The sequence below is a fragment of the Photorhabdus kayaii genome (genome assembly GCF_025384895.1).
Lineage (GTDB): Bacteria > Pseudomonadota > Gammaproteobacteria > Enterobacterales > Enterobacteriaceae > Photorhabdus > Photorhabdus kayaii.
This window is the reverse complement of record NZ_JAJAFZ010000034.1, coordinates 1-51,128: the sequence shown is the minus strand read 5'-3', so window position 1 is coordinate 51,128 and position 51,128 is coordinate 1. Positions and strand designations below refer to the sequence as shown.

General features: G+C 42.3%; 44 protein-coding genes, 1 tRNA gene and 6 pseudogenes. 28 read left to right on the top strand and 23 right to left on the bottom strand.

Annotated features, from left to right (window positions below; translation table 11 throughout):
- Positions 1-1,303: pseudogene (locus LGZ98_RS24440) on the top strand (SIR2 family protein); the annotation flags it as partial.
- Between the two features lie 516 nt (positions 1,304-1,819).
- On the opposite strand, the pseudogene LGZ98_RS13710 reads toward LGZ98_RS24440, so the two are convergent.
- The 6 genes and pseudogenes from LGZ98_RS13710 to LGZ98_RS13685 form a co-directional block, all read right to left on the bottom strand.
- A pseudogene (locus tag LGZ98_RS13710) lies at positions 1,820-1,972 on the bottom strand (helix-turn-helix domain-containing protein); the annotation flags it as partial.
- A 472-nt stretch (positions 1,973-2,444) separates the two neighbouring features.
- Positions 2,445-5,561 carry a type I restriction endonuclease subunit R gene (locus LGZ98_RS13705; protein WP_262978190.1) on the bottom strand — a complete coding sequence of 1,039 codons (3,117 nt, stop codon included), beginning with the start codon at positions 5,559-5,561 and terminating at the stop codon, positions 2,445-2,447.
- 25 nt (positions 5,562-5,586) lie between these two features.
- Positions 5,587-6,741, bottom strand: coding sequence for an AAA family ATPase (locus tag LGZ98_RS13700; RefSeq protein WP_262978189.1), 1,155 nt, complete (start codon positions 6,739-6,741; stop codon positions 5,587-5,589).
- 1 nt (position 6,742) lies between these two features.
- Positions 6,743-7,894 carry a restriction endonuclease subunit S gene (locus LGZ98_RS13695; RefSeq protein WP_262978188.1) on the bottom strand — a complete coding sequence of 384 codons (1,152 nt, stop codon included), beginning with the start codon at positions 7,892-7,894 and terminating at the stop codon, positions 6,743-6,745.
- Positions 7,891-9,447, bottom strand: a complete 1,557-nt coding sequence (locus LGZ98_RS13690) for a type I restriction-modification system subunit M (protein WP_262978187.1) — start codon at positions 9,445-9,447, stop codon at positions 7,891-7,893. Before LGZ98_RS13690 ends, LGZ98_RS13695 begins: the two co-directional genes overlap by 4 nt.
- Positions 9,448-9,765: 318 nt before the next feature.
- Positions 9,766-9,842: transfer RNA gene (locus LGZ98_RS13685), tRNA-Arg, on the bottom strand.
- Positions 9,843-10,038: 196 nt separating this feature from the next.
- Here LGZ98_RS13685 and folD point away from each other — a divergent pair.
- The 8 genes from folD to LGZ98_RS13645 all read left to right on the top strand — a co-directional run bounded on the left by folD (position 10,039) and on the right by LGZ98_RS13645 (position 16,479).
- On the top strand, positions 10,039-10,914 hold the full coding sequence (gene folD / locus LGZ98_RS13680; RefSeq protein WP_113043821.1) for a bifunctional methylenetetrahydrofolate dehydrogenase/methenyltetrahydrofolate cyclohydrolase FolD: 876 nt from the start codon (positions 10,039-10,041) through the stop codon (positions 10,912-10,914).
- Positions 10,914-11,126, top strand: coding sequence for a ribosome-associated protein YbcJ (gene ybcJ, locus LGZ98_RS13675; protein ID WP_113043822.1), 213 nt, complete (start codon positions 10,914-10,916; stop codon positions 11,124-11,126). The genes folD and ybcJ overlap by 1 nt, the downstream gene beginning before the upstream one ends.
- Before the next feature lie 880 nt (positions 11,127-12,006).
- Positions 12,007-12,423: a DUF2170 family protein gene (locus LGZ98_RS13670; protein WP_191214888.1), complete on the top strand. Its 417-nt coding sequence runs from the start codon at positions 12,007-12,009 to the stop codon at positions 12,421-12,423.
- Positions 12,424-12,443: 20 nt separating this feature from the next.
- The gene (locus tag LGZ98_RS13665) at positions 12,444-13,127 is read left to right on the top strand and encodes a PspA/IM30 family protein (protein WP_113043823.1); all 684 of its coding nucleotides are present in this window, start codon (positions 12,444-12,446) and stop codon (positions 13,125-13,127) included.
- Positions 13,128-13,192: 65 nt separating this feature from the next.
- A complete protein-coding gene (locus LGZ98_RS13660; RefSeq protein ID WP_113043824.1) occupies positions 13,193-13,855 on the top strand; it encodes a YjfK family protein in 663 nt (220 codons plus the stop codon).
- On the top strand, positions 13,856-14,293 hold the full coding sequence (locus LGZ98_RS13655; RefSeq protein ID WP_112879697.1) for a DUF350 domain-containing protein: 438 nt from the start codon (positions 13,856-13,858) through the stop codon (positions 14,291-14,293). It begins immediately after the preceding gene.
- 12 nt (positions 14,294-14,305) lie between these two features.
- Positions 14,306-15,193 carry a DUF1190 domain-containing protein gene (locus LGZ98_RS13650; protein ID WP_262978186.1) on the top strand — a complete coding sequence of 296 codons (888 nt, stop codon included), beginning with the start codon at positions 14,306-14,308 and terminating at the stop codon, positions 15,191-15,193.
- 119 nt (positions 15,194-15,312) lie between these two features.
- Complete coding sequence (locus LGZ98_RS13645; protein WP_113043826.1) at positions 15,313-16,479, top strand: glutathionylspermidine synthase family protein; 1,167 nt, start codon at positions 15,313-15,315, stop codon at positions 16,477-16,479.
- A gap of 104 nt (positions 16,480-16,583) precedes the next feature.
- Here LGZ98_RS13645 and LGZ98_RS13640 read toward each other — a convergent pair whose 3' ends face one another.
- The 10 genes and pseudogenes from LGZ98_RS13640 to LGZ98_RS13595 all read right to left on the bottom strand — a co-directional run.
- Positions 16,584-17,414: a nucleotidyltransferase domain-containing protein gene (locus LGZ98_RS13640; RefSeq protein WP_113043827.1), complete on the bottom strand. Its 831-nt coding sequence runs from the start codon at positions 17,412-17,414 to the stop codon at positions 16,584-16,586.
- A 5-nt stretch (positions 17,415-17,419) separates the two neighbouring features.
- A pseudogene (locus LGZ98_RS13635) lies at positions 17,420-17,626 on the bottom strand (RtcB family protein); the annotation flags it as partial.
- A 1,391-nt stretch (positions 17,627-19,017) separates the two neighbouring features.
- Entirely contained in the window at positions 19,018-20,790 is a 1,773-nt protein-coding gene (locus tag LGZ98_RS13630) for an acetyl/propionyl/methylcrotonyl-CoA carboxylase subunit alpha (protein ID WP_229015661.1), read from the bottom strand.
- The gene (locus LGZ98_RS13625; RefSeq protein WP_113043829.1) at positions 20,780-22,417 is read right to left on the bottom strand and encodes a 5-oxoprolinase subunit B/C family protein; all 1,638 of its coding nucleotides are present in this window, start codon (positions 22,415-22,417) and stop codon (positions 20,780-20,782) included. The genes LGZ98_RS13630 and LGZ98_RS13625 overlap by 11 nt, the downstream gene beginning before the upstream one ends.
- Before the next feature lie 38 nt (positions 22,418-22,455).
- The gene (locus LGZ98_RS13620; protein ID WP_113043830.1) at positions 22,456-23,214 is read right to left on the bottom strand and encodes a LamB/YcsF family protein; all 759 of its coding nucleotides are present in this window, start codon (positions 23,212-23,214) and stop codon (positions 22,456-22,458) included.
- Positions 23,215-23,315: 101 nt separating this feature from the next.
- Entirely contained in the window at positions 23,316-23,963 is a 648-nt protein-coding gene (gene pcp / locus LGZ98_RS13615; protein WP_113043831.1) for a pyroglutamyl-peptidase I, read from the bottom strand.
- 11 nt (positions 23,964-23,974) lie between these two features.
- Entirely contained in the window at positions 23,975-24,991 is a 1,017-nt protein-coding gene (locus LGZ98_RS13610; protein WP_113043832.1) for a DUF979 domain-containing protein, read from the bottom strand.
- A complete protein-coding gene (locus LGZ98_RS13605; protein WP_113043833.1) occupies positions 24,991-25,719 on the bottom strand; it encodes a DUF969 domain-containing protein in 729 nt (242 codons plus the stop codon). Before LGZ98_RS13605 ends, LGZ98_RS13610 begins: the two co-directional genes overlap by 1 nt.
- 294 nt (positions 25,720-26,013) lie before the next feature.
- A complete protein-coding gene (locus LGZ98_RS13600; protein ID WP_113043834.1) occupies positions 26,014-26,898 on the bottom strand; it encodes an IS982 family transposase in 885 nt (294 codons plus the stop codon).
- A 121-nt stretch (positions 26,899-27,019) separates the two neighbouring features.
- A pseudogene (locus LGZ98_RS13595) lies at positions 27,020-27,244 on the bottom strand (IS5/IS1182 family transposase); the annotation flags it as partial.
- Between the two features lie 157 nt (positions 27,245-27,401).
- Here LGZ98_RS13595 and LGZ98_RS13590 point away from each other — a divergent pair.
- From LGZ98_RS13590 to LGZ98_RS13555, 8 genes and pseudogenes are all read left to right on the top strand, one after another.
- Entirely contained in the window at positions 27,402-27,686 is a 285-nt protein-coding gene (locus LGZ98_RS13590; RefSeq protein ID WP_113043835.1) for a 2Fe-2S iron-sulfur cluster-binding protein, read from the top strand.
- Positions 27,641-28,465: a diiron oxygenase gene (locus LGZ98_RS13585; protein ID WP_262978185.1), complete on the top strand. Its 825-nt coding sequence runs from the start codon at positions 27,641-27,643 to the stop codon at positions 28,463-28,465. Before LGZ98_RS13590 ends, LGZ98_RS13585 begins: the two co-directional genes overlap by 46 nt.
- Positions 28,466-28,468: 3 nt before the next feature.
- Complete coding sequence (locus LGZ98_RS13580) at positions 28,469-28,630, top strand: hypothetical protein (RefSeq protein ID WP_262978184.1); 162 nt, start codon at positions 28,469-28,471, stop codon at positions 28,628-28,630.
- A gap of 78 nt (positions 28,631-28,708) precedes the next feature.
- A pseudogene (locus LGZ98_RS13575) lies at positions 28,709-33,931 on the top strand (amino acid adenylation domain-containing protein); the annotation flags it as partial.
- Between the two features lie 96 nt (positions 33,932-34,027).
- Positions 34,028-34,441: a phosphopantetheine-binding protein gene (locus tag LGZ98_RS24130; protein ID WP_315901996.1), complete on the top strand. Its 414-nt coding sequence runs from the start codon at positions 34,028-34,030 to the stop codon at positions 34,439-34,441.
- Positions 34,428-35,222 carry a cyclase family protein gene (locus LGZ98_RS13565; protein ID WP_113043838.1) on the top strand — a complete coding sequence of 265 codons (795 nt, stop codon included), beginning with the start codon at positions 34,428-34,430 and terminating at the stop codon, positions 35,220-35,222. Before LGZ98_RS24130 ends, LGZ98_RS13565 begins: the two co-directional genes overlap by 14 nt.
- Positions 35,223-35,236: 14 nt before the next feature.
- Positions 35,237-35,962 (top strand): tryptophan 2,3-dioxygenase family protein, encoded by a 726-nt coding sequence (locus LGZ98_RS13560; RefSeq protein ID WP_113043839.1) that lies wholly within the window; start codon positions 35,237-35,239, stop codon positions 35,960-35,962.
- 83 nt (positions 35,963-36,045) lie between these two features.
- On the top strand, positions 36,046-36,477 hold the full coding sequence (locus tag LGZ98_RS13555) for a hypothetical protein (protein ID WP_113043840.1): 432 nt from the start codon (positions 36,046-36,048) through the stop codon (positions 36,475-36,477).
- A 4-nt stretch (positions 36,478-36,481) separates the two neighbouring features.
- On the opposite strand, the gene LGZ98_RS13550 is transcribed toward LGZ98_RS13555, so the two are convergent.
- Positions 36,482-37,651, bottom strand: a complete 1,170-nt coding sequence (locus LGZ98_RS13550) for an MFS transporter (protein WP_113043841.1) — start codon at positions 37,649-37,651, stop codon at positions 36,482-36,484.
- 105 nt (positions 37,652-37,756) lie between these two features.
- Between LGZ98_RS13550 and LGZ98_RS13545 the strand changes: the two genes are divergently transcribed.
- The 4 genes and pseudogenes from LGZ98_RS13545 (at position 37,757) to xreR1 (LGZ98_RS13530) (ending at position 40,433) form a co-directional block, all read left to right on the top strand.
- The gene (locus tag LGZ98_RS13545) at positions 37,757-38,524 is read left to right on the top strand and encodes an AraC family transcriptional regulator (protein WP_113043842.1); all 768 of its coding nucleotides are present in this window, start codon (positions 37,757-37,759) and stop codon (positions 38,522-38,524) included.
- Between the two features lie 44 nt (positions 38,525-38,568).
- Positions 38,569-38,904: pseudogene (locus tag LGZ98_RS13540) on the top strand (Tn3 family transposase); the annotation flags it as partial.
- A gap of 266 nt (positions 38,905-39,170) precedes the next feature.
- The gene (locus LGZ98_RS13535) at positions 39,171-39,833 is read left to right on the top strand and encodes a GntR family transcriptional regulator (protein WP_191214893.1); all 663 of its coding nucleotides are present in this window, start codon (positions 39,171-39,173) and stop codon (positions 39,831-39,833) included.
- A gap of 363 nt (positions 39,834-40,196) precedes the next feature.
- Positions 40,197-40,433 (top strand): cell morphology transcriptional regulator XreR1, encoded by a 237-nt coding sequence (gene xreR1 / locus LGZ98_RS13530; RefSeq protein WP_113026271.1) that lies wholly within the window; start codon positions 40,197-40,199, stop codon positions 40,431-40,433.
- On the opposite strand, the gene LGZ98_RS13525 is transcribed toward xreR1 (LGZ98_RS13530), so the two are convergent.
- The 3 genes from LGZ98_RS13525 to xreR2 form a co-directional block, all read right to left on the bottom strand.
- Positions 40,430-40,699 (bottom strand): CcdB family protein, encoded by a 270-nt coding sequence (locus LGZ98_RS13525; RefSeq protein WP_113043844.1) that lies wholly within the window; start codon positions 40,697-40,699, stop codon positions 40,430-40,432. The two genes, xreR1 (LGZ98_RS13530) and LGZ98_RS13525, sit on opposite strands and share 4 nt — an antisense overlap.
- Positions 40,700-40,918 carry a type II toxin-antitoxin system antitoxin CcdA gene (gene ccdA / locus LGZ98_RS13520; RefSeq protein ID WP_113026269.1) on the bottom strand — a complete coding sequence of 73 codons (219 nt, stop codon included), beginning with the start codon at positions 40,916-40,918 and terminating at the stop codon, positions 40,700-40,702.
- Between the two features lie 210 nt (positions 40,919-41,128).
- Positions 41,129-41,338 (bottom strand): cell morphology transcriptional regulator XreR2, encoded by a 210-nt coding sequence (gene xreR2 / locus LGZ98_RS13515; protein WP_113026268.1) that lies wholly within the window; start codon positions 41,336-41,338, stop codon positions 41,129-41,131.
- A gap of 148 nt (positions 41,339-41,486) precedes the next feature.
- Here xreR2 and xreR1 (LGZ98_RS13510) point away from each other — a divergent pair, with 148 nt between their 5' ends.
- Both xreR1 (LGZ98_RS13510) and LGZ98_RS13505 read left to right on the top strand, forming a co-directional pair.
- Positions 41,487-41,723 carry a cell morphology transcriptional regulator XreR1 gene (gene xreR1, locus LGZ98_RS13510; RefSeq protein ID WP_011148388.1) on the top strand — a complete coding sequence of 79 codons (237 nt, stop codon included), beginning with the start codon at positions 41,487-41,489 and terminating at the stop codon, positions 41,721-41,723.
- Between the two features lie 154 nt (positions 41,724-41,877).
- The gene (locus LGZ98_RS13505) at positions 41,878-42,468 is read left to right on the top strand and encodes a hypothetical protein (protein ID WP_223121453.1); all 591 of its coding nucleotides are present in this window, start codon (positions 41,878-41,880) and stop codon (positions 42,466-42,468) included.
- A gap of 104 nt (positions 42,469-42,572) precedes the next feature.
- Here the strand turns inward: LGZ98_RS13505 and LGZ98_RS13500 are convergent, their stop codons facing one another.
- Complete coding sequence (locus LGZ98_RS13500; RefSeq protein ID WP_113043846.1) at positions 42,573-43,769, bottom strand: aspartyl protease family protein; 1,197 nt, start codon at positions 43,767-43,769, stop codon at positions 42,573-42,575.
- Positions 43,770-44,106: 337 nt separating this feature from the next.
- Entirely contained in the window at positions 44,107-44,256 is a 150-nt protein-coding gene (locus LGZ98_RS13495; protein WP_262978181.1) for a hypothetical protein, read from the bottom strand.
- A gap of 146 nt (positions 44,257-44,402) precedes the next feature.
- Between LGZ98_RS13495 and LGZ98_RS13490 the strand changes: the two genes are divergently transcribed.
- Positions 44,403-45,392 carry a glycosyltransferase gene (locus tag LGZ98_RS13490; protein ID WP_113043847.1) on the top strand — a complete coding sequence of 330 codons (990 nt, stop codon included), beginning with the start codon at positions 44,403-44,405 and terminating at the stop codon, positions 45,390-45,392.
- A 57-nt stretch (positions 45,393-45,449) separates the two neighbouring features.
- Here LGZ98_RS13490 and uriH read toward each other — a convergent pair whose 3' ends face one another.
- A complete protein-coding gene (gene uriH, locus LGZ98_RS13485) occupies positions 45,450-46,400 on the bottom strand; it encodes a uridine-preferring nucleoside hydrolase UriH (protein ID WP_113043848.1) in 951 nt (316 codons plus the stop codon).
- Positions 46,401-46,665: 265 nt separating this feature from the next.
- On the opposite strand from uriH, the gene LGZ98_RS13480 reads away from it, so the two are divergent.
- The 4 genes from LGZ98_RS13480 (at position 46,666) to LGZ98_RS13465 (ending at position 50,912) form a co-directional block, all read left to right on the top strand.
- On the top strand, positions 46,666-47,421 hold the full coding sequence (locus tag LGZ98_RS13480) for a response regulator transcription factor (protein WP_113043849.1): 756 nt from the start codon (positions 46,666-46,668) through the stop codon (positions 47,419-47,421).
- A gap of 108 nt (positions 47,422-47,529) precedes the next feature.
- Positions 47,530-48,834, top strand: a complete 1,305-nt coding sequence (locus LGZ98_RS13475) for an NAD(P)/FAD-dependent oxidoreductase (RefSeq protein ID WP_113043850.1) — start codon at positions 47,530-47,532, stop codon at positions 48,832-48,834.
- Positions 48,835-48,898: 64 nt separating this feature from the next.
- Positions 48,899-49,267, top strand: a complete 369-nt coding sequence (locus LGZ98_RS13470) for a cupin domain-containing protein (RefSeq protein ID WP_113043851.1) — start codon at positions 48,899-48,901, stop codon at positions 49,265-49,267.
- 151 nt (positions 49,268-49,418) lie between these two features.
- On the top strand, positions 49,419-50,912 hold the full coding sequence (locus LGZ98_RS13465; RefSeq protein ID WP_113043852.1) for an aldehyde dehydrogenase family protein: 1,494 nt from the start codon (positions 49,419-49,421) through the stop codon (positions 50,910-50,912).
- Positions 50,913-51,128: the final 216 nt, after the last annotated feature.

Here is a 51,128-nt window from a genome sequence, read left to right as displayed (position 1 = left end):
TGGTCAAGGTTTTTATAATTACTTATCGGAAATAAAGGATAAATATAAAGAAGAATAAAATGACTCTGATTTAAATCATAAAGTATATTCGGACGCAGCAACTTACATTGAAAAAAATTCAAGGAATTATTTAATTCAGGTAAAATATCATTAGAAGGATTAACACCAAAAAGAGTTTTTGATGAGGATATATCACCATTTAAATATTCTTTATGTCAAAGATTCAAGCAAGATAAATTAAGGCCAAATATTAAAAAAGATGAACTTGAATCATTTAAGAAGTTTTAAAAAAATGCAAAAATGATTATTACAACAAATTACGATTCATTTATTGAAACACTTTTGTCATAACAAAATGTTGAACCTAAAATGTATATTGGCAATGAAGGTTTTTTTGATGATACTATTGGATGGAGTGAGTTATATAAGATACACGGAGATATAGAATTACCTAATTCAATAGTAATTAATAGTTATGATTATGAAAGATATGATAATAAATCTATACTCAAGATACTTCAAAGTGCATGTTTGAAAAACGATTATGTTGTTGAATTTAAATATTTTTATATCTGACGACTCAAGCATCTTGAAGTTCATTCGGTATATACTGATTAGCGCAAAAATATTATCAAGCATGATAAAAAGCTCGATAATTTTTATTGGATATTCATTAACAGATAGAAATGTAAAAAAACTACTGACTGATTTTTCTTCACAACTTCCGAAAGAAGACAAAAGAAAATCTGCTGAAAGAATTATTTTGATTGAGTTCAAAAAAGATGAAATGGATATTATAAAAACACATAGAACAGATGATAAATCACAAATAACGTATACATCTATAGAAACAGATAATTATAAAAAGATATATGATGAAATAAGTAATATAGATGAAGGGTTGCCGCCATATGATATTCTTAGATATCAAAGGGTAATAAAGCAACTTATACTAGAAGAAGGGGAAAAAGGAAATCTAGGTAGTCTATTAGTCACACCTTATGATTTGGATGAGTTAGAGAAACATGCCAATTCTGGTAAAAATTTAGTTGTTGCCTTAGGTGATAAACAACTTGTTTATATTAGAGTAAAAGAAATGTAATATTTAGAAGATTATATCTTTGAGAAAAATGAAATACCAAATAAATCGGCTCTTGAGTTTCTCATCGATTATCCTCCTCATGTCAGAACTCCTTTCTCCAAGTTAATAAAATCTTGTGATTTCCATAATATAAAAATATCAAAAAAAGAAATGAAAAAAATAGAAACAAGAATAACGGTACATGGAAAAATAGATGATTTATACCCGTCATCTTTCAAGTTGCCTCTTTGTTGGCTGCACTCACTCACCCCGGTCACATAGTTATCTATGCTCCCGGGGATTCGTTCCCTTGCCGTCGCGATGCATCTTGAAATCCATAGGGTATAGTTAAATCTGTCAATCTGGACAAAAAATATTCAAGGATTGGGTTTGGCTCAATTGAAGATATCAAAACCGAGAACTTATTAAAAAACAAAGAATTATTTGTTATAATAAAGAATATAAAATCAATAAGTAAAAATGAATTAAGGAAATATATCCAAGAAGAAGCCTTTCCATTATTTAAAAGAAATGGAAAGGATGATCATTTAAAATCAGACTTAAGAAAATTATTTTTAGCTTTTGATTTATTCATACATGGAGATGTAAGTTTAGATTTATTAAAACAAGGCGACCTAACTTCTCTTAATTAAAAGAAAAATTCTAACTATCAATTAGTGGGGGGCTTATTATCCCCACAAGAAAATATCTTTTTAATTCAGGCTATTGTTAGTCAAATTATTTTCTAGCCTTTCGCTCAATAAGCTGACTGTACATATCAAAATACCGACTAGGCCAAATTCCAGAGGGATGAATTTCGAGATAGTTAGCAATAATCCATTCGCCTTTAGGTCAAGGCCGACTGAGCGTATTGGCTAATGTAGATGTAGTGGTAATATCAAAACACCTTTCTGGGGTAATTTTTAGTTTAATAAACCTTCATCGCCGAACTTTTTAAGATTGTTCTACTGACAATATCTGCTTCCAAAGGTGTGCAGATGTACCACAATCTTGCTCTCCCTTTCAGGCTACGGGAGTTTTATTTCACCACCCGGTGGGTGATCCTTGCAAGCGATGGGATCTTTGTAGTAACAGGTTAATACGTTATCGATTAGATTTGTCGGGGCTAACTTTTGTTTGATGGTAAAAATAGCTTCATAAAAATTCACAATAATTACAATCTGTTGTGGTGTTTAAAACTATTGAAACGCATCAATTTGTGAGCCGAGGAAAGGTGAGATAATGATACAAATGGAAGAGGGAAAAATAGCGTACCAACCATCTAAACGTTAAGGTGTCTAGATGGTTGGTAAGTGGCTTATAATAGCTAGTAGTAGATCGGCTGTTGTATATTAGCTCACACCTATATTTGCCCACCTACCCCTTTAAACTTCTCAACAAATGCAGCAATTTTCTGGAAGACAGCCTGCTTTTTCGTTCTGTATTCTGGGTTAAGTGGACTTAACTTAGGTAGAGTGGAATTGAGCTCTGTGCCGTTTTCACTTGCATATTCTCGTTTTAATGATGCTGTAATATAGCGCTTAGCCGCCTCTTCGTTTAATTTCTCCGAGCTAATTAACTCTTCTGCTTCACGTTTTTGTTCAGCTTGAGCAAATTTGAAAAATTCATCAATAATACTGGCCTTGTCGATAATTTCGTCCAAGTTAGTTTGATTAATGAAATCAACAATTAAACTTTCTTTTGCTCGATTGCCAAGGCTGGAACGAATTAAACGGCGAACTTCATCAATTAATTCTGCCTTATTTTTATTCTTTTTATTGTTTTCAAAAATCAACTCAAGAATGTAATCTAAATTAATTTCCTGCGATTTGAGCAAGTCCACTTCAAAGACGACGTCATCCCAGTCAATAGTAGATTTATCTTTCTCGTTAGACGACTTTTCACGGCGTAACCAATCACGCGTATCATTATAGGTTGAGCGATAATCTTGAATAGTACGCTCAGTTGGCATCTCAATCGATTGCATCACGGCGATATCTTCATCACTCAGGTAATATTTAGCCTTAAATGCCTCAACAGCCTCCGGATTACTAATATCTACATGTTGTAGAGCCTTTAATCCTGCAAATTCATCATAGTTTTGCAGTACATTCTCCGCACGTAAATATTCACCAAATAGTTTGGCAAAATCCTTTTTATCTTGCTCTTTAATAATATCATCAGGATTAGGAAAGCGTCTTTGTAGCTCTGTCACTACCTCTAAAAATCCGCGACGTGCTTCGCCGGTGACTAAATCAGTAAAGCCTTCCATGTATTCTTTATAGCTTTTTTCCAGCACTACGTTTTTGGTGTTCTTATCACCAAATAAAGTGATGGCTTCAACTGTAGACTGTTCTAAATCACGGAAGGTGACGATATTGCCAAAGGTCTTCGTGGCGTCATAAATACGGTTAGTGCGTGAAAAAGCTTGCATTAGTCCGTGGTAACGCAGATTTTTATCGACAAATAAAGTATTCAATGTCGGCGCATCAAATCCTGTTAAGAACATGCCAACAACAATCAGTAAATCTACTTCTTGATTTTTCACTCGCTTAGCGAGGTCTTTATAGTAGTTTTGGAAACCTTTACTATCTACACCAAAATTCATTTTGAACGCTGCATTATAATCATTAATGGCCGCGCTTAAAAATTCTTTGGCACTGCTGTCCATTGCGGTGAGCTCAAAACTTTCATCAATAATCTCACCAATAGCATCTTGCTCTTCATTAGTGGCGAAAGAGAAGATAGTGGCAATATTAAGCGGTTTTTTATTTGCTTTATTTTCTTCAGTCTCTTTTTGTAAATTCTTGAACGCTTCATAATAAGCTTTGGCGGCATCCACGCTACTGACAGCAAACATAGCATTAAACCCCTTGCCACCGGCTTGGAGACGATGCGTTTTTTGCCTGAAGTTATTTAAAATATACTGGGAAATTTCACGAATACGAACAGGATGTAAAAAAGCTTGCTTGTTTTCTGCCGCTGTTAACTTTTTCTCGTCTTGTTCGGTTTCAATGGACTTAAACTGTGGTCTTACATCGTTATAATCAACTTTAAACTTCAATACTTTTTCATCACGAATGGCATCGGTAATCACATACGAATGTAATTCTCGGCCAAATACACTACTGGTGGTGTCTGCTCCTAAAGCATTTTGCGGGAAAATTGGCGTGCCCGTAAAACCAAATTGATAATACTTTTTAAATTTCTTCTTTAGGTTTTTTTGTGCTTCACCAAACTGGCTGCGGTGTGCCTCATCAAAAATAAACACTATTTGCTTATTGTATATTGGTAAATCGCTTTCACTTTTTATTAAGTTATTAAGTTTTTGAATGGTAGTAACAATAATTTTATTGTCATCTTTTTCAATATTCCGTTTTAGCCCTGCGGTACTCTCCGAACCATTAACGCTGTCAGGCGAAAAACGTTGATATTCTTTCATGGTCTGGTAATCCAGATCCTTACGATCGACCACAAAAAACACCTTATCGATAAAATCCAACTCAGTAGCCAAACGCGCCGCTTTGAAACTAGTTAAGGTTTTGCCCGACCCCGTGGTATGCCAAATGTAGCCACCACTTTCAGTATTACTCCAATTTTTAGCCTGATACGCACTTTTAATTTTCCACAAAATACGTTCAGTAGCCGCTATTTGATAGGGGCGCATCACTAATAAAGTATTGCTAACATCAAATACAGAATAATGAATTAACACATTCAGCAAGGTATTTTTCTGAAAAAATGTGGCTGTAAAATCTTTTAAGTCTTTAATCAGCGTATTATCAGATTTGGCCCAATTCATGGTGAAATCAAAACTGTTTTTATCACGCTTGGTAGTATTGGCAAAATAGCGCGTGTCTGTACCGTTTGAAATCACAAAAAGCTGTAAGTATTTAAACAGCGAGTTTTCTGTATTAAAGCTTTCTTTACTATAACGATGCACTTGGTTAAAGGCTTCACGGATAGCAACTCCGCGCTTTTTAAGCTCAACTTGTACTAATGGCAGGCCATTAACCAAAATGGTTACATCGTATCGATTCGCTTGCGCCCCTGTTTGCTTGAATTGCTTAATGACTTGTACTTTATTACGGGCAATGTTTTTCTTATCCACGAGATAGATGTTCTCAATATGCCCATCATCAAAAACAAAGTCGTAGATATAATCGTTATGAATCTTACGAGTTTTGTCTATGCTGTTATCATTGGGCTTATCTAAGTATTGCTCAATAAAGCGTTGCCACTCACTTTCTGAAAAATTAACATTATTCAGTATCTGCAATTGCTCACGCACATTAGCCAGCATTTTTTGGGGCGTGTTTAAGTCAGTAACATATTCATAACCTTGGTTGACTAAATCGTCGATCAATTCCCGTTCTAAATTATCTTCGCTTTGATAGGTTTCATTTAGCTGCAATTCCTTAGTGTATTTATCAAGTACGATAAAGTTATTTGATTCAGCAACAGTTTTGTATTCGTACATACTTCACCTATAAATTCGATTCACTCTAGTCTTCTGCCTGTTGGAAGCGGTACATAGTGTTAATTTCATTAACCAGATAGCGCAAAACACGCTTGTCATCTTCCGTAAGCTCAGCGACCTCTTCACCTGCATGTTTTGAATGACTAGAGATATTAATAATCCTGGCTTCATAAGGGTTAGGTCTGCCATCATCGGTTTTTGGCAATAAATCACCCCACTTTTTATAGCCAAGAAAAGTAGAGGTTTTTTCTAATATATTTCTTAAAAAGTTGAAGTGATATTTGCTCAATTGACCGCTTTCGATGGCTTTTTCGAGTTCTGACTTCAGATAAAGATGATATGAAAATGGTGAATCATTAGGTTGGATTGCTAGCTGATATGTGCCATCTTCATGCTTTGTCAGCCTATATTTCTCAAACCACTTCTTTTTATAGCTTTTATCATCACTGTTTAGCTCATTGTGTAGCACATTATAGAAAAGAGGGTTATGTGTCGTGATGATGAATTTAACGGTAGACTCGTTAGATTTAATAAGTTGCGCAAGATGTACTGCCAACTCAATCAAATGGTTTTCATCTAACGAGCTCACAGGATCATCAATAAAGACGCATTGCAATTGATTAAACTGATCTGTTTCTCGCTCACTGGGTTCAGCAACATTTAGCACGCTTATTACTTGCTCAATCAGTGTGTAAAACATACTCCAGATAAAGTTGCTTTCTTCGCCTTTTGATATTTTAACATTTTCAGTTGGTGCTTCATTACCACGTTCGAAAGAAAATGTGACCTCCGAACTATTTTCGCTAAAATGTGGAGTTAATTTTTCATCCGTATAGCGTTGAAAGTTAGCAATGATATTCCGATCTTGCCCTTGGTCTTTCAGCACCCAGTCTGTAAATGAATTCGGCTGGATTTTGAGTTTAGGCTCGGTATTCTCAGATAAGTCGTTATCCCAGTAAAACAAGTCTTCGGTAAAGGCGTTGTAATACAAAAAATTAGTACGCGTCAATGATAGTTCTTCATTGTTGCTACTTTCATCATTATCATTTTTAGGAGCAACAAGCTGTTTAAATTCCCGCGAAAGCCGGGTTTTACCCGTACCATTAAAGGCATAGATCAACTGCACTTTCTTGTTGGCATCTTTTAGCTGCTGTGCTATTTCCGTTAGCGTTTTGCTCATATTACGCCGCTACCTCTGGCTTGGGGAAACTCAACAGCAGATCGCGATAATATTCGTATTGCTTTTGACGTAGTTCAATTTCACGAGGCAAACCTTCGCTAATGGAGTTAGTTAAAGCGTCGAATTTATCTAAGGTAGAGACGATACGAGCTTGCTCGGCTAGTGATGGAATAGGAACAAGAATTTTTTCTAGATCACTCTTTGAGACCCTACGAACCTTTGTTCCGGTAATATACTTTCTTTTCTGCGCCTGAAAAGCTTCCGTTTGAAAATAGTAGGCTAAATATTTAACGTTTTGTTCGTTCCTGAACAACATCATATCGCCAGAAATAGCAACTTGACCGCCCAGCCATGCCAGTGGTTTCACAACATCCTCATCATTTTCGGAAGTTGTTGCAAGCAGAAGGTCATTCTCATTAGCTTTTCTCAATTTTTTAGCTAAATTTTCAGATACATAAGTGAAAGTTATATCAGATGATAGGCCATATCTGGTGTAGATTTGCCCATAATGTATAGCTGGAAATCCATTTTCAATGAAATCTTTTTTTTGCATTCCATTGCCACGAATAAATTCACCAATTTCCCCCAAAGTCTTCCACTCCACCTCACTTTCTTCAAAGCTTAACAATTGGTCGCGATAGTAGTTGTATTGTTTTTTGCGAGCTGTAAGCTCAGCGGTAAGCTTAGCGGTAAGCTCGGTAAAGGTGTCCAAAATGCGGACGATTTCAGTTTGGATATCGAGAGATGGGATGGGAATTTGTATTTTGTTTAATATAGCCTGTGTCAGGCTAGGTCTCCCTGAACCTGTGTCTAGCGCCAACAGATCGATAGTTTTGATAAAATAATATAAAAATTTAGGGATGATTTTCTTAGTATTAATTTCTGTATAGTAAATTGTGTCAACATTCCAAAAAGGTGACTCAATATAAAAAATATTTGTTATCGAGCCCTTGCGGGGAATTAAAACCGTTGGCTTATTATATGAATAGGTATCGACATACCCCATGATCCCGCCTGAACCATACACTGGAATATCGCCAGAATTCAATCTTTTCCAATCTTTGCCATGTTTTATTTTCGCCACTTGCTCCAAAGATTCCCATTCCACCTCAACCCCTTCAAGCAATTTTTCCATAAAACTCATATTGCTCATGCCTCACTCTCCGTACCTTCAATCTCAGCAATAATGGCATCAATATCCGCCCGCAGCTGGTCGATTTTTTTAACGGTAGTCTTTAGTTCAGCATTGAGTTTTGTAATATCAATCTCTTCACGATTGTTTTTGGCTTCTACATAACTACTCACCGACAGGTTGTAATCGTTAGCGGCGATGGCTTCAAAACTGACTGATTTTGCCAAATGCTCAACATCAGCTTTGCTATCAAACATCTGCATAATTTGTTCGATATGATTGTCGGTGAGTATGTTGTTATTGGTTTCTTTTTTAAACAGAGTGCTTGCATCAATAAACTGGGTGGTGGTGTCGGTTTTGTGTTTAGACAGCACAAGAATGTTTACAGCAATGGTCGTGCCAAAAAACAGGTTAGGTGCCAATGAGATCACGGTTTCAACATAGTTGTTATCTACCAGATATTGGCGGATCTTTTGCTCAGCTCCACCACGGTAAAAAATACCCGGGAAGCAAACAATTGCCGCGCGGCCTTTGCTGGATAAGTAACTCAATGCGTGCAGTACAAAGGCAAAGTCGGCTTTGGACTTCGGCGCTAATACGCCAGCGGGAGCAAAGCGGTCATCATTGATCAGTGTTGGATCATCACTGCCAATCCATTTCACCGAATACGGTGGATTAGAGACGATGGCATCGAACGGTTTGTCATCACCAAAATGCGGTTCGGTTAAGGTATTGCCCAACATAATATTAAACTTGTCGTAGTTAATGTTGTGCAAAAACATATTCATACGCGCAAGGTTATAGGTGGTATGGTTAATCTCCTGACCAAAGAAACCGTCTTCAATAATGTGGGCATCGAAGTGTTTTTTGGCTTGTAATAGCAGTGAGCCCGAACCAGCGGCTGGATCATAGATTTTATTCACGCTGGTTTGCCCGTGCATGGCAAGCTGAGCGATTAGCCTGGAAACGTGTTGTGGTGTAAAAAATTCACCGCCTGATTTACCTGCATTAGCAGCGTAGTTAGAGATTAAAAACTCGTAAGCATCACCGAACAGATCAATCTTGTTATTTTCAAACTGACCAAATTGAAGCCCTGCCACGCCTTTTAATACGGCGGCTAAGCGGGTATTTTTATCTTTAACTGTATTACCTAAACGGTTATTGGTGGTGTCAAAATCGGCAAAAAGACCCTTAATCTCGGCTTCAGATGGGTAGCCGTTGGCTGAGTTTTCAATAGCGACGAAAATGGAATTTAAATCTTTGTTTAAATTATCATTTTTATTAGCATTTTCGGCAATATTAACAAACAGCTGGCTTGGGTAAATAAAATAGCCTTTGGTTTTAATAGCGTCATCTTTAATATCGTCAGTGATAACATCATCTGGAAGCTCGGCATAGTTAATGCTTTCATCACCGCCTTCAATGTAGTTTGCAAAGTTTTCACTTATAAAGCGATAAAACAGCGTACCTAGTACGTACTGTTTGAAATCCCAGCCATCCACCGAACCTCTCACATCGTTAGCAATTTGCCAGATTTGACGCTGTAGTTCGGCGCGTTGTTGGGTACTTGTCATTGTGAAACTCCACTTTTAATACGTTTTTGAATGGCCATCGGCCCATAATCATCCCAGTATTATAACGAGTAAAGACGTTCTAATCATTTTGAATCGCTACAAGTTTAGTCGTCATCTCTGGGGCATTTTGGACTGCTTCCAACCTGATAGACAATCCACTTTTTTATATTTCTTTGAAAAATGCCTACATTAAGAAAAAATTACTCTTCTGGCAGGTTATTTCAGCGGATTTTACTCGACTTCTGGAGAACAAGGAGAGCCTAATTCTTTGTATTTACTAGATTTATGGGCTTTGCTAGACGATGAGAGAGGTTGATATGGCGCGCCCTACAGGATTCGAACCTGTGACCTACGGCTTAGAAGGCCGTTGCTCTATCCAGCTGAGCTAAGGGCGCATCTTGAGAGATGAGCTGCATCAGTAGTGCTCTGATGCGGGGAGAGATTATACGGTGACAACTCCTTGAGTCAATGGCTTTTCTACTTATAAATCTTCATCTGGCTATTTTCTGATTATCAATAAAACTGACAGCACGTTCATGTTCTGACAAAATAGGTAGTATCCCAATGTTTGATTTATGGATTTATTCGTACATGCCAGCAAAAATTATTGACGGGAAAACGATTGCGCAGACAATCAGAAGTGAAGTCGCAGTGCGTGTTCAACAACGTGTTGCTGCGGGAAGACGTGCTCCTGGTCTTGCCGTTGTTTTAGTCGGCGAAAATCCGGCTTCTCAAATTTATGTCGCAAGCAAACGCCGTGCCTGTGAGGAAGTCGGGTTTGTTTCCCGTTCCTATGACCTGCCAGATACCACCAGTGAAGCCGAGTTGTTGAATCTTATCGATCAGCTTAATAATGATTCAGAAATTGATGGTATTTTGGTTCAGCTCCCTTTACCTGCCGGTATTGATAATGTCAAAGTTCTGGAGCGTATCCAGCCTGATAAGGATGTTGATGGCTTCCATCCCTATAATATTGGTCGTTTGTGTCAACGCGCTCCAAAGCTGCGTCCCTGTACTCCGCGCGGTATCGCAACGTTGCTTGAGCGTTGTGGAATCAATACTTATGGGCTGAATGCCGTCATTATCGGTGCTTCAAATATTGTTGGTCGCCCAATGAGCCTGGAGTTGTTATTGGCTGGCTGTACCACCACGGTGACTCATCGCTTTACTAAAGATTTACGCCACCATGTGGAGCACGCAGATTTGCTCATTGTGGCTGTTGGTAAACCAAACTTTATCCCTGGTGAATGGATTAAACCTGGCGCTATTGTTATTGATGTCGGAATTAATCGTCTGGAAGATGGAAAAGTCATCGGCGATGTTGATTTTGAAACCGCGTCAGAGCGTGCAAGCTGGATCTCTCCGGTTCCAGGGGGGGTTGGCCCAATGACAGTCGCGACACTTATCCAGAATACCTTGCAAGCCTGCGAGGAATACCATGATGTGGAAAAAATTGAAGGTTGTTAATGGAAATTTTTTATTTAGAAGGCCATCCTCATGTGGCGCTGTGTGATCTGTTAAAGTTTCAAGGGTGGAGCGAAAGCGGCGCTAGCGCTAAAGCGGTTATTGCTGAAGGTCTGGTTGAAGTAAACGGTCAGATAGAAACCCGTAAACGTTACAAAGCTATAACCGGGCAGGTTGTTACCTTTGATGGTAAATCTGTTCACATTAAAGAATGATTAAAACGGGCTCCCTTAAAAATGAAGGGAGCCGTAGATTGCGGGTAAAGTATTCGCTTTTTGGTTGGGATTGACCGAAAAAGTGTTTAATCGGTAATGGTTGGAAAGTGAGTTAAAGCACGATTAAGCTTGATTTAGGGACTTATACCCAATGGATTTCAAGATGCATCACGACGGCAAGGGAACGAATCCCCGGGAGCATAGATAACTATGTGACCGGGGTGAGCGAGTGCAGCCAACAAAGAGGCAACTTGAAAGATGACGGGTATATAGGTTGAATACCTTTGGATTAAATCCGATAGGTTATTGTTGTTAGTTAACCGAAGTATCTGTAGTTAAAAAGTACCTCGATGAAAAATAATGAAAATGTAAAAAGGTTATAATGGTAAATAAGAATTAAACCTTAAACCTTAAACTTAATGTACAAGTTAATCTCTGTTAAATGTGAAAAGCACTAATAAGTAGAAAAGGTTTTTTATATCGGAGATAAACGGGATGATGAAAAATATTTTAGCTTCGATATTAGCTTGAATAAACGGATGACCAAAATGGATATTTTTATTAACCTAAGTTGATTTTACTGGAAATTTTTATTTTACCCCGTAATTCTCTATTTATCTTGTCCACGATTATAGGTTTAAGCTGTAGGTAACCAACCTTAGTATAAGCGTGGTTTTAATCATCCAGTTTGACATTCGAGCTTTCTCATAGTGTTCTGTGCAGGGGGTATTTAGGTATTAAAAGGTCACTTATCAAATGGTATAAAATTTTAACCCTGTTTAGTGAATATGCAGTATTTAAGGTGTTGTGCGCTTTTAATACAATACTTATTGAAAAATGTGTAATCTGATGATAATTTAAACTTAATATGCTGATTTTAATGATAAAACAAACCAGTGGAGTAGATAGTTTGGAATTAAATCAAGTAATTAAAGCGCTTAATGAATCTGGTAACAACTGGACCGTAGAGCAAATCGGTGAATGTCTGGCAATGACTAACGAAGACGGAATTAAGGCTCATCTGGCTATTTGTGGAAGGCAAATTACAGTGGAAGCATTACTGTTTTCGGAAGAGAATGTTTTAGATCCTGCCGCCTTAAATCAGTTTATTTTAGAAACGCATAAGATGATTCCTCTGACTTCAGTTGGAATAACTAAAGTAGATGGTCAATCTTACTATACCGCTTTTGGTTCATTGTCATCAGAATCAAAACAAGAAAGCGTTGTCATCGAAGTCTCTACGTTGTTTGCCAACATCACTGAACTTCTTGATGCGTATTCTGAGTTCCTAAAATAACAATATAGAGGCAAATATTAATGAACGTGTGGAAAAAGCTTTTTAAGGCAATCAAAGGAACGGTAAATAACGCGGCAGAAGCTGTTGCTGATGGCAATGCTCTGACGATCCTTGATCAGGAAATTCGAGAAGCAAAAGCAGAAATCCGACGTGCGGATGAAAGTCTGGTTAGCATTATTGCTAAACGAAAAATGGCAGAGAAAAAGGTTGCGGATATCAAAAGCAGTATCTCAGAGTACGAGGGTTATGCTCGCTCTGCCGCAGGTAAAGGTGATAATGGGCTTGCTCTGGAGTGTGCTCAGAAAGTTGCGACCTTGCGTGACGAACAGGAAAAAGAACAAGGGTTGTTTGAATCGTTCCAGAAGGCTGAAACGATGCACCGACACAATGTACAGGAGGCGAAAAAGAAGGTGTCTCAGCTTGAGAACCAAGTTGATTTGGTTAAGGCAACTGAGCAGGTGCAGAAAGCCCAGGCAGCGACTCACAGTTCTGTCGTTGGCGCTTCTTCAAAAACATCTACCGCCCTTGATTCTCTTGAGCGTATCAAGTCACGTCAGGCTGAGAAAGCGGCTCAGTTCGAGGCTCAGCAGGAGCTCCACGATAGTATGACTTCTAGCGATCTGGATAAAAAGCTTAAAGAGGCTGGCATAACTTCAAGTTCTATGTCCGCAGAAGATGAACTTGCTCGTATCCTTGGCAAGTAAATACCCAGTTGTTAAATCAAGATCCTGCTTTTTAAAGTGGGATCTTCCTATCAAGAGATATTTCTATGCTTTCCAAAATCGTAGATGCGTTTAAGAGCGCATTCGGGGGTAAGGCGGTTGCGCCTGTTGTTCCAAAGGTGCCGGAAGTATTAGGTTTGCGTATTGGTGGTGCACTTGAGATAGACCCGCTGATGCTAAAACTGATTGAATCTGACCTAACGATCGAAAATGCAGCTTCAACTCAGCTTATATGTTCCGTTGGTGTTGTCGATTTAGGTGATAACGTGCGTTTGGTTCGTTATTACACAGATGATGAAGGTTACCTTCAAGTGCTGCAAGAAGGGGAGGGGGATGACGGCGTGAAGGAAGTGAGCCTGTGGTACTTTTACGAAACTCAACCGATCGATTCACAAGCTCAATGGGATGCGTTGATTGAAAACGGTATCGTTACACCAGGCAGACGATATGATCTCGATGGTACCCAGTTCTCTCAGTTATGGGACAACATTAAGCCTGTGGCTGTTACCGAAAAAACTTACAGTAAAGAGGGACACATAACTGAAACTGATCAGTTTGTGATGGTGTATACGCGTCAGGTTGCTCATAACAGAACAGAAGAACTTCAGGTTGTGGGAGAAGAAAAAGTTGTAGGGAGTCATCTGGATAGATTGATGGTACTGAGCACCGGTATTCAACTTAACCAAACTGATTTTAAAGTGGTGGCATAAATGATCACATTGGAGAATGAAGAACAGGCTTTCACGCAATTTATGCATGGTGTAGGCAATTTTGGTTTATGTTTTGGGCTGGCGCTGGTTTTTTTCATCGTTTTCAAATTCATCTACACAATAATTACTCCGCATGATGAATGGAAACTTATTAAGGAAGAGAAGAATAGTGCCGCTGCGATATCGCTTGGTGGTGCTCTGGTTGGTTACAGCATCGCTATTGCAAGTGCAGCAAGCAACTCTGTGGGGGTTATTGATTTCGTGATGTGGAGTGTTGTTGCGCTGTTGGCTCAGATTGCTGGCTTCTTCATGGTTCGCATATTCATGATGCCAAAGATTGTATCCCGCATTGAGAATAATGAGGTCCCTGCTGCGGTTGTGCTGGCGGCGGTGTCAATTTCTGTTGGTCTTTTAAACGCAGCCTGCATGACTTACTGATTTAGGGATTGTATGACGAACGGGAATAAAAAGCGCAGAATGCGCAGCACAGCCATTAACATTGAGAGTAAGCGTAAATATTGGCGTGGTTTCTCATTCACGTCATTGGCGCTCAGTGTTGGTTCACTCGTTGGTTGTGGTCAATCGGCGGATGAGTTGTCAATTCATGTTTATAAGGATTTGGCGTCTTGTCAGAATAATCCGAAGAATACGATCGCTGCTCAATGTGAAACTACATACCAAGCGGCATTACGCGAAGCGGAGCGTACTTCGCAGAAATTTCGCCAGAAAGCGATGTGTGAGCTGGAGTACGGTGAGTGTGAAGCAATGCCGGGGCAAGTGGGTTATCGACCGAAGATGGCCGCCTTTATGATGGCGGAGGTGAAGCCAGAACAGTTTAGCAAGTACGACGTTGCTGAAAAGTATCGCAACGTGTTTTACCAGCCACTATTTACTTCAACATCAGGCTATAGCGACCTGTACGGTAAGCTTTTTTTCGCTGATGGCAAGGTCATTAGTACTTATTCCGATATTGGCAATATCCAGTATGAAATGAGCCGACGTTATTTGCAGCCGCTGGAGACGGTTCGCTTGCCAATGGAGAAACGAGAAGTTTCTCAAGTTGGAACGAATGCAAATGTTGTTGCAGGTATAAACCCTGTACTGATCCCCCGATCAACTGCTTATATTGCATCTGGGATCGTTGATGAAATCGGTGATTATTCAGAACGTAAACACAGGGAGAGAATGTATCGCGAGCGCTTGATACGTGAAAAGGAACAAAAGTTTAAAAGCAGCGATTCCCGTTATTCTGGCTATGATAGCAAGCCAATCGTCACGACCAAGTCTTCTGGTGGTTTTGGTTCAACATCTTCCGCTAAATACAGTTGGGGTGGTTAACCAGCGCTGACATTTTATTCTCAGGCCAGTCTCTTGCATGGAGTCATTATTGCCGCATTAAGCATTTGTGAGATGATTTTTTCCAAGATTCAAATAAGTATTATCAAAGGGTTAACGTCATGCTTCAGATCCCAACAACACCTCGTCATGATTGGAAAGTGCGAGCAAAAGAATTTGGGTTTGGTTTCCATACAATCGATAATGAGCCGTACTGGACGGAAGACCGTTATTACCAGTTTACTCTCAAGCAGATTGAAGAACATATTGAAGATCCGACAGCGGAAATCCACCGGTTGAGCCTTCAAGCAGTAGAGCAAGTGGTTAACAGTGATGAGTTGATGACTAGATTCCAAATTCCAGAAGCAATGTGGTCATTGGTTCGTGGATCTTGGAAGCGCAGAGATCCAAGTCTCTATAGTCGCCTTGATTTTGCCTATGATGGTAAAAACCCGGCTAAGTTATTGGAAATTAACTCAGATACGCCGACTTCTATTTATGAACATGGTTTTTTTAGCTGGCTGTGGTTGGAAGATAAGGTTAACCGTGGTGAATTGCCTCATGCTGCTGATCAGTTCAACTTACTACAGGAGTTGCTTGTTAATCGCTTTTGTGAACTGAAACCCTTTTTGCCATTCAACACGCTTCATTTTGCCTGCTGTAAGGGTACGGAAGAAGACAAGGGCTCGGTTGATTACATGGCTGACTGTGCCAAAGATGCCGGTATTCATACCGAGTTTGTCTACATTGAAGACATTGGGCTCAGCGAGTGTGGTCAATTTACGGATAGTAATAACAAGATCATAGACTCTATGTTCAAGTTGTACCCGTGGGAGTTCATGTTTCGTGAAGAATATGCTCAATACCTAGTCAGCGCGGGTGTTAACTGGTTTGAGCCAATGTGGAAATGCATCACTTCGAATAAAGCAATTTTGCCATTGCTTTGGGAGATGTTTCCAGGACACCCAAATCTGCTTGAAGCTTATTTTGCCGATGATCCGCAAGCCAAGTGCCTGACTTATTATGTTATGAAGCCGATATTCAGCCGTGAGGGCGCGAATATTAGTATTCATAAAGATGGCAAAGTAGTTGAAAAGGTAGATGGTCCTTACGGTGAAGAGGGTTACATTGTGCAGCAATACACCCCATTGCCAAAGATCGGTAATAGCCATGTTCTTATCGGTAGTTGGCTCGTTAATGATACGCCTGCGGGTCTATCGGTTAGGGAAGATATTGGCAGGATCACGAAGGATACATCACGATTTGTACCTCATATTATTTTAGGTTAATGATTCTATAACTGTTTATTTCTGGAGCAGGGTGGAATACCCTGCTTTCTGGCTCTTAGTAAACATCCAATTTTATTGCTGAAATGTCATGTTTGTATGATTTTTCATCCATTTTTTAACATGTATTCTCCTTCTTCTTTATTATTATGGTGAAGTACGGTACGCATCAGAAGTAAATCCAATTCAGTATCAGGGAGGTGTTTTTTGTCTTTGAGCTCGCAGCGGGTAACTGAATTATCCAGTTCGCGGCAGATAAAGTTATGAATGCGTTTAAAACGTGGGCTATACTCCGTTTCGTCAGCGTTACGCTTGATGGCAAGCAGAGTCTGTATTTCCTGCATCAGCGCTGCGTCTGTAACAGTTCCGGCCAGTAGGGTGTCGAAGCGCATTGGGGGGATACCTTTACCCGCTTCGATCCAACGTACCGCCAGCAATGGGCGTAGTACATAAAGGTATTTTTTCAGCCGAATTTTCTCGCCTTTTAGGTAACTACGAAAGTTTTTCTTTGCCATTGACAGATAGTGATATCGCGCTCTGTTGTTGGAGAAATAGTCTGGTAATAGGGCACGTAGTGCCGCCATGAACTCCACGTCTTCGTAGTAGATTACCGGTGAGTCTGCCCACTCCATCAGTGTCGGGTTGGCTCGTTTCAGCAGCCCTAAAGTTTTACGCAGTTCCCAACCACAGATATCCAGCTCGTTACTGATCGGTAGTTCAATGACATCCCGAGAGGGATCGACGCGTAAGTACCATGATGGCGTATGTACATAAATAAAACGTACATCGTAATCACTGTTTGTCGAGGCAAATCCCCAACCACGGCTACCTGATTCACAGGCGTAGAGTATTTGTATTTGCAGCTCTGTCTCAAGTTGCGCCAGTTTTTGGCATATGTGTTGCTTCATGATGTCACTGATACCAAATTTTTCTTTCATCTTGATTATCCTTTTACGCAAACCACTTGACGCAGGGTGTGAACGATTTCTACTAGTGAAGACTGAGCGGCCATTACAGCCTCAATGTCTTTGTAGGCCATCGGAATTTCATCGATGACGTCGCTGTCCTTGCGGCATTCCACGTGTGCCGTGGCACGCTTCTGATCCTCTATTGTGAAGCGTTTTTTCGCTGCCGTGCGGCTTACTGTTTGGCGTGGTCATTAACTCGTAATCGTTTGTTATCACATTGTTCTCCTGATTACTTAGCCGCCACCATTATTATATACCCGTCATCTTTCAAGTTGCCTCTTTGTTGGCTGCACTCACTCACCCCGGTCACATAGTTATCTATGTTCCCGGGGATTCGCTCCCTTGCCGTCGCGATCCATCTTGAAATCCATAGGGTATAATTTAAAGTAACGGATATTTTTCCTTTTTAATCAATGCTTCTGAATTTATTTTTTATCTTGGTCTTCTTTTGAACCATTAGGAAAACATTGTAAATAAAAACTTTATTCCACTATTAATATAGTATTATGTTTAATGGTAATTGCAATTATTTGATTTATTATTTTGTTGAGTAATGTTGAAATTGTGATGCTAATCTATATAAAAATGTGTTTGTAAAAGCATATATGAATTTATTATAGTTTTAAATTGTGTTGATAATTGTAAAGGAAATGTAAAACAATTAAATTATTTAATATTATGATATTGTTGTAATAGTATGTTTATATACTATTCAAATGGATGTATATTTGTGCATAATTATCATGTGGATGTGAAGAATTATTAAATGAGTAACATTATCTTTTGATGAAATAATATTTCTATGGTTGGAATAAAATGACAGTCTGAATTTAATATATTTTTTGAAAATATCAATATGTGTAGTGTATAGCCGATAACGTTTTTATTGATTTATTCTTGTGAAATTTTATTTATATCTCATTGATATAAATATTTGTAATCTATTGTTTTTATTGTATTTTTTGTTTGATTTATTTGCATTGTCAAGTGTGGAAAATAAACTTATACACTATTTATAACTGATAATTTATAATGAGTTAATGATTTCTTATTGTTTAAATATGTGTAAAAATAGTCACAAATTATTATTCTATTTGTCATTAACTAGATGAGTATATATGGCTGTTATCACTTTATAAGTGTAGGTAAATTACGGTTTTTTATTCTTTATTTGGTTTTTATATTCTTTTATTTATTATTGATTTTAATAATATCTCAATTTTCAATTGAAAAGCATGATATTAAAAATATTTAGTAAACATTTTTTCGGATAAAAAAAGAGTTTTGTTAATAATTTGTGGAGTACAACAAAATAAACAGGTGTTAAATTGTGTGATGATTTATTTGTCTTATTGTCAATCTTAACGAGATGATTAAAAAACTGCCCTTAATAGTTATTTTTTCCTATTCATAAAGGGGTTAATTATCTTCTTTTTCCCAATATTGCTTGCATTTTAATTTTAATCTCTTCATTAAAATTGTGCGGAAATTATCCGCGCAATTTGATGTTGTATTGGGTAATGTGAATTTATGTGTCAAATTAGCCAATTAATTTTGGCTAATTTGGCGATTATTAATCATCGTTAATACTTGCCAGCACATTTCCTGCCTGTTGATAACCGCCTTCTTCCGCATAGATAACGATTTTCCCAGAACGATGTGCGATAAGTTGCGTTTCCATTTTCATTGCTTCCATGACAGCAATGACATCACCTTGTTTAACTTCATCACCTTCCTGCACATACCAGGATTGTAAAACGCCGGATATTGATGCTAAGACGGGATTTGGTACCGCTATTGTCTCCTCAGCTTCATTACCTTTGCTCTCTGTGATGAAATTTTGCTCAGAATCAGGCAATGAAAGCCCTTTTAATAATTCGTCTGGTAGCCCTAGTTCATGCCGACGGCCGTTAATTTCAATAAAAGTACGTGTTACTTTTTCTTGATAATGGTTTTCCTGACGCGGAGATATTTTTATATCATTGATAAAATCAGTTTCGATCCAACGTGTATGGATGTTAAATGTGTCATCGGAAATAAAATCAGGATGCTCCATTACTGCTCGATGAAAAGGCAATACTGATGCAACGCCTTCAATGCTGAATTCTTGTAATGCACGTCGCGCACGGGCAATAGCTTGTTGTCGGGTTGGTCCGGTGACAATCAATTTAGCCATCAGCGAATCAAAAGTGTCAGGGATGGTGGAACCTGCTGCAACACCAGAATCCAATCTTATGCCTGGGCCGGAAGGAGGAGAAAATACCGTCACGGTTCCGGGCGTCGGTAAAAATCCTTTACCTGCATCTTCGGCGTTAATACGGAACTCAAAAGAATGGCCTAAAGGGATCGGTGTTGTTGTCAATGATAAAGGTTTACCTTCAGCAATCCGGAATTGTTCTATCACAATGTCGATCCCTGTAGTTTCTTCGGTGACAGGATGTTCAACCTGCAAGCGAGTATTCACTTCCAGAAAAGAAATTGTGCCGTCTACACTGAGGAGAAACTCCACAGTACCGGCTCCGATATAACGGGCGGCGGTGCAAATATCTCGTGCCGCTTGATGGATACGCTGGCGCTGATGTTCGGTCAAAAATGGCGCCGGCGCTTCTTCTACCAATTTTTGGTTACGCCGTTGCAGTGAACAATCACGTGTACCAAGTACCACTACATTGCCATGTTTATCAGCCAGAATTTGCGCTTCAATATGACGAGGTTTATCCAGGAACTGTTCAATGAAACATTCTCCACGGCCAAAGGCCGCTGTTGCTTCACGAACAGCTGAATTGTAGAGTTCGGTGACTTCATCAAGCCGCCATGCCACTTTCATGCCACGTCCACCACCGCCATATGCTGCTTTGATTGCAATTGGCAGGCCATATTGTTCGGCAAACGCCAGTGCTTCCTCTGCGTTTTTCACCGGTTCTTCTGTTCCTGAAACCTGTGGTGCGCCTACCTGTTGGGCAATTTTGCGTGCTTTAACTTTGTCACCCAGAATATCAATTGTCTCTGGTTCAGGACCAACCCAGATCAATCCCGCATTAATAACGGCACGGGCAAATTCTGCACGTTCAGCCAGAAATCCGTATCCGGGATGTACCATGTCGGCACCTGAACGTTTCGCAATATCCAATAATTGGGGAATATTAAGATAAGTATCTGCGGGGCTGTTTCCGCCTAAACTGTAAGCCTCATCAGCCAATTGTACATGTTGTGCATTGATGTCCGAATCAGCGTAGACGGCGATAGATGGTAAACCATAATCCCGGCAGGCACGGATAATACGGACGGCGATTTCACCGCGGTTAGCAATCAAAACTTTTTTTATGGGATGGTTTTTAATATTCATAGTCATTGTGATGCTCAGAGCGGCAATCGCTCTCTTTTATTTCGTGAAATTCAGTGATGGGATTGAAGCGAATACGGGCGTTGACAGAAATTTGTCCGGCAAGATCAAGATGATAGCTGGCAACGGAACCAATCACGGGGTAACCGCCGGTCAAAGGGTGATCTGCTAAAAACAAAACCGGTTGACCACTGGCGGGAACCTGAATTGCGCCGGTGGTCGTTCCCTCACTCGGTAACTCTTTATGGTTAAGACGCGACAGTGGTGTGTTGCCATACAGACGAATACCGACTCGATTAGATTGTGGTGTAACCTGCCAAAGTTGGCTTTTTAGCAGGGATAACGCTTCTGTTGTGAACCAGTCAGTACGTGGCCCCAGAATGATATCCAGTGTAATGATATCGTCAGAAGTAGGCATATTAAAAGCCGGCCTTTCATCCATTGATACCGCGCAACCCTGCGTCACAGTAAGAATATCCAAAATATCGCCTATAGCGATTGGCTTGGGGCCAATGTGTGCCAGCGTATCGTAAGAGAGGCTGGAGAGAATAGGTTGCTTGGCAAAGCCGCCACGCACAGCCAAATAAGAACGCACTCCCGCTTTGGGCGTTCCTAGTGTCACTGTATCACCTTCACTCAGATCAATAGGCTGATAGCCATCAACCTGAAACTTTCGGCCAGATGCTGTTTGAACAGTGATTGGGCAGTCAGCACCTGTGACAGCGATAATGACATTGCCATGAGAAATAAAGCTTAATCCTCCTTGCACAATTTCCAGACATGCGTTATCCGAAGGATTACCGACGATCCGGTTGGCACTTTTCAGCGCGGTTTTATCTAGTGCACCGGCAGCGGAAATACCTAAACTAGCTTGCCCTGAACGCCCTAAATCCTGAAAAAGTGTTTGTATTCCAGTGGTTAGGATTTCCAGCGAGGAGCGTTTATCAACCTGTGAAGATAGAACGTTCTCTATGGGGGCAACAGGGGTTTTGGGTTTAGTGATAGAGATTGCTGCGCCTTTGCCTTGATCTCTGAAACGTACCCGGAAACCGGGTTGTAACAGGGAAGAGGGAGAACGCGAGAGATCCCACATGCGCTCTGGCGTGATACCGATGATTTGCCAACCTCCCGGACTGGCTTGAGGGTATATCCCACTGAATTCTCCAGCCAGACCAACTGATCCCGCAGGGATGCGGGCTCTTGGTGCCATTCGCCGAGGAACATGTAAACAGTTTGAATCTGCGACTAAATAGGCGAATCCGGGGGCAAATCCGGTAAAAGCAACAGTGTACTCACTTTCTGTATGTCGCTTGATAACTTCCTGTGTGGTGATGCCGAGAGTTTCCGCCACTTCAATCAGATCTTCACCATTGTAATACACCGGGATTTCAACGAGTTTCCCTGTTGTCCTATCCAGTGTATTCAGGTTGCGCCCATTGATTTCTCTGGCAAGTTTGACGGTGGAAACAACATTGGGACGAAATCGAATCAACAGTGTTCTGGCTGCCGGAATAATTTCTTCTACGCCAGCAATGGGGCAGGCGTTAAGTGAATCAAATAACGCCAGCGTTTCATTCAGATCATGAAGCTCGACAATAATGGCACCTAAATTAACAGGTAAAAAACGCACTAGGTACTCCTGAGCATAATAAGAGAACTGCCACTTGCTTAAATAAAGGAGCGTACGGTGATCCCGGCTTGTTGCAGGGTTATTTTCACCTGACGTGCCATTTCTACCGCATCTGGGCTGTCACCATGAACACAGATGGAATCTGCCTGAATACGGGTAAAGCTACCATCAATGGCTTCAACTCCCCCTTCGGTCACCAATTGCAACATGCGTCGGGCAACGAGATTAGCGTCATGAAGCACAGACCCTTTTTCCCGGCGGGAAACTAGCGTGCCTTGTGGAGTGTAAGCTCTGTCAGCAAAGGCTTCCGCAACGGTACGCAAGCCTTTTTCCCTCGCTAAATCCAATAGTTTTGAGCCGGCTAATCCAACCAGCGCTAAATTGTCATCCACTTCGCGAATCGCTGTAATAACGGCAAGGGCTTGGTATTCATCATGGGCAATGGTGTTATACAGTGCACCGTGCGGTTTAACATAACTTACGGTGGTTCCTGCCGCCGCTGCCAAACCTTTCAACGCGCCAATCTGGTAAATAACATCCGCGATCAGCTCATTACTGGAGATATCCATATTACGGCGACCAAATCCGACAAGGTCTGGATAAGACACATGAGCACCAATAATCACTTGATTTTCACGGGCAGCTTTTAAAGTTTGAAGTATCCCGGCGGGATCACCGGCATGAAATCCACACGCTACATTGGCACTGGTGACAATGCTCAGCATGGTATTATCGTCACCCATTTTCCATTGACCAAAGCCTTCACCAAGATCGCTGTTTAAATCAATAACGTTCATAGTCGTAACCTTAATAAAATGATATTCAAAAAAGCAGTGAAAAATTTAGAGTGCTTATAACTCTATAGATGGTAATTTCCGCTACCCCAATGGGCGTTGAATTAATGTGTTGTACCTCCACCAATAACCATGTCCTCACTGTTATTTAATGCTTGCTTGATAGCAATTTTCAGTGCTGTTGTTATTGTTTCCAGAGCCATACTTGGCGTACCGGGGTGTTTTACCGCCTGTTCAGGCAGGTAGGGAATATGGATAAATCCACCACGTACTTTGGGATAAGTCAGTGCCAGATGGTGTAGTAGGCCGTACATGACATGGTTGCAGACATATGTCCCGGCACTCTGTGAAATCGAAGCAGGAATCCCTGCGGCTTGCAGGCCACTGACGATCGCTTTGATCGGTAGGGTGGAGAAGTAGGCCGCAGGGCCTGCTGCCACGATAGGGGTATCAATGGGTTGATTGCCCTGATTATCGGGAATACGTGCATCGTTGATGTTAATCGCTATGCGTTCCAGCGTGATATCTGGTCTGCCGCCTGCTTGTCCCACTGCAATGACGAGTTCAGGTTGTATCTCATCAATAGCTGCGTACAGATAAGTTAGAGAAGTGTTGAATACACATGGGAGCTGGCGTGTCTCAATATGTGCTCCAGATAGCTGTTGGTTTTGCAATTGTCTGACCGACTCCCACGATGGATTGATGGCTTCACCGTCAAAAGGTTCAAAAGCGGTAATCAGAACGGTTTTCATGGGATCTCTCCTTACAAAAACATCAAAAAATAGAGCAGAAAAACATTGGCAATCAGCAGCGCTATTCCCGTGGGAATTTGTGCTTTAATGACCGCATTGCGATTTGGTAATTCCAACAGAGCGGCAGGAACGATATTGAAGTTTGCGGCCATTGGGGTCATCAGTGTACCGCAATAGCCTGAGAACATGCCGATAGCGGCCATGACCGCTGGATTACCGCCATGTTGCAGTACCAGAATGGGAATGCCGATCCCGGCGGTAACAATCGGGAACGCGGCGAAAGCGTTGCCCATTATCATTGTCAATAACGCCATGCCGAGTACGTATGTCGTTACCGCGATCAATCGATTATCCACCGCTAAATAATGTTCAGTCAGGTGAGAAATTGCGGTACCGACACCGGCTACGGTAAATAATAGCCCTAGCGTCGCTAATATCTGTGGCAGGATAAACGCCCAACCGATAGCATCCAGTAGGCGACGTGCTTCTTGGGTTGATTGAGCTACGCCTTCACGGGTCATTCTCAATGCAACGCCATATCCGACTAAACAGCCTACCGTCATGGAAAACAGTGTTACCAGCGTGGCATGGTTGCCGCTACCGAACAGTGCTTGTTGTAACCCAGGGACGTGGTTAAACAGTAATACGCCGATCACGGTGACGATAGGTATCGCCAGTGCGGGAAGAAAGAGACGATTACCCAAACGGGAGGCACTTTCCTGCCGTTGCTGAGGTGTGCGTTGATGGTAGCTGCCCAATCGCACACCGCCAAAACCTGCCGTCAGTGCCATCAATACGACGATTAGCCCGACACCGATATGTAGCATCTTTTGGGCCTCGGCTTCGTTGTCTGCCCATAGTGCTATTACGCGATAGCTCCAGTCGCCTACTAGAAACACGATGCCATATAGCGCCCAGAACAGGCTGGTGGTCAAGCGGCGAGGGTTGGCGTGATCACGCCAGGACATCACCGCTACGGCCAGCAGAACTGTGCCGGCCAGCCAATAAAGATACTGTTGCTGAAACATTACTCCACCTTACTTCGATTTTTGTCCATACCATTCAGTGCTGCCAGTTTGGTTGCGATGTGGTGGTCAAGACGAGACAAGCGGAAAGCGTGGATCAGGAAGGCACAGATGGCGGTAGGGAGCCCCCACATAGCGATATGTAGCGGTTCCGTTTGGATGCCGCCAGACTCCAGCATAAAGTTATGCATAAAGATGATTGCACCAAAAGCGACGAAAATATCCTCCCCGAAGAAAAGGCCAACATTGTCGGTTGCTGCTGACATGGCCCGCAGGCGATAACGTACATCGTCAGGCAGGTCATGATGACGGTTTTCCGTAGCCCCTTCTACCATTGGCGCCAGTAATGGACGCACCATTTGTGGGTGTCCTCCTAAACTGGTCAGCCCTAGCGCAGCGGTTATTTCACGAATGAACAAATAGATGATTAGCAAACGTCCGGCGGTTGCTGTTTTAATATTGCTAATCCAGGTTTGAGCTCGTTCTTTTAAACCGTGCCGTTCTAAAAGGCCGATAGTTGCCAGCGGCAACAGCAAAATCAATGGCAAATTTCGGGTATTAAGGAAGCCGGAACCTAGCTTTTCCAGAATCGCTGTGATCGGCATATGTGCGGCCAGCCCGGTGATGATCCCTGCGACAATCACCACCAATACCGGGTTAAACCTGAGTAAAAAACCCACGACAATAACCGCTATGCCAATCAACGGCCATAGATTCACCATCTGTTGCATGTTGTGTCACCTCTGTACATGAAAATAGCTGTCGCCTGCTGTGTCGTCATAGGCTGAATTCCTGTGTGATAGATAAATGTATATCTAAGCAATATGCGTACCATCGTTGGATAATTTGTATTTATTGTTAAATAATTGTTTTTGTATTGTTGAGCAATAAATAGAGTGAGGCGAAAGAATAGGCAAATGAAATTATTTTTTAGTCATAAAAATAAAACGTAGATCACTTTTTACAATAGTGATGCTCTATGGTGGTGCGCTGAATGCACCATCATGAGGCAAGTTTAATTAACCTCAGCTTCGTTTAAAAATAGCGATATCACAATCCCGTAAATTCAAGCTCGGTTTTTTAGGTTGGAATGTATAAGCAATTAGGCCAGCGACGATTTCCAATAAAAAACCGAGCTGACTGCGGTGTCTTGAATGCGCTATCTGCGAAATATTTTTAAGCTGATCCACGACCGTTTCTATCAAAAATCTCCTTCTTAGCATCAGTTTATCCCAGAGAGATAACGCTTTTGCCTTCATGTTACTACGGACATGAGTGATTAACGTTATTCCTTCTGCTTCCAGTTCATCGCACAAAGCCTGCGACAAATACCCTTTATCGCCATATAAACATCCGGTTAATCCTTGTACCAGCGCTTTGACGGGATGGCGATCATCCTTATTTCCTGAGGTCAACTTCACTGCCAGAAGTTCACCACAATCATTGATAACCCGATGAAGTTTAAAGCCATAAAACCAGCAGATACTGGTTTTCCCTCGCTGTGCGACGCCCTGAAATACGCGATGACGGGGAATACGGAGATTGTGGCAAACGGCAATTTTGGTTGAATCAATAAAAGCGATCCCCTGGGTTTCAGCCTTGCGTGACGAAAGAAAAGCACAGAGGGGAATGAGCGCCCTTTGCTTCAAGGTTAACATCCGGGTGTAGCTGACCAATTTGGGAAAATCGGCCTGAAGATAGTGTTTAACATGCTGAATATAAAACGTTTTAAAATCACGATAATGGCTCATGTGGAATAAAATGAGGATCGTCATGACTTCACTGAGAGAAAGGGAAGCTTCGCGGCGACGTTTGAGCAAGCCATTTTCAATTAACTGTTGATGCCAGAGAGGAATAAATTTTTGGCAAAAGTCATCGACGCAGCAGTAAAGTTCTTCTAAATTAACCATGCCTGAGGATCTCCACGATTTTGTTTTCTTTGACAAAAACTTTGATCGTGTCTCAGGCACTTAGTTCCCTTCTTAAGCAAACCTCAGGTTAATTATGGCGCTGAAAACAGTGGATAGGGAGGGTTATCGTTTTTCCACCTTTCGCGTGCGTGCAGATAGCCGCCGGGGCCTGATAATGCCAGCATCTCTGACGGTCGGTTGTGGTATAAATCCGTTTTTCTCCCTGCGGGCAGACATAACAATTCTGCAACTTGTCATAGGTAAAATGTTTCTTCTGAAAGGTATTCGGCCAACGATAACCCATGATGGGGATAATGCCAGACATTTCCGTCAGGTAACAAACCGGAATTAAATGTTAATATTTTTAACAAGTTATATTGACAATGAATGATACCAAAGCTACTGTGTGTTTCGAGTTTAGGTAGATAAAAATATTTAATATAATCACCGCTGTAAAAGGAAATCATAAAAACTCTCAATCCATTATAAGGAAGATAGTAAACATGTCTTTTAAAGCAAAGCCCGATGGTCATCGAGTTATTCTTGATGGCGCGGATGTCGGTAACTTTTGCCCGGAAACCTCGTTACTAGAAAATTTTGATAAATACAACATCGATATTCCCAGTTTATGTCGAGCAGGAAAATGCGGCTGTTGCAAAATGATGTTAATAAAAGGTCAGGTGCGTCATGGGAAACAGAGCGCATTAAGCGAAGATGAACTAGAAGAAAATATAATTCTGGCTTGCTGTGCCTATTCAGAATCAGATATCGAAATCGAACTTTATTGAGTAAGGACTATTCTATGAGTCTTATTGAAACTACATTAAAGAAATGGGATCGCTCTGCTATTGTCCGTTCCCGTCCTCGCCGATTACTTAACGAACAAGACCATCATTCTACCCTTTTCTTTCCTCTTGAACGTCTTCCTCTGTGTACGCACCCGCAAGTCGACATATTAGGTGATGAAGCGCTGCGATATATCCAAGTACAAATGCTTTATCACTACTTGAGTGGCATAGCTAACATTGAACTGGATATTATTAACGATTCCAGTTACAAGCTTTACAAAAATGTTGTCGGTGTTTATTTCCCCACCGAGATGCGTCTAGATGCTCTAACTGTAGTAGTGGATGAGTCATATCACGCACTTGTCGCTCTGGATCTGATTAACCAAGTCGAACAGATGACAGGCGTTGTCCCTCTGCCTATGCCCAAAGATACGGAAGCTTCATACGCGCTTGCGATGGCGCTTGAACAATCAAGCGATCAGCTACGTGAATTGCTGCGGCTGGTATGCGTGTCTCTTTCTGAACAAGCGCTAACGACCGACCTGATCGATGTTATCAATAATGAAGATATTTTCCCGTCATTCTATTTGGTGATGAAAGATCATGTTGCCGATGAGGGCCGTCATGCACGATTCTTTCAACAGGTTCTAGGCCATATCTGGTGTCACAGTGACTCGAAAATGAAACAAGCGATGAAAACGCCAATTATAACATTTATTGAAAGCTATACGACAGATGTCATCGCTAAGGATTTTGGTACGCAAATTTTGCGACATTGAAATATGGAAGAAGCAGTCATTGCCGCAGTTATTAACGATACCTATCCTGAAACCACAGCCAAACCTTGGGAAACAAATAATATCGTCACAGAACAAATGTTATTGGCATTGGAAAAATCAGGTATCCTTGCCGAACTACCAATAGCTAAAGCAACACACGCGTAATCTTAACGCATAAATTGAATTAATGCTGAGGGTCATTTTTATGCTCCCAAGGGAATTTATTGTTCATAGGAAGTAGGGATGGAATTGCTGAATATTGGATATATTGGCGATAGCGCTAGTGGAAAAATAATTACCGAAGAAATCCGTGAGTATGGTCATAAAGTCATTATACTTGACTCAATAAACAAATCTGAAAAAAAATTAAATTTAATTATCACAACAGAAAATCAGGCATCCGTAATACAATTACTTGAAAAGCAATCAGAATATCTGATAATCATAGCCTCAAATAAAGAAATTATTAAAGACTTTGATACCCTACAAGCTCAAGAACGTTTATCTCTGTACTTTACATCGCCGGGCAGATCCGGTTATTTGTGTGGACATATTTCTCGTGAAAGCCATAGCGCGGTGGAGAGCTACCTTGAGAATATTAGGAACAAAATTACTGATATTGTTGTAGGGCTATCGCGTGGTGAACTTCCCATAATTCAAGATACACCGTATTGCCTCGGACGAAAATTCTATGCTGAAGCGCCAACCCGTATTCGTAGCCTGATTTCCCTCTTATTACAGCGATTGGGTGACCAGATGCAAGGGATGTGCGCGAGCGATCTCAGTCATATGATCTGGTATCCCAATGCTGATTTTCATATAATCCCGGCAACGGAGGTCACATCTGACAATCGGTATCTGACTCACTTTTTCTTTAACGAAACTGGGGTACTTAAACATCATAAGTATGCTAAATCCGGCGTAATGATAAGTGTCGTGGCAAACGAGGACGGAACACAGCTCACCGTTTGTGGTGACGATATACGTTTTAGCCATTTTACGGATTATTTGGATGCATTAGTGTCGCCGACCATTGACCCTATTAGTGCCCCTTTCGTAACTCAGCCTGATGAATTATATCGTCTGAGTGGGTTTAACGAAACCGATGATCCGAGCCTCTTGTCCCAAGATATTACCACGCTGTTTAATCACCATGCCAAGATACATCCAGAACTCACCGCGCTGCATGCAGACAATCGCAACTATAGTTACGGCGAACTTAATCAAGCATCAGATCAAATGGCGTGTTGGCTACTTGAGCAGGACAGTAATAATGGTACGTTGGTTGCGGTTGCGATGCAAAAATCAGCGCTATTGCTGATTGTCTTATTGGGTATTCTGAAAAGCAATAAAACTTACGTTTTGCTTGATCCCCTAGCGCCGAAAACACGCAATCAAAACATCCTAGATGACGTGCAGCCAACACTTATTTTGGCAGATTCATCGCTAAAAGCAGGTAATGCCCCTTGCATATTACCATCGGCTATCAATTATCAAGAACTGCATGTTTCTGTAAGTGACCTTCCTGCAGCAAATAAAGATTCATTGGCTTATGTGTGTTACACCTCTGGCACGACTGGCAAACCGAAAGGCGCTATGATTACCCGAGAGGGACTAAGTAACGTTGCACAAAACCACCGTGATTTTATGCGGCTAGGTATAGGCAGCCGTGTGTTGGCTATTGCATCACTTGGTTTCGATGCATTCGGTTGGGATGTTTATGGTGCACTCGTCAGTGGTGCCACATTGTATTTAGCTTCAGCAGAGCTGCATACTAACATTGGTGCACTGCATCATTATTTGGCGCAGCATGAGGTTGAGCATGTCACCATTACTCCGGCCATACTGGAACTTTTACCACGTGATGTCTGGCAAGGCTTACGAAGCATGATCGTTATGGGAGATGCCCCCCCATCAGACGTAGTTGCCTGGTGGAGTGATCGCACACGTTTGTGCAATGGCTACGGACCCACAGAGGCTACTATCGCCACCTCATTGTGTGAATACCGTCCTGGAGTTGTATGGAACTGTATTGGTACACCATTGAAAAACTACCGTTGTCATATTTTGGATGCATACCATAATCCAATGCCCGTGGGCTTTGAAGGTGAGCTATACATCGCTGGTAACGGTTTGGCACAAGGTTATTTGCACCAGCCCACGCTGAGTGCTGAAAAATTTGTCACTATGTGCCTGCCATATATGCCAAATGAAGAGCGTATGTATAAAACGGGGGATATCGCCAAGTGGGATGAGCAAGGTAATATCATTTTCATAGGACGCAGAGATCATCAGGTTAAAATTCGTGGTGTGCGTATTGAAATCGGTGAGGTGGAAAGCGCCCTACGCAGCCATCCACAGGTAGAAAGTGTTTGTGTTGTGGTCAGAACGCAATCTGTCGATAAAGGTAAAATTTTGGTCGCCTTCGTGCAATCGACTTCGACAGAATTAACGTCAGATACTCTTCGCCACGCAATGGTGACATTACTGCATCCCGCAGCTATTCCAACCTCATTTGTTTTCTTATCTTCGCTACCACTGACAATTAACGGTAAAGTTGCCCGCCAACTGTTAGAAAACTGGCCGCTTGACGATCTAATTCATCGTATCGCCCAGCCGGAAACCGAAACGGAAACCATTCTCGAACGGATTGTGGCAAATGCTATTGGGTGCTCACATGCTGATGTTAACCATGAGTTTATCAATCTTGGTGCTCATTCGTTGACTATGAGCAAAATTGTAGCTCTTACTGCGCGTGATCTCTGTTGCCGCTTGAATATCGCCGATATTTTTCAGCACAATACAATTCGTAAACTGGCTGAATATATTGAGAACAAGGCCGTCGCAGCAGAACGCTCCATTGTAATTACAGAGGAACGACGCGCATTGCTGAACCCACAACAAAACCTATTGTGGTACCTGAGTGCGCTTAACCCCGATGATTGTAGCTACAATCTCCCAATTGCCGTGGAAATTCGCGGTCATTTAGACCTCATAAATTTTGAACATGCGGTCAACTTAGTCTATGAAAAACATGAAAGCTTACGAACCCAATTTACCGAGGTGAACGGCTTATCCTATCAGTATGCACAGCCGCATATTCCAATAAACCTAGCCGACCATCGCGTAGATGGGCAAAAAATGCCGCTTGAAAAGCTAGTGAAATCACTGTGTGAGATGCCTTTCAATATTATGCAACGGCCTCCCGTCACACTACGCTTGGTGCATTACCATGACCAACACCATGTACTGATCTGGGTGAAACACAACATTTTGACCGACGCTTGGAGCGAACAACTGATCCTCAACGATCTGTGGCAACATTACAACGATTTGTGCCTTGGCGTACAACATGCACCTCTATTGCCGCAGATACAGACCATCGATATCGTCAACAATAGTGCGGAGTTTTGTACTCAAAACGAGATCACTTATTGGCAACAGCATCTGGAATGCTGTCGTGAACTCGATTTTCCCTTGGATAAGCTTCGCCCGCTGATGCCGACACACGCTGGCGATCGCATACGCTATCCACTGCAAGCCGACATTGCCATACGACTGGAACAACAGGCTAAAACATTAGGTGCTACGCCTTTTGTCTTGCTTATGGCCGCATTAGCTTATTTACTGAGCAAATATACTCAGCAGCAAGATATTGTGATCGGCACCGCTATTGCCGCGCGCGATAACTTGGATCTGGCACAGGTCAGTGGATTCCACGTTAATACTGTTCCATTACGCACCATGTTGTGCCCACAAGACACCATCGCCAACCTGATCAACAAAATGGCGGAAACCTGTATCGGTGCCTATCAGCACCAGCAACTATCTTTTGACCGCATTCTACACCTGATCGACTATGAACGGGTGTAGAATAAAAACCCACTATTCCAGATTATGGCGATCTTGCAAAACGCTGGCGACGTGTGCCAAACGGGCCTGTATGGCTGTACGCTACAGAGGCTTCCTGTGGCATCTGGTTTCTCAATGTTCGATATGACGTGGAACTTCAATCTGACTGAGGGAAACATCACTATAGAACTCGATTACGCCAGTGAGCTTTTCTACCCTGCGACCATGCAGATGATACTGGATAACTATGAACAGGTTTTGGAACAACTGCTCACCCTGCCCAATTCTGCCGTCCTTTCTACCGTTAACCCGCTCTGTGCTGCTGAACAGCGCTGGTTGTTACAACTGGCTAGCAATCCGGTAGCAAGCCAACGCGGTTCGTTGATTGAACAAATCCACAAACTGGCGCAAACACAACCGCATAATATCGCCGTTAGTTGTGAACAACAGCAGTACAATTATGGTCAGCTATGGGATGTGTCTGAACGTATCGCCAACGTGTTGCAGTCCATTGATAGCCAGGCGTTCTCTGTTGGCATCATGATGGAGAAAAATTGCCGCGTTGCCGCCCTGATACTTGGCGTGCTTAAGGCAGGCAAACATTATGTGCCAATTGACGTTCATTATCCGGCTGATCGCGTAAGTTACATGGTTGAAAACGCACAGACCCGGATATTGGTCACAGATGGTCATCCCGAACGAGCATTGAGTCATATTAAAACCCTCAACTTTGAGACGCTGACAACATGCCCTGTAACTGATAACCCGCTGCCAACGCTTTCTGACGAGCTGCTAGCCTATATCATGTATACATCTGGTTCGACCGGGAATCCCAAAGGGGTGATGATCACCCAAGGTAACCTGAATAACTTCACTAATGACTTTGTCGAACGCCTGGCATTGGAGAGCCAAGATAAGGTGCTCAGTCTGACCAGCATCAGTTTTGACATCTTTGGTCTAGAACTGTTTTGTTCATTGGCCAGCGGTGCACATGTAGTTCTATGTCCACGTGAGACAGCGATGGATCCCGTGAAGTTGTACCACCTTATTGAGCAACAGCAGCCTCGTGTTATTCAGGCCACGCCTACCGTATGGAGCACCATTGTTAACCATCTTTCCCCATCCACAGAGCGTCCGCTGACGGTGTTGTGTGGCGGCGAGAAAATGCCTGCAGCCCTGCTGGCGCAGCTGCGGCGTATCGCTACCCAGGTACTGCAAGTTTATGGCCCAACGGAAACCACTATTTGGTCTACCTGTGCCGATCTGACACACCACGGTGATAGTGCATGTATTGGTATGCCAATCAACATGACGGATGCTTTTGTTATGGATGAAACTGGCAACCTGATACCAAGTGGCGCTTTCGGCGAACTTTGTCTCGGGGGAGCGGGTGTTTCGCCAGGTTATTGGAACAACCAGACGCTGACTGACAAGGTATTCTCGCAGAGTCAAGTGCTTGGCACCAGACATTACTTGTACCGCACTGGCGATATTGTTCGCTTTACCCGACAGGGACAGTTGGAGTATCTCGGCCGTAACGATCATCAGGTGAAAATCCGCGGTCACCGTATCGAACTGACAGAAATAGATTTATGTTTGTCTGCTATCGGAACCATTGAACAGGCGTTGAGTCTGATTGTTGGTGAAGGGCAACATGCCCGGATTGTTAGTTATCTGCAGTTGGCTCCCGGGGCAACACTAAATGAAAAAATGGTGCGTACAGCATTGAAGGCCAAATTGCCGAATATCATGATCCCTTCCGGTTTTGTGGTATTGCAGACATTCCCATTAACTAATAACAACAAGATCGACATACGCAAGCTACCTGCACCAGAAATGAACTATTCGGCTTCAGAGGACGATTATACTCCTCCAGCTAACGAAGCAGAACACAAGATGCAGCAGATTTGGCAACAGGTGCTAGCGTTGGCACAAGTCAGTGTCACGGACAGTTTCTTCAGTCTTGGTGGTAACTCATTACAAATTCCGCAATTGCTGCACGCGATCCGCCTAGAGATGGGGATCACCTTAACGATCAGGGAGTTTATTCTACACAGCCAGATCCGCGAATTGACGGTGTTGGCGCAGAGCAAGTCCGGAGAAACCGCCCATGGAACGCATTGAAATACACTACCAAGGGCGTATGCACCATATCCATCACAGAGAGCCAATTCGGCTCTCTATACGGCTATGTTTTGCGGATAACCCTGTAAACCTTTATGGTGTCACGCCGGTCAGTGATGAGCCACTCCGCTATGGCAATGCCGTAGCCAGTGTGCAATTTGGGGGGGCATGCAATGCCTCCCGTATTAGCCTAGTACCACACTGTCATGGCACCCATACTGAGTGCATTGGGCACATTTTACCTGATGTACACAATGTAGCCGACCTCAACTTTGCCCCTTTTATTGCCGCCACCCTGATCCGAGTGCCGTTACAGCGAGCCTCGGCAATGAAGGATAGCTATAACGCCAGCGCTGAAGATGATGATTGGGTGATCACCAGAGAAGCTGTTGATGATGAACTGACTCTGCTGACTTCAGATTATCTGCAAGCATTAGTTATTGCAACCGATGAACTCCCTTGGCTCCCTGATGGCGGTGGTGCCCCCTACTTTAGTCATCAGGCGATGGTACGCATAACAGAGCTGGGCGTGCAGCACCTACTGGTGGATATTCCGTCCATTGACAGGCTAAACGACGGTGGGCGGATGGATAACCACCGCTGTTTTTGGGGGATGACCGATCCCGCTTCGCCCATTGCTGAACGCCAGTGTACTTCTGTGACGGAATTGATCCACATTCCATCGCATATTTCACCCGGCCACTATTTTCTTTCCATACAGTTACCGAATCTATCAGGGGATGCCCTTCCCAGCCAGCCGGTACTATTCCCGTTTTCATAAGGTAAGAACGCGTCATGGACTACTCAAGTTATCTGCAATTAAACCAGTTGTTGGCACTCCAGCAACCTGCCTCACCTTGCAGTGAGCACCGCAATGAAAATCTGTTCATTATCACGCATCAAACGTATGAGTTGTGGTTTAAACAGTTGATCGATGAGATCCATCAAGCAATTGATCTGATTGGTGCCGGTGAAATACCAGCAGCCATCGAAGTCATGATCCGCGTTAATGCCATTGCACAAACCGTGGTAAACCAGATTACGGTCATTTGTACATTGAAATTTCATGAGTTCCAACGTTTTCGCGGTTATTTGGGAACCGCTAGCGGTTTTCAGTCTTACCAATTTGCTGGTATTGAGGCGCTTCTGGGTAAGGCAAACAGCAAAAAATTTCAGCAATACTTAGATGATGATGTTATCCAGCAAAGGCTGGCAGCAATAGTACGGCCTATTTCGCTCTGGGAGACTGTACGAGTTCAACTCATGCAGATGGGCGACCCAGCACAAAGTGAGAAAGATATCATCAAGAGTATGTTAGAACGCCCTTCCTGCGAGTCACTATTACTTAATCAGTTGCTGGATCTGGATTCGTTGTTACAGGAGTGGCGCTATCGACATGTAAAACTGGTTGAACGCACGATTGGTCAACGTAAAGGTTCAGGTGGTTCTGCGGGCTCAGACTATCTAAAGTCCACGCTTTTTAACCCAGTATTTGATGAACTGTGGGATGCAATCAACTGAATCATAACACGAAATCCAATGCACAATGGGATCGCAAGATCCCTTTTTCAAGATCACCATTATTATAATGGCAGGTAAGCCTTATGCACACTGTACACTTCCCTTTACCACGGCGTTGTCTGAAAAAACTGACCCCAGAACGTCAGGGAAAACTGCGGATAATTGCTTTCCCACATGTGGGCGGTAGTGCCATGGTATTTCAACGTTGGGGCAAACTACTGTCTCAGGATATTGAGCTATTTGCCGTACAGTATCTGGGCCGAGCAGATTTGTTACTTTACTCCCAATTGTTGTTTCCGCAAAGCACCTGTTATTGGGCACCGTTGGCTGCTTCTCAGGGGGACCGTGATAACTGGATTTATGAGCAAGATTTATCTGATTGGTGCCAGATCGCAAGCAGAGAATTTCAACAACACAGCTTTGACAGTGGGCAGTATCTGGAAGAGCAATGTAACTCCGTAGTAGCAAGACTCCATCGGTTGTTGGCCGGCCATTTAGCACCGACCAACGTTTAAATACTCAGGCGCGTTTTTTTTCACCTTTTGGCAAGGTGAGTTGCCGTTCGCTACGTACGATACTCCCTGCCAGCATCAGTGCACAAATGCTGCTAATTGTCAGTACCACGCCAAGGCGTTGCGTCAACCCTGCCAGAACCAAACCGCCCCCTAACATCAGGTAATACATCAAACCAAGGATCGCCCCCGCCGTTCCCATGCAATCTTTATAGCGCCGCAGGGCACGCGCCAGAATATTGGGAATAGCAATCCCATATGCCATCACAACCAGCATCATTGGTAAGACAAACCATACCGTTTCTTCCAGTAAGAACACTAAGATACCGCCAGAAAGCAGCAGAACACACGCCAGTGTTAGCAAAGCGGTAAATAACCAGTGCTTGGTGATCAAAAGCTTGTTAATGGCTGCGCCAAGGGCCACACCTGCTGCCAACACCAGCCCGGTATAGCCAAACCATTGCGCAGGAAGACCCAGTGTTTCAAAACGGAACGGTGCTAATTGGTAATAACTGAACATGCAGATATTGAATAGAGCGACCAACAGCGCACTGTGCCAGATGTCACCATCTTTAGTCATACGCTCCAGAGTACCGAAGAAGAAGCTTTTCACGACCTCTTGCGGGCGCGTTTCTGGCAGTTGCCATGCAGCATAAGCCAGCAACGCCGCCGCTAATATCGCCAGACCGCTAAAGACGCCCTGATAGCCCCAATAATGGGTCAGTAACGCACCGCTCAGCACGCCGATCGCCGGGCTAACCGCCATCGCTATCCCCATCACCGAAAACACTCGCGCCAATTCGTAGCCGCTGAACTGATCACGAATGGCAGTCTGGGTGCCCACCGATCCCACCGCTGCACCAAAGGCGGCCAATACCCTCGCCACCAATAATATGGTAAAACTATCGCAGAAGATCGCTAAGATCGATGCCAACATATATAACGCGAGTCCGGTAAGGATCGTAGGGCGCCGTCCAATCACATCACACATCCGCCCCCACACCACAACGCCGAGGGCAAAAGCAAAGAAGTAACAGGACAAAGTTTGCGCGGCCATTTCTGCGCTGACATGAAACCCTTCAGCGATATGAGTAAGCGCTGGGCTGTAGATCGTTTCCACCACTTGGGGAAACATCATCATAGATGTTGCTAGTGTGAGGGTAAGTTTGCGTTGCATAGCAAGTCCTGTGACTAAAGGTAAAATAGGGACACCAAGGTACCACCTTCGCTCTGTTGTCTGTTACAATATAAAAGACAAAAAATTTACATAATCGGACAGAGTATGACATGGCTTAACGCTCAGGATGCCTTTGATCCGGATTCATTCGACAATAGCGTATTGGGCATCGCAGCCGAATTAGCTCAGCATGACTCTGGCCCACACTGGCATAGGATGGGGCAACTACTGTTTAGTCAGCGAGGCTGTATGCGAATTACGCTCAATGAGAGCATCTGCATGCTCCCGCCGGGTCGTATCGCTTGGATTCCACCGCGGCTGGAGCATCGGGTGCAAGTTAGCGGTGTAGTAGGTTATCGCTCGGTGTATCTCGATCGCTCCCATTACCCTAGTCTGCCTGAATGCTTAGAAGTCCTGACTGCTTCACCTCTGCTACGCGAAGTGCTGGAGCGCATTGCCATCGCTGAGTTCGACACCAACTGGCAGCACGGTGCTACCGCTAATATTCTAGCGGTATGCCTGGATGAGATACAACTGGCTCCACGCGAATTAACCCTGCTGCCCCTACCCAGTGACCGCCGCCTGAGAAATTTAGCCGATATGGTCACAATACCGCCGCTGTACGAGCTGGCTAGTTATATCGGCGCATCGGAAAAAACCATTAGCCGCATCTTCCTGCGTGAAACTGGGCTGAACTATCAACAGTGGCGGCAACAGTGGCGGCTAATCAAAGCAATAGAGCTGCTAGCAGAGGGATACAGCCAATCTGACGTCGCTAGCCAACTAGCTTTTTCCAGCGATAGCGCTTTCGCCACCTTTTTTAAAAATATGGCAGGCAATCCTCCACGGGCATATATGGCAATGCGCGGTTAAGTTTGCCATTTGTCATAGGTAATCAATCCGACACGCTGTGTTATCCGCAGTTAGAACGGAATGTGCATTGCTCACAGAATCGCCTTGAGTAATTATCAGTTACGCTCGGCTATCACTCGGGTTGATGGTAAAAAAGAATTTACTGGGCGAACCGATATTGAAACGGTGTGGCCAATTGATTGCCAACGTTATCATCTACCACCATAACTCGATCATTTTATTGCAGCTGCTGAATAAATTAACACCAAGGCAGTGACACTGCTGACCAAATGTTGCTGGTAGCTTGGCAGTATATATTACTGAACGGTCATTATTCTTTTCAGAGTAATGGTAAAATTATTGACCTTGATGAAGTTGTGGCAGGACTGGATTTAGTGTGACGAGAATTTCGTCAGCTCTGGTTTATAACCCCAGGATAATTTATTAAAACAAAATGTTACATAGTTAGTCATTTTCGAGGGGGGCCTCCACTGGCTTCCATAATGAATCAAATCTAATTATGGCGTAGAAAACAGTCAGTGGGGAGGAATCTCTATGCTTGCTGGCAGTAGATGAATGTGTGAATATGCCTGCCATTCTTATCTTTAGCAACCGGGAGCTTGTGGTCAGGTTTGCTACATTTGGTCCGTTCTTTCAATTAATTATTATGAAAAAAGATAATTCCTCTCCTAAGACGTTAAGTGAAAAAGTAACAAATATTATCCGGCAAAAACTGATTATTGGGGAGTTATCACCCGGTCAACGACTATCAGAAGCGGCTCTGAGCGAACAACTTAAAATATCGCGTAATACATTACGTGAGGTTTTTCGTGTACTGACGCAGGAAGGGTTACTGCGATATGAACCTAACCGTGGTGTTTTTGTCGCCACACCGAGTATTGCTTCTATTATCGATATTTACCGGGTCCGGCGGTTTATTGAATGTCAGGCATTAGCGCAATCTTATCCTCTGCATCCTGCGGTTGAACATATGCGCAGTGCAATCGAAATGGCTAAACAGTGCCGTAATACTCAGGACTGGCTTGGTGTTGGAACCGCAAATATGGCATTTCATTCAGCTATTGTTGAACTGACTGACAGTGAACGGTTGATAACATTCTATGGGCATATTTCTGCGGAATTGCGTCTGGCTTTTGGTTATCTGAACGATCCTGAACTTTTTTATGTTCCCTATATTGATCAGAATGCCCATATTTTGGCGTTACTTGAGAAAGGTGAACCAGAAAGTGCGGCCTCCGAGTTAAAAAGCTATCTGGAGCAGTCAGAGCGTACGGTATTAGCGGCTTATATGCGCAAAAATCGTGCTTAATAAATGTTAAGAAAAGATAATATCTGCGACTAGATTGGCAAGTTTATTGATAAAATAAATTAATTTAATTAATATGTTTAAAATTTTTTCATATTTTGGTTTGTAACGTTATGTTTGTTTGGTACCTTTCCAGACAAAGGCGGTAGTGTCTATAAGGATCAAGGAAGTGAATGATAAGAGAAGCTATATATGCCCTTTGTGCCATGATGTTGAACTTTTTAATCCTCCCAATTACAGATCACTTGGTTATTAAAAACATAATTCATCGTATTTTTGCGGTAAGTCATATTAGTAACACGAGTTACAGGAAAACGTGACTTATAGTCCGTGGTTTGATAAGTAACATCGTTCGATACTTATCGAATGAAAAAACCTAACACTATAAAATCCCTTTTTGGACAAAGAGTTAGATATATCAGAATGGCATCTGGTATGTCTCAGGAAGCTTTTGCCGATAAATGTGGGCTTGATCGTACTTATATCAGTGGCATTGAACGTGGCGTCAGGAATCCCACGCTTGAAGTTATCAATGTCATAGCAAGTGGTTTGCAGATCGAATTAAAAGATCTGTTTGACTTTGACGCGGAGAAAAAGAGTTAGTCGACTTTAATTCGTGCATCAGTGATTTTCTCTCCAATTACGCTTTCTGAGACACTTGAAAGTTCTGTTGTTAAAAGTCGGTAATTTTCATCTCTGATTTGCACTATAGGAAATAGATGACGACTCACCTTGCTTGAAAAATGATGCGCTTCAACCAAAGGAATAACCATACGTCTTCCTGGTGTTTCAATGATGTCACTTTGTACATCAACAAACATACTGTATTTGCTTTCGCTCCGTTTGTATTGATAAACAACAAATTGCATTTACCAGTTCCTGTTTTCATCAGCAAATGAACCATATTGTTCAATAAATTGAGCAACTTCTTCCATTCCTTTGCGATTATCTGCTTTCCAGCTTTCAGCTTTGATTCGTTGAGCTTCTCTGGTCATGACTTCATTAACAAAACCTGAAATGTTTACACCGGCTGAACTCATGATCAGATAATTTTCTTTATCAACTGTTATGTTAACTCTATGCTTCATAGCACACCTCAAAAACACACTTTAAGTACATATTAAAAGTATGTATTTCGTGAAAACAAAAGGCAACCTGATTTTTTACGTTCGCATGAAGAAATGGATTGCGAACAGGAAAAGATAAATGCAAGTAATCATTATTCTTACCGAGTGGTATAAAGTAGATCGGAGCAGCTTATCTTATTGATAAACTGCTCCATTTTTATCTACAGCCACTTACTTTGTGTACCTTGAAGGCCATATTTCAGCGGGATCGCGATCCAAAGCCGTGGCAATAAGCCGTTGACCTTTGGGCCAGCGGCGTTGCAGGGTATTAGCAAGGGTAGATGATGCTAACCCTGCTTCCCTTGAAACGGCTGCTAATGATGTTCCCCGTTTTTTCAGCTCGGCGATAATGTCTGCTGGGTGCCAGTCCTGATTTTTCATTATTAATCCTCCACGTTACGGATAACTTTGATATGAAAAGGTAAATCGTTACATAGTAGACTATAAGTCACATATGATAACATAACTTACCGCAAAAAGTGACTCATAGTCCGTGGTCTGATAAGTAACATAATTCGATACTTATCGGATGAAAAAGCCAAATGCTGTAAAATTCCTTTTTGGACAAAGAGTTAGGTATTTCAGGCAATCGTCTGGCATGTCTCAGGAGGCTTTTGCCGATAAATGTGGAATTGACCGGACGTATATCAGTGGTATTGAGCGTGGGGTTAGAAATCCTACGCTTGAAATCATCAATATTATTGCGAGTGGTTTGCAGATTGAGCTGACAGACTTGTTTGATTTCAGTGCAAAGCCAAAAGGCTAAAATAGTCTCTTTCCCCTTTATTTCTTGGAAATTTTCTTATCTTTTTGTTGGAATGAATTACTGTGCTAGCCTTGATAAAGGTTGAGAAAATGGGTTGGTGGTAACTGATAAATACGATTAAGGAAATGTTATTGTGAGTAAATTGCATAAAGGCATGAATCAGGAAGCGTTTGAGAATAGTTATTTTTACGTAACTGAACTTCGGCAGTTTGCTAAATCTTTAGGAATTGCAACAAGTCACTTAAAAAAGAATGAGCTTGAGCTGCATATTCGATCACGGCTATTTGGCTATTCAGGCGATTTGCCTATTGCTATTCCTAACAAAAGAGATTGTGCTAGTCGGGATTTACTCACCCTAGAAAGTTTGGTAATAAATTATGTGAGTGACAAGCAAACTAAAAATTTCTTATTAGAACAAGTGAACCGCCAATATGGGCCATTAGCGGATAAATCCGGCCAATGGTATTGGTTAAATCATTGGCGTAAAGCGCAAATTGCCAATAATAACAAAATTACCTATGGTGATTTGGTCGAGCACTTGGCTTCTTTGAAACAGCAGGAAGGAAGGCTTCCACAGATCCCTTCCGCTCGTTTGAATAATTTTATTAGTGATTTCATTGCTGATCCTGAAAATAAAGGTAAAGGGAAAAAACAGGCACTGGAAATATGGCAGGTGTTGAAAGAAAAAAATTTACCTAAAACGTATCTTGCTTATAAACATAATAAATACCAAATTGAAGAATAAGTTTATACCCAATGGATTTCAAGATGGATCGCGACGAAGAGGCAACTTGAAAGATGACGGGTATATTGAGGGAGAACCTATATCTCCCCCAATAAATGGCTTTATTAAATGGTAATAATTTTCTGGATGTTATTTCGTTCAATTTTTATTGTCAATTTACCTGATGGTGTTTCTGACAACTGATTACGAAGATAGGTGATATCCTTAGGAAGGGCTTGTTGACCATTAACTTCCAGGACAATATCACCGTTCTTTAATCCAAATTTTTCAATATATTTCGGATCGTTGTAAAATATCTCTACTTTGTTATTAAAATAACGGATTGCAATCGTGCGGAGTAATGGACTGTCATAACGGGTAAAGTTTTTGGCGTTAAAACAGAGCAGCATTTTATTTGGAATAAACAGATAATCATCAAAACGTGAGAAGAAATTCATACCAAGATTGTAGAGATCATTTTTATTTTCGCCAATTCTCAGACGACCTACCGGCAGTTGCTGTAAATAAAAGCCATCAATCAGATACTCTTTACTACTATCAAGCCCACTAGCGGACGCGTATTTGACATTGATTCCTTCAGAAATTTTATCTTTGTGCTCTTTTTTCAGATATTCAATAAATTCCTGAGAAACATAGCTGTAATCGGCTCCGGTATCTATATTAAAAACGACATTAGAAACCTGGATTGCGGGAGATCTACCGTAGCTATCACTGTAAGGTTCACATTGTTGATAATTTAGGATTGAAGGCGCATGTCGCCATACTGTCAATGTGTGGTTCAGATTATTTATTTCCCAGTTTAACTGACGAAAAGTGTCAATGCCGAGAATACCATCCAGATCCTGACCAATGGACTGATTAAAGAGGCTTATGTCAATGCCAATCCAGGGATCAGAGCCCGGCACCGTATGGTTACCGAGGGTAATCGCCAGGGGTTGCCATAACGTTAGGTCAGCTTTGTGTAAGCGTTTTTCACTGGTTGTAACCAGTCCATCGGACAGCATACGATGGAATGTAACCGGTATTTTTGATTCTGGTGTGGTTTGTGTCAGCGTTTTTGCCAGCTTATTATCGATGAAGGTATAACTGGCGCCAGTATCCAGTAAGAATTGATATTTTTTACCGGAGATAGTGACAGGAACAATGATCGATGTTGGCTGATGGATGTCCAGCTTAGTAGAAAGGATGGGTTTATTTTCTTCTGGCATATGGATTTTTTCCATATGGCTACAGCCCGTTATCAGTGTCAGCAAGCTGGCGGTAATAATTGCCCGTGTGGCTATCTTTTCCTGTTTTTTCATAATATTAGATTCCTTTTCTAGGGGATGGAAGATAAAAATCTGGGGTCCGGTAAAACCCAACATAATGCACTGGAAGCAATAAAATGTTGTGTATGACCTAGGATAGTACGCGTTACCAGTACAGCTCAGCTTCATTGCAAATATTATTATCTGCTTTTTGCTAAAACCAAAGATAAACAATAACATCATTACATTAGTTGATGTGAAATGTAGTGAGTAATTGTTTAACTGCGGTTGAACTATTATTAATTTCAGCGGTAATGTTGGTGAAAATGTCGGCTATTAATAAATTATCTGGATGTGTTTGATTATATAGTGTATATCAATGATAACAATTTTAAATAAAAATCACTATATACCCGTCATCTTTCAAGTTGCCTCTTTGTTGGCTGCACTCACTCACCCCGGTCACATCGTTATCTATGCTCCCGGGGATTCGCTCCCTTGCCGCCGCGATGCATCTTGAAATCCATAGGGTATAAATCATTAATATTTTATTTTTAGGTATAATGTAAAGGTAATAAATATTTATTGGGTTTATATTTATATGTGTAAATTATTTTTCTGATAAATATCCAGATGATCTCAATATAAGAAAATAACACCTTTGGGCTAAAGGAATATATTGATTTTATGTCTATATCACTAAAACTCAGCATTGTCGTAGCTATTTATAATGGAAAGCGGTTTTTACCGCAGTTTTTTGTCAATTTATCTCGGCAAAAGCTAACTGATTTTGAATTAATTTTGGTTGATGATGGTTCAACGGATAATAGTCGCCAGATTATTGAGCAATATGCCGAAAAATTCCCAAAGACAGAAATTATCACTCAGAAGAATCAAGGGGTTTCTGTTGCCCGTAACACGGGGTTAGCGAAAGCCAGAGGTGATTATGTGGCTTTCCCTGATATTGATGATGTCATTTATCCGGGTATGTATAACCGGCTGTTAGAGATTGCTCAGAATAATGATTTGGATATTGCTACTTGCAACGGTCATTATGTTTATGATGATGGTCGGCCTGCTCGAAAGATTTTTCCTTCCGAGCGCCTCTCTTCTACCGTGGTTCTGAGCGGGCCAGAATGGTTGCAACAAGCACTGAGTTCACGCAAATTCCTGCATGTAACTTGGCTGAATATCTATAAACGGGCTTTTCTGACAAAACATCATTATCAGTTTGAACCGGGGTTGCATCATCAGGATATTCCGTGGACAACAGAACTCTTGTTGACGGCAAATCGGGTGCAATATATTGATGAATCTTTTTATGATTATCTGATTCACACCGCTTCGGTGTCCCATGTTCCTGCGGATGATCGTATTAAGGTAAGAACAGCACATCACTATATGAAAATCTTGGAGATGCTGAATAAGATTAATCAGCGTTATCCACAACAAGTCAAGCAGGTGCCGGCGTGTCATTGGCAGATCGCGAAAGAGGGGCTAGGGATTTTGCATACGATTAATGAGATAGAATCCTCTACGATAAAACAACAAATCGTTCATGAATTGTTTGAGCGCGGTATTTGGTCAATGATCTGGAAAAATGCCCGTGGATTTAGATTGCGTTGGCGTTTGGCTCGTCGATATCCGCGACTTAGGGCGGTGTTAAAAGCCGTTTAATAGTGAAAATAACGGCTTTAATGATCGATCGCTCCTTACCTGTGGTTATTTTCCATCTTAATCGCAGGTATCGCCGATGTTTTTCAACGCATCAATAATCAATTGCCAGAATCGCTGTTGATCGAGTTTGACTGCAACTTGGGTATGGCAATCTTCTGATGGTGGATAACGGAAATCCGCTACGGTCATTCCCACAGTTAAGGTACCATTCAGTTCAATATTGACGGGGACTTTTTGCGTTGTCATCACGGTAGGGTCGATCACATAGGCGACGGCACAAGGATCATGTATTGGAGGGCAGTTGAAACCATGTCTCTTCTGATAACTTTCACCATAGTACTCCAGTAGCTCTACGACAAACCGAGACGCTTTGGTATTGATACGTGAAATTGCTTTGATGATTTCGGATGTGGCGCGTGCTTGATGTGTCAGATCCAGACCGACCATCGTCAGTGGCCATTTTTCATTGAAAACAATATGTGCCGCTTCTGGATCGGTTTTGATGTTGAATTCTGCCACTGCGCTTCTGTTAGCCGTGTGATATCCACCACCCATTAATACCACTTCTTTTACCCGTTCAACGATCTTCGGTGCTTTACGGACGGCGAGAGCAATATTGGTTAAGCTGCCAACGGGAACCAAAGTCACCGTTTTGGGCGGATGAGACATAATAGTATCAATGATCAGATCAGTGGCGTGGCGAGGATCTAGAGTTCGAGAGTGTTTAGGCAACTTCACGCCACCCAGACCAGATTCGCCGTGAATATCCGATGCCGTTTCGAGCTCGCGAACTAATGGCCGATGACAGCCTGCGGCAAAGGGTACGCCGGTAATACCGGCAATATGCGCTATCGCCAGCGCATTGTGAGTGACTTTATCCAGTGTCTGATTCCCGACAACCGTCGTGACGGCTAATAGCTCAATATGAGGGTTACCATGCGCCAATAACATCGCAATGGCGTCATCGTGTCCCGGATCGCAATCAAGAATAATTTTTTTGGTGGTCATTTTTACTCCTTGCCAGAGAAAGTGATATAAAAAATGAGCATAATCCAGTTAAAACGTCTATTCCGTGACAAAATCTTAGATCTGAGTGGGTGCTCTCATAAATAATTAGTAAAATGCTTCATAATTGTGATTTGATTAACACATAAACGATAATTGAGTTGTAGATCCAGTTTAAGTGTGATTTTTATATAGTTTCGCTATGGAATTGGCGGGCAATATCTGCTTCGGATTTATTATTAATTTATGAATAATTGCGAGGGATTGAATGGATATTCATGTAGATAGATTATCAACAGTGATTGAATCGGTGGCAACCAGTGAATTTTATCCTAATTTACTGACTTGGCTGGAACAATTTATTATTTTTGATAACGCCATTGTTTATGCCTTTGAACAAGGTTCTTCTCCGCGTTGTTTGAGTAAAACCGAGAAGAAAAACAGTGATGCAATAAATCAGATTTATCAACAGGGTGCTTATCTGCAAGATCCGTTCTATCAAGCCTTGATAGATGGGGCTGACACTGATCTATTTACCTTACGGGAACTCGTCCCTTCAGGGTTTTATCATACTGATTATTATCTGAATTTTTATCGTAAGACCGGTTGGCAGGATGAAACGGGGGTTTTACTGAAGCTCTCTTCCCAAAGGCAACTTGGCCTGTTTTTTGGTAAGGAAAATCAGCCATTTTTCATCCAGAAACAGCATCGGAAAAACCTGAAAACGACACTGGAAATTATCCGCAGTGTAGCGCGATTACATGATGATATGACGCAGCAAACACCTGCTGCTGAAATGGCTTATCTGGATACTCAGACTCGTTATTCCTTGACTCCGAGAGAATGTGAGATTGTGGAGTTGATATTGCAAGGTAAAGGCTCACCACAGATTGCTGAGAAACTTTTTATCAGTACGGGGACGGTGAAAAACCATCGGAAAAATATTTATCAAAAACTACAAATCAGATCACAAGCAGAGCTTTTTAGCCTGTTTATGGTGCCACCTACCCGTTATTTTGCCTGAGTCACAAATGTTAAAACTGTGTTGCAAATATCCCTAAAGGGACATGGTGATGTGACTCTGCGCTACAGATAATCCGGTGATTATGTTGGATGCTAATCGGGCTATCACATGAGCAATCATCTTGATTCATTAACTTATTACGCTGCGACCAAGAAATATGATCTTCGTTTTCCTGCATTACAAGAAGATCTGGATGTAGACGTCGTGATTATCGGCGGTGGATTTTCCGGTATTAATACTGCGCTTGAACTGGCGGAAAAAGGTATCACTAATATTGCGATCTTGGAAAGCCGTCATCTTGGCTATGGCAGTACAGGTCGTAATGGTGGTCAGGTTATGGCGGGTATCGGTCATGATTTGGAGGTGATCAAACGCCATATTGGTGAGCGAGGGTTGGAAACGATCTTTCAGATCAGTAACCTGGGTGCCGGCATCATTCGTGATCGTATCGCTAAATATAATATTGATGCTGATCTCTGCCGTGGTTATGGCTATCTTGGCATGAATAAGAGGCAGGAAAAGACGTTACGTAGTTGGTTGCAAGATTTTAAGGCGGTTTCTCCTGATGAAGAGATTGAGCTTTACACTGGCTCCGATGTGAAAAAGGTGATTGGTTCTGATGTTTATACTTGCGCGTTGAAGCATATGGGGGGTGGGCATGTCCATTCCCTAAACCTGTTGCTAGGTGAGGCAAAAGCGGCGACAGACCTTGGCGTAAAACTCTTTGAGAACAGCCAAGTACTGAATATTGAATATGGTCCCAGAGTAACGGTTCGTACCGCGATGGGATCGGTTCGTGCTAATAAAATGTTGTGGGCCTGTAACGCCTTTCTTAATAGTGGTCTTGAGCCATATATTTATAAAAAGGTGGTCAACACTTATGCCTTCCAATTAATGACGGAAGTGTTGCCGGATGATTTGATTGAGAAAATCAGCCCGATTCGCGGTGCATACAGTGATATTCGTCCGGTTATTGATTACTTCCGTGTGACGAGAGAAAACCGTCTCTTATTCGGTAGCGCAACCCCCTTCATTGAGCATATCCCATCTGATTTGAAAGCCTGGAACCGCCACTTGATGCTGAAAGTTTTCCCTTATTTGAAAGATGTGAAAGTTGAACTGGCATGGGGAGGGCCGTTGTGTTGCAGTGCAAACTTGTTCCCACAGATTGGCTCTTTGCCGCAGCACAATAATGTGTTCTATGTGCAGGGATATTCAGGTTTTGGGGTCACGCCAAGCCATATCGTTTGTAAAGTGTTGGCGGAAGGGATGAGTGAAGGATCTGAACGTTATGACCTGATGAGTTCAATTCCTCATGTGAATATTATTGGCAAAGATAAGTTGCGACATCTGATGGTATCAGCGGGAAAAATTTGGCATCAGACGTCAGGGTATTGGAAAGGTCGCCGTTAATTTATTGATCTCAATAGTATTCATTGGACAATTCATAAATTATTTTATTTGGAACGAGAACATTATGATTAAATCATTTTTACTGAACAAATCCCTGCCTGAATTATTGGACATTGGTAGCGTAAGCAATCTGGGAGCGACTGTGTTGGAAGGCGATCCGCAGGCCAGTATGGCAATGATATTTGGTGAACCAACGGATAGCCTGACATGTGGTATTTTCGCTTGTACTCGTGGCAAGTTTAGTATGGTGTATCCGTTTGATGAGCACGCAACCGTGACAGAAGGTTCGGTAAAATTGACCGATGTGAAGAGCGGTGAAACCGTTGAATATCATCCGGGGGATTCCTGGTTTGCGCCGAAAGGAACGGAAGTACTGTGGGAAATCACCGCTGACCGTTTTGTGAAGCATTATCTGGCTTGTATTAGAGGTTAAAAAAACTTATACCCTACGGATTTCAAGATGCATCGCGACGGCAAGGGAGCGAATCCCCGGGAGCATAGCGAACTATGTGACCGGGGTGAGCGAGTGCGGCCAACAAAGAGGCAACTTGAAAGATAACGGGTATATTTGATAGAGGTAAATAATGAGTGATATTAACTTATTACCGTCAGTTACGGCCTTTTTGCAGCATAATCATGGACATTATATTAATGGTCAGCCGGTCATTGGTCAGGGGAGTGAAACATTTTCTGTCATAAACCCTGCGACTGATGAAATCATTGCAACGGTTAATCAAGGCGGTGAAGCGGAAGTTAATGCGGCTATGCAAGCGGCACATGAGGCATTTCATGGGGTATGGGCCCAAACTTCACCGATGGAGCGCGGTCATTGCTTGAATCGTCTGGCAGATCTATTGCTGGCACATCGGGAAGAGTTGGCGCAGTTAGAAACCCTTTGTTCCGGTAAAACCATCCAATTATCCCGTATGCTAGAAATTGATTCTTCTGCTCAATTCCTGCGTTATTTTGCCGGATGGTCAAGTAAGATCAGCGGTGAAACCCTGAATGTCTCTTTGCCCTCTTTTAAGGGTGAACAATACACGGCGTTTACCCGTCGCGAGCCGATTGGTGTTGTGGTAGGGATTATTCCGTGGAATTTCTCCATCATGATTGCCATCTGGAAAATGGCGGCTGCACTGACTTGCGGCTGTACCATTGTGTTGAAACCCAGTGAATACACCCCGTTGACCATGCTCAGAGTGGCTGAATTAGCCAAACAAGCGGGTATTCCTGATGGTGTCATTAATGTGATTAATGGTTCAGGTTCGGTGCTTGGTCCTGCGCTGATAGGTCATCCATTATGTGCTAAGGTCACTTTCACTGGATCGGTGCCAACGGGTATTGCTGTTGGTAAATCAGCAATGGAACAGGGATTGACTCGTACCACGTTGGAATTGGGTGGCAAGAACGGTGCAGCGTTTTTAGCGGATATGCCTGTTGAAAAAATTGTCGATGGTGTTTTAGAGGCTGGTTATCTCAATCAAGGGCAGATTTGTGCGGCGGCGGAACGTTTCTATATTCCTGCAAGCCATATGGATGATGTGCTGAAATTGTTGTCTGAAAGACTCTCGGCAATGAAGATTGGCTTGCCTCTGGATGAATCAACAGAAATGGGGCCGTTGGCAAACAAAGCACACTATGACAAGATCCTGTCCCTGTTTGAGCAAGCTCGTCAAGAAGGCAGTGAGATTGTTTACGGTGGTCATGCTCTGGCCGGGCCGGGTTTCTTTGTGGCGCCAACAGTGATTCGTGCTAACAGCCCAGAAGATTCATTGATGAAGGAAGAGACATTCGGCCCTGTTGGGACTTTCCTCAGCTATAACGATGAAGAAGAACTCATTGGATTGATGAACAATACTCCATTTGGTTTAGCGGCGAGTTTGTGGACCAATGATCTCAGCAAAGCTATGCGCATGATCCCGCGTATCGAAGCGGGGACTGTTTGGATCAATATGCATACATTCCTTGATCCGGCATTACCATTTGGTGGTACCAAATCCTCAGGTATTGGTCGTGAATTCGGTAGCGCCTTTATTGAGCACTATACTGAATTGAAATCCGTGATGGTTCGCTATTGATTTGATATTCGGATCAAAATAAGCAAGGCCCCTTGATTGACGGGGCCATTTCAAACCTAAGGTCATCACTGGCATTTTATCCAAGAGAGGGCTACTCAGGGCAGCAGGTTGATTGTGTACTACTCACACTATAATTCAATACTCGTGATTAATAAGGTAACGAGTGCTACGACCACCAGCACCAGTACTTTCTAAACAACCTAGCTCAACCAAATG

Excerpts from the sequence above, each read along its gene's own strand:
- LGZ98_RS24130 (WP_315901996.1), top strand. The coding sequence starts at position 34,028 with ATGGTGCGTACAGCATTGAAGGCCAAATTGCCGAATATCATGATCCCT.
- LGZ98_RS13545 (WP_113043842.1), top strand. The coding sequence starts at position 37,757 with ATGACATGGCTTAACGCTCAGGATGCCTTTGATCCGGATTCATTCGAC.
- LGZ98_RS13525 (WP_113043844.1), bottom strand. The coding sequence starts at position 40,699 with ATGCAATTTGTTGTTTATCAATACAAACGGAGCGAAAGCAAATACAGT.
- LGZ98_RS13490 (WP_113043847.1), top strand. The coding sequence starts at position 44,403 with ATGTCTATATCACTAAAACTCAGCATTGTCGTAGCTATTTATAATGGA.
- LGZ98_RS13550 (WP_113043841.1), bottom strand. The coding sequence starts at position 37,651 with ATGCAACGCAAACTTACCCTCACACTAGCAACATCTATGATGATGTTT.
- LGZ98_RS13655 (WP_112879697.1), top strand. The coding sequence starts at position 13,856 with ATGATCACATTGGAGAATGAAGAACAGGCTTTCACGCAATTTATGCAT.
- xreR2 (WP_113026268.1), bottom strand. The coding sequence starts at position 41,338 with ATGAAAAATCAGGACTGGCACCCAGCAGACATTATCGCCGAGCTGAAA.
- LGZ98_RS13620 (WP_113043830.1), bottom strand. The coding sequence starts at position 23,214 with ATGAACGTTATTGATTTAAACAGCGATCTTGGTGAAGGCTTTGGTCAA.
- LGZ98_RS13610 (WP_113043832.1), bottom strand. The coding sequence starts at position 24,991 with ATGTTTCAGCAACAGTATCTTTATTGGCTGGCCGGCACAGTTCTGCTG.
- ybcJ (WP_113043822.1), top strand. The coding sequence starts at position 10,914 with ATGGAAATTTTTTATTTAGAAGGCCATCCTCATGTGGCGCTGTGTGAT.
- LGZ98_RS13690 (WP_262978187.1), bottom strand. The coding sequence starts at position 9,447 with ATGACAAGTACCCAACAACGCGCCGAACTACAGCGTCAAATCTGGCAA.
- LGZ98_RS13660 (WP_113043824.1), top strand. The coding sequence starts at position 13,193 with ATGCTTTCCAAAATCGTAGATGCGTTTAAGAGCGCATTCGGGGGTAAG.
- LGZ98_RS13650 (WP_262978186.1), top strand. The coding sequence starts at position 14,306 with ATGACGAACGGGAATAAAAAGCGCAGAATGCGCAGCACAGCCATTAAC.
- LGZ98_RS13665 (WP_113043823.1), top strand. The coding sequence starts at position 12,444 with ATGAACGTGTGGAAAAAGCTTTTTAAGGCAATCAAAGGAACGGTAAAT.
- LGZ98_RS13555 (WP_113043840.1), top strand. The coding sequence starts at position 36,046 with ATGCACACTGTACACTTCCCTTTACCACGGCGTTGTCTGAAAAAACTG.
- LGZ98_RS13645 (WP_113043826.1), top strand. The coding sequence starts at position 15,313 with ATGCTTCAGATCCCAACAACACCTCGTCATGATTGGAAAGTGCGAGCA.
- LGZ98_RS13580 (WP_262978184.1), top strand. The coding sequence starts at position 28,469 with ATGGAAGAAGCAGTCATTGCCGCAGTTATTAACGATACCTATCCTGAA.
- xreR1 (WP_011148388.1), top strand. The coding sequence starts at position 41,487 with ATGAAAAAGCCAAATGCTGTAAAATTCCTTTTTGGACAAAGAGTTAGG.
- LGZ98_RS13470 (WP_113043851.1), top strand. The coding sequence starts at position 48,899 with ATGATTAAATCATTTTTACTGAACAAATCCCTGCCTGAATTATTGGAC.
- LGZ98_RS13535 (WP_191214893.1), top strand. The coding sequence starts at position 39,171 with ATGAAAAAAGATAATTCCTCTCCTAAGACGTTAAGTGAAAAAGTAACA.
- uriH (WP_113043848.1), bottom strand. The coding sequence starts at position 46,400 with ATGACCACCAAAAAAATTATTCTTGATTGCGATCCGGGACACGATGAC.
- LGZ98_RS13465 (WP_113043852.1), top strand. The coding sequence starts at position 49,419 with ATGAGTGATATTAACTTATTACCGTCAGTTACGGCCTTTTTGCAGCAT.
- ccdA (WP_113026269.1), bottom strand. The coding sequence starts at position 40,918 with ATGAAGCATAGAGTTAACATAACAGTTGATAAAGAAAATTATCTGATC.
- LGZ98_RS13475 (WP_113043850.1), top strand. The coding sequence starts at position 47,530 with ATGAGCAATCATCTTGATTCATTAACTTATTACGCTGCGACCAAGAAA.
- LGZ98_RS13640 (WP_113043827.1), bottom strand. The coding sequence starts at position 17,414 with ATGAAAGAAAAATTTGGTATCAGTGACATCATGAAGCAACACATATGC.
- LGZ98_RS13505 (WP_223121453.1), top strand. The coding sequence starts at position 41,878 with ATGAATCAGGAAGCGTTTGAGAATAGTTATTTTTACGTAACTGAACTT.
- LGZ98_RS13600 (WP_113043834.1), bottom strand. The coding sequence starts at position 26,898 with ATGGTTAATTTAGAAGAACTTTACTGCTGCGTCGATGACTTTTGCCAA.
- LGZ98_RS13670 (WP_191214888.1), top strand. The coding sequence starts at position 12,007 with ATGATAAAACAAACCAGTGGAGTAGATAGTTTGGAATTAAATCAAGTA.
- LGZ98_RS13695 (WP_262978188.1), bottom strand. The coding sequence starts at position 7,894 with ATGAGCAATATGAGTTTTATGGAAAAATTGCTTGAAGGGGTTGAGGTG.
- LGZ98_RS13500 (WP_113043846.1), bottom strand. The coding sequence starts at position 43,769 with ATGAAAAAACAGGAAAAGATAGCCACACGGGCAATTATTACCGCCAGC.
- LGZ98_RS13630 (WP_229015661.1), bottom strand. The coding sequence starts at position 20,790 with ATGAATATTAAAAACCATCCCATAAAAAAAGTTTTGATTGCTAACCGC.
- LGZ98_RS13565 (WP_113043838.1), top strand. The coding sequence starts at position 34,428 with ATGGAACGCATTGAAATACACTACCAAGGGCGTATGCACCATATCCAT.
- LGZ98_RS13480 (WP_113043849.1), top strand. The coding sequence starts at position 46,666 with ATGGATATTCATGTAGATAGATTATCAACAGTGATTGAATCGGTGGCA.
- LGZ98_RS13495 (WP_262978181.1), bottom strand. The coding sequence starts at position 44,256 with ATGATTTATACCCTATGGATTTCAAGATGCATCGCGGCGGCAAGGGAG.
- LGZ98_RS13605 (WP_113043833.1), bottom strand. The coding sequence starts at position 25,719 with ATGCAACAGATGGTGAATCTATGGCCGTTGATTGGCATAGCGGTTATT.
- LGZ98_RS13705 (WP_262978190.1), bottom strand. The coding sequence starts at position 5,561 with ATGTACGAATACAAAACTGTTGCTGAATCAAATAACTTTATCGTACTT.
- xreR1 (WP_113026271.1), top strand. The coding sequence starts at position 40,197 with ATGAAAAAACCTAACACTATAAAATCCCTTTTTGGACAAAGAGTTAGA.
- pcp (WP_113043831.1), bottom strand. The coding sequence starts at position 23,963 with ATGAAAACCGTTCTGATTACCGCTTTTGAACCTTTTGACGGTGAAGCC.
- LGZ98_RS13700 (WP_262978189.1), bottom strand. The coding sequence starts at position 6,741 with ATGAGCAAAACGCTAACGGAAATAGCACAGCAGCTAAAAGATGCCAAC.
- LGZ98_RS13590 (WP_113043835.1), top strand. The coding sequence starts at position 27,402 with ATGTCTTTTAAAGCAAAGCCCGATGGTCATCGAGTTATTCTTGATGGC.
- LGZ98_RS13560 (WP_113043839.1), top strand. The coding sequence starts at position 35,237 with ATGGACTACTCAAGTTATCTGCAATTAAACCAGTTGTTGGCACTCCAG.
- folD (WP_113043821.1), top strand. The coding sequence starts at position 10,039 with ATGCCAGCAAAAATTATTGACGGGAAAACGATTGCGCAGACAATCAGA.